This is a genomic window from Cupriavidus pauculus (genome assembly GCF_008801835.1).
GTDB lineage: Bacteria > Pseudomonadota > Gammaproteobacteria > Burkholderiales > Burkholderiaceae > Cupriavidus > Cupriavidus pauculus.
The window spans coordinates 1-56,727 of record NZ_VZOW01000035.1; the positions used below are offsets into that span (position 1 = coordinate 1).

Below are 56,727 nucleotides of genomic sequence, written 5' to 3' on the forward strand. Positions count from 1 at the left end.
TCCACCGCGATAGATCGCCACGTCCATCAGCGTTGCCCGACGGCACGCAACATTGGTGATGGACGGTGCCGCAGCCGACCATCAATTACCGTGCTCGCGCATCCATCGAATCTCGTGCTCACGCACAGCCGTCGCATCCCTCGGTCTGTTCGCTACAACCGCATTCGCTCAATCGAGCGTCACGCTGTATGGTGTGGCCGACGCGGGTATCGAGTATCTGAGCAACGTCCCATCGGCTTCGCCCGGTGGCTCGAACCAGGTTCGCATGACCTCCGGCAACATGTCGACGTCGCGTTGGGGCCTGCGTGGCGTCGAAGACCTTGGCGGCGGTCTGAAAGCCATCTTCGAATTGGAAAGCGGCATTTCGTTCGACACCGGCGCACAGAACAACAGCACCCGTCTTTTTGATCGTAGTGCCTTCGTAGGATTGGGTAGCAAATATGGTCAACTGACGTTGGGTCGTCAAACGACACCAATGTATGACACCACGCTGCAACTCGACCCGATGGGCTTCGCGCCGCGCTACTCGCTCTTCAAGATGGATGACGTCTTGGCGGGTCGCGCTGACAATGCTATCAAGTACCGTGGCATCTTCAGTGGCCTGACGGTCACCGGCCTCTACAGCTTTAGCCGCACCGGCGGCGGCGAAGTGCCGGGGAACTACAAGGTCGATCGAAACATGGGCGTATCGCTCATGTATGAAACCGGCGCCCTCGCTGTCGGCGCGGTGTACGACGAGATCCAGGGCAGCACCGTCGCCACGGCCGACCGCAAGGACCGCCGCGCTCTAATTGGCGCGAGCTACGCTTTCGGACCGGCTAAGGCATTTATTGGTTATCGCTGGTACAACGGCAATGTCGGTGCGCTGCCGACGAACGGTTCTAACATTTACTGGGCCGGCCTGCGCTATGGCCTGACGCCCGCACTGACGCTGACCGGCGCCGCCTACTACACGGACAGCCGCAATTCTGGCGCAGACCCGTTCCTGTTCGTTGCCTCGGCAGATTACGCTTTCTCGAAGCGTACCGATGTGTATATGAACGTCGGTTATGCACTGAACCGCGGCAACTCGCAGCTGGGCATGAACGGCTACAACTCGACGACCGGCAGCCCGACCAACGTTGTCCCTGGCAAGGATCAGACCGGCGTCGTCGTAGGCGTACGCCACAAGTTCTGAGCGAGCTCAAAAGAATCGACACTTTCTTGTTAATTCAAGAGAGTTTGTGCCTCCCAACCGGGAGGCATTTTTTTATGACAGGATCGTAATACGCGGGTAATTCAGTGGAGCAGGTCCGGTAGCTAGACTGTGAACACGGTGAGCGATTAGAGACTCACAAACATTGACTCCGGAGAGATTCCATGAAGACGATTCACACTGCCCTGATTGCTGCTGCCCTCACGATTGCTGCCGCCGGCTCCGCCATCGCTGCTACCCCTGATGGCCAGATCCACCGTCCCCGCGACCCCTACACCGACGGCGGACGCGCCGCAGTCAACGACATTTACGCCGGCGGTGCACGCATCGACAAGCGCGACGTGTTCACCGACGGCGCACGCCTCGGCCAGCGTGACGTATTTACCGACGGCTCGCGTATTGGGCCGCGTGATGTGTTCACCGATGGCGCACGCGGAATTTGACGCAAGCCGTCCCTGAAACTCAGACCGACCTCTGTGGGGGAGCCAGGCACCCGTCAGTTGCTTGGCTCTTGGTGCTCTTTCGCTTTATCCCGATGGCGAAAGCTTCCGAAGCTTGCCCTCCCCGGAGGGCAAGCTTTTTTTCCCTCCATCGGCGTCAATCCGGTGCCGTTCATGATGCGGTGGCGCGTGCTACAACTTCCCATCGCCTCGTGTATTGCTAAGCGGCAGAACCGACGCCAATGACGATGAAAAAGGCCCCGCATTGTGCGGGGCCTGTAGTTCACCGGTTCAGCAACGTTCAGCCACCTGTGAAGAGGTCGCTTCTATCAATATAGACGCGCACGCCAGCGCTACCCGGCAGATCCGGCATCAACAAGCCAAGGTCCACACTCGTATCCCTGACCATCTGGGCGAAGGTCCATGCGACGATCTTCTCGCCGGCCCGAAACGCCACCGTCTCGCCAGAGTCCACGTTGACATACCGCATCCCTGGCTTCACGTCGATAATGCGACTGGCCTGAGATTGGCCGGCTGGATCGCCATACAAGGTCGCGTGACGCTTCGCCATCGCCTGCGCCGTCGCCGTCGACGCAGGCACGCCCGGTTTCAACCCGGTCATTTCCAAAGCATACGAAGCCGACATCCCACCCAACAGCAACGCCGCAAACAGCAAGGCGTGTTTCTTCGTTTTCATAGTCATCTCCTTTCTAGAGACTTCGTTGATCTATGAAAACGAGTGTATAAATTGTACGCATGCTGCAGCCTTGCCCGGCGATTACAAATAGGCAATCGGGCTCATTGCACCACTCTACCCAACGACTGGTCGGTCCTGACTCGGCCTACCCACCGAAACCCGCGCTGAGGCTTCAGCACCGTTGAGCGGGAAGCGCAATGTAAAGCGTGTCTTCCCATCCAAGCCGCTCACGGCTGACGCGTCGCCGCCATGGAGCTCCATGATCGACAGGACGATGGCCAGGCCCAGCCCCGTGGACTGTGACGAGTTGGATCTCGCCCTATCCCCACGGAAGAACCGATCAAAGATGAGGGAAAGTTCCCGCTCCGGGATTGGGTCTCCAACGTTCGTGATGTCGATGCAACAATGTGCCGCTTCGCGGCGCACCACCAGATCTATCATCGAATTCGGCCACGCATGACGGACCGCATTTGACAGAACATTGTTGATCGCACGCTGGAACAGAATGGCATCAGCGACCAGGGTGGCATCCCCGCTTACCCTGATTACGACGCTTCGCTCCTCTGCAAGCACCGAAAAGTAGGCGGACAACTTGCGAAGTTCTGCATTCAACTGGAGTTCCGTCAACTCGAGCGCCACATTGGCACTGTCAGCTCGCGCGAGGAACAACATCGCATCGATCATCCTCGCAAGTCGCTGGTATTCGACCAGGCTTTCCTCCACCAAGGCGACATACTCGGGCCCGGTGCGGTCTCGTGACAAGGCGACCTCGGCATGTCCAATGAGGTTGTTAAGCGGCGTGCGCAAATCATGGGCAAGATCGGCGGAGAACCGCGACAGCTTCTGATAAACATCCTCGAGGCGTTGCAGCATCGCATTGAACGCAGAGGCGATATCACGCACTTCGGTGGGCTTGGGTGGCATGTCCACCCGGTAGCTCAGCCGTTCCACACTGATCCGGTTGATCTGCTTGATAAGTACGTGCGCCGGCTCCAGCTCACGGCGCGTAATGGCCGCCCCCACCAGGGCCGTCAATATCACACCGACGGTGGTACCAAGCACGAGCGTCGTCCGGAATCGCGCAGTCACCTGCTTCCTGTCCTCGCCAGACTTCGCCACGAACACCGTCGCCCGCGTACCGTCTCGCCCCAACACCGCATCGGCGGACTGGAACATGAGCGATGACTTTCCCGTGACCGCCGCTTGGTCAGTGCCTTCCAGCAATGCATCGTTGCCCGTGCGAAACAAAAGCCGGCCATCCAGCGCCGTGACGCGAACGATGAGGTCCGAGTAACCTCGCACCAGATCATCGAAGCGATGCTGCGCCGCCGGGACGCCCTGCACCCCGTCCACCTCGCGCAAGAAATGCTCGACCTGTTCGAGTTTTCCCTTTACAACCTCATCGTCTCTGGCCTCGAGTTGCGCGGCGAGCGAGTAGTAAGCAAAGGCGCCCATGCTGGCCAGCGCGATAGACAGTACCAATGCAAAGAAGAGCCCAAGCCGCCTCGTCAGTGACAGCGGGGTTATCGAAGTCCCGGGCCTCATTCCGTCACCGGCCGCGCTCTGGGTCGAGGACATAGCCCATTCCCCGTACGGTATGGATCAGCTTTTGATCGAAGGGATCATCCACCTTGGATCTCAGGCGCCGGATCGCGACGTCAACGACATTGGTATCCGTGTCGAAGTTGACGTCCCAGACCTGGGACGCGATCGTGGTTCGCGACAGCACCTCCCCTCTCCGGCGCATGAGCAGGTGCAACAGCGAGAACTCCTGATTCGTCAATTCAATGCGGGTAGTTCCCCGGAATACCCGCCTTCCAAGCACGTCGATGTCCAGATCGGCAATGCGCAATCGCTCGGACTCCTTCGAGGTGCTTTGGCGCAAGCAACGCCGGATACGGGCAAGGAGCTCGGCAAAGGCGAAGGGCTTGACCAGGTAATCGTCTGCCCCCAACTCGAAGCCTCTGACACGATCCGCCACATCATCCAGCGCCGTCAGAAACAGTACGGGTGTCTCGGACTTGGATCGAATGGACTTGATGACCGTCCACCCGTCCATACCTGGCAGCATGACGTCCAGGATGATGACGTCGTAGTCGGTCTCTTCCGCCATGTGGAGCCCATCGCCACCATTGTTCGCGATGTCGACCACGAAACCCGACTCCGACAATCCCTTCTGCAAATACTCCGCAGTACGCGGTTCGTCTTCTACAACAAGTACCCGCACCTTAGTTTCCTCCTGCAGCAAGCGACTTCGATCCGACCAGTGCTGGCGATGCATTGAAATGCTGAGCTGCATCCGCTTGTTCGCATGGTGCCAGTTCGAACTGAATGGTCACGTGCGTGATATCGAATTTGTCAGCCAGCATCTGCTTCAATTCCGGTAGCACTTCCATTTCCGGGTTGACGGCCGTGTCATTCACGACATGAACCGTCAAGCTCGCCTTGCCGCTGGTAAGTGCCCAGATGTGGAGGTCATGGAAGCTTTTTACCCCGGGCGTCGCCAGAATTTGCTTCTCAACCTCTGCCAGATCCACGTCATCGGGTACGCCTTCGAGCAGCACATTCAGGCTCGACTTCAGCAGGATCCACGTGCGAGGCAGTACCCAGAGGCCGATCAGCACCGCAATGGCGGAGTCGACCCACGCCCAGCCCGTGAAGCGGATGATGATCGCACCGGCGATGACGCCAACCGACCCGAGCAGATCGCTCCAGACTTCCAGATAAGCACCCTTCACGTTCAGGCTGCTGCTTTGCCCGGAGGACAGCATGCGCATGCTGATGAGATTGATGATCAGGCCCAGCACAGCCACGACGAACATGCCGGTTGACTCAATCTGAGGTGGCGATTTCAGCCGCAGGTAGGCTTCGTACAGGATGTAGATAGCCACACCGAACAGCAGCAATGCGTTAAAGGCCGCGGCAAGAATCTCAAAACGGTAGTAGCCAAATGTCCGCTTCTTGTCCGCGGGTCGCTTGGCGATCGCAATAGCAGCCAGTGCGATGGCCAGTGCGACGGTGTCCGTGAGCATGTGCGCGGCGTCGGAGATCAACGCCAGGCTCTTCGTCATGACACCACCGACCACTTCGGCAATCAGGAACGTACCGGTCAGCGCAAGGGCGATCTTGAGCGATCGCTCGTTGCCACCGGGATGGTCGTGTGAGTGACCTGCGCCCATAGAAACTCCTATAAAAATTGGGCGGTACGATGACCGCCCAAGGATTTACGTCATGCAGGCTGGCGGCCTTGATCCGGTTGATGCGTCTGAGTGACTGGCTCGCGAGTATCTTCCGCGTCCTCATCCTTGCGGTGAGCAAGTCGATAGAGCACCGGCAACACCAGTAGGGTCAGCGCCGTGGACGACAAGATGCCACCGATTACCACCGTTGCGAGGGGACGTTGCACCTCAGCGCCCGTACCGGTGGCGATGGCCATCGGCACGAAACCCAGGGATGCCACCAGGGCCGTCATCAGCACCGGACGCAGTCGCGTCAGGGCGCCAACTCGGACCGCGCTGTCGAGGGAATGCCCTTCTTCGCGCAGCGATCGGATAAACGACAGCATCACCAGACCATTGAGCACCGCCACCCCGCACAGCGCGATGAAGCCCACCGCTGCAGTAATGGACATCGGAATGCCGCGTATCCACAGGGCAAGAATCCCGCCAGTCAGCGCAAAGGGAATGCCCGTGAAGACTAGCAAGCCATCCTTGATGTTGTTGAACATCGCAAACAACAGTACGAAGACCAGCAACAGCGCCACCGGCACTACCACCTGCAGGCGGGTGGTGGCGGACTGCAGTTGCTCAAAGGTGCCACCCCATGTCATCCAGTAGCCAGCCGGGATCTTGACCTGGCTTTGGATAGCCGCTTCCGCCTCGGGCACGAATGAACCAATATCACGTCCACGAACGTTGGCACTGATCACGATGCGGCGCTTGCCGTTCTCGCGCGAGATCTGGTTCGGGCCGGGCGCCATTTCCAGCGTCGCCACCTCGCTCAATGGGATAAACGTCGTTCTCGCGTCCACTCCTTTTGGCAACGGAATCGGCAATCGGCGCAGAGCCTCGACCTCGCCGCGCACAGCTTCGGGCAGGCGGACCACGATATCGAAACGACGATCGCCCTGGAAGAAGGTTCCGGAATCACGGCCTCCGACGCCCGTTGCCACCGCGTCTTGCACGTCGCTCATGTTAAGCCCGTATCGCGCCGCCTTCTCCCGATCGATCTTGACCGTCAGCATCGGCAAGCCGGTGGTCTGTTCTACCTTCACCTCCTGCGCGCCGGGGATGCCCTGCAGCACGGCCGATACCTTCTTCGCCGTCTCGCTGAGCACGTTGTTGTCATCGCCGAAGATCTTGACTGCGACGTCCGAGCGGACCCCGGAGATCAGCTCGTTGAACCGCAGCTGGATCGGTTGGGAGAACTCGTAGTTGTTCCCGGGGATCTTGCCGGCTTCCTCCTGGATGGCGGACAGCAGTTCGGCATGTGTTTTCTTCGGCTCTGGCCAATCCTTCTCAGGCTTGAGCATGATGTAGCCATCCGAAATATTCGGCGGCATCGGATCGGATGCAATCTCCGCCGTACCTGTCCGCGCAAACACGCGCTCGATTTCGGGGAATTTTGCCTTGAGGGTCGTCTCGATCGTCTTCTGCATCTCCACGGACTGCGACAGGCTCGTGCCAGGAATGCGCAGCGCCTGGATGGCAATGTCGCCTTCGTTCAGATTGGGGATGAACTCGCTGCCCAGGCGGGCCGCAATGGCCACGCACAGAACAATTGACACCGCGGCAAACGTCAATACAACGGCCGTGTTCGCGAGCGACTTTTCCAGCAGCGGCTCGTAGCGACGCTTCGCCCAGAGCATGAGACGATTTTCTTTCTCGGCCACCCGTTCGCCGATGAACAAGGCGACCGCAGCCGGAACGAACGTCACGGACAGAATCATCGCGCCCAGCAGCGCCAGGACGACCGTGAACGCCATCGGGTGGAACATCTTGCCTTCCACCCCCGTCAGCGCAAAGATCGGCAGGTAGACGATCATAATGATGAGCTGACCGAAGATCAGTGGGCGACGCGCCTCCTTCGCTGCGGCAAACACCTCATGGAACCGCTCGGAGCGCGTCAATGGCCGGCCATGGTGTTCCTGCGCATGCGCCAGTCGCCTCACACAGTTTTCGACAATCACCACCGCGCCATCGATGATGATGCCGAAGTCGAGCGCGCCCAAGCTCATCAGGTTCGCACTGATCTTGTAGTTCACCATCCCCGTGAAGGTGAACAACATCGCCAGCGGAATGATCGTCGCGGTAATCAGCGCCGCGCGGATGTTACCCAGGAAAAGGAACAGAATTACGATGACGAGCACCGCGCCTTCAAGAAGGTTCTTCTTGACGGTCGCAATGGCCTTGTCGACCAGACGTGTCCGGTCGTATACCGTTACGATCTTCACACCTTCCGGCATCGTACGGTTAATGGAAGCGACCTTTTCATCGACCGCTTTTGACACAGCCCGGCTGTTTTCGCCGATGAGCATGAATACCGTGCCCAGCACAACTTCCTTGCCATTCTCGGTTGCCGCACCGGTACGCAGTTCCTTGCCAATCTCCACATCCCCGATGTCGCGAATGCGGATCGGCTGCCCCTGCGCTGTACCGACAATAATGTTGCGGATGTCGTCTTCGGACGCAACCTGACCCGGCGCACGAACCAGATACTGCTCGCCCCTACGCTCGATGTAGCCCGCACCCACGTTGTCGTTGTTCTTGTTCAGCGCATTGACGACGTCGGTCAGCGTCAGCCCGTACGACGCTAGCCGTTCAAGACTCGGCGCGACCAGGTACTGCTTGTTGAAACCACCGATAGTATTGATCTCGGTGACACCGGGCACGTTACGCAGTTGCGGCCGTACCACCCAATCCTGGATTTCGCGCAAATCTGTCGGCGTATAGGCAGTCCCGTCAGCTTTGCGAGCACCCTCTTCGGCTTCAACGGTCCATAGATAGATCTCCCCGAGGCCGGTCGAAATAGGCCCCATCGCCGGCACAACGCCTTCAGGCAGATTGCCCTTGGCTTCCTGGATGCGCTGGTTGACGAGTTGGCGCGCGAAATAGACGTCCGTGCCATCCTTGAAGATGACCGTCACCTGCGACAAGCCATAGCGGGACAGGGAACGCGTCTGTTCGAGTCCCGGCAGGCCGGCCATCACGACCTCGATCGGATACGTAACACGCTGTTCGGTTTCGAGCGGTGAATAGCCTGGTGCCGAGGTATTGACCTGAACCTGAACGTTGGTAATGTCAGGGACCGCGTCGATCGGTAGTCGGTTGTAGCTGAAAATCCCTAACCCGGCCATTCCAAACACGGCGAGCAGGACCAGCCATCGCTGCTGGATGGCGAAACTAATGATACGTTCAAACATTGCTGTTTCCCCCGTATCAATGGCCGTGTTCGGCGCTGGATTTGCCAAGTTCGGCCTTCAGAACAAAACTGTTGGCGGCGGCGTAACGTGCGCCCGGCTTCAGGCCCTCGACAATCTCGATGACCTTGCCGTTTGTCCGGCCGACCTTCACCGGCTGCGGCACGAATCCACCTTGAACCGCGACAAAGACTACGCTCTCGCCATTGACGTCCTGGACGGCCTCGGTCTTCACCGCAACGGGCACCTCGACATCAGCACCGAATACGTCGACCGTGACGAAGAGACCCGGTCGCCAAGCCATCTGTGGATTGGTCAATGTTACGCGGGCCTTCGCCGTCCGCGTCTGCTCGCCCAGCAGCGAACCCACGTATGAAACGGTGCCATCTGCCTTCACATCGGACGATGCCGAATTGATCGACGCCTTTTCGCCGATGCGCACCCGCTCGACATCCTTGGCAGACACCACGAACTCGGCCCAGACGGACGACAGATCCGACAGCGTGAACACGTTGGCGTTGTCCGCCACCGCTTCCCCAAGCGAGATATGCTTTTCAACGATCATGCCGTCGAACGGTGCGCGCAGCTCGTAGCGATTGAGTGCCGTCGAGCTGTTGCTGGCGCCAATGGCGGTCAGCTTCTGCTGCGCGTTCTGGACACTGATCTGCGCTTCCTGCAGCGCGTTGCGGGCGCTCAGATAATCTTGCTCCGCAGAGATCTTCTGTTCCCAGAGCTTCTTCTCGCGGTCATAAGTGACACGCGCCAGATCCAGACGTTTCTGTGCTGCGAGCAGTTCGCTGCGCTGGTCAGAAAGTCCGGTGCTCGCGATGACCGCGAGAACCTGTCCCTTCTTAACCTGTTGCCCAATATTGGCCGGAACGCTCTCTACGACGCCAGCCAGTCGCGGCACCACGTGGGCTGTCTTGTCTTCGTTGAAACGGATTTCGCCGGGGAACTGGACGCCAGCCTGGACCTTTGCCGAGCCCGCGGTTTGAACCACTACCCCTGTCTTGGCCAGCTGGTCCGCTGTCAACTCAATCTTGCCTTCCTCTTTCGAGAGCCGCACGGCGAGTGGCGAAGACGAACCGGGCAAGGTCACATTTGCGGTCACGTCAAAGACATGGGGCTCGGCAACTGGCTGTTGGCTTTCCAGCGCGTCGCCAGACACCACGAACTTGAGCGCTTGAGACTCGCCCGTAGCCCGCACGAGCTGGCCTGTCGCTGCCACGCCATTTGCCACCGCCTTCCCAGACTTGCTAACCCAGAGCCGAATACGGGCCTCGCCCTTGGATTCGGCCGTGCCAATTTCGACGTCATAGCCATCACGCGAAAAGAGCGCGCCACCATTGGGGCCCTTCTTGACCTCGTGATGCTCGCCGTCGCCGTGTGACTTGTCATCCTTGTGGTCGGCTTCCGCCGCCTGCTTGCCATGGTGCTCGGTGTCGCCATGCCCCTTGGATTCCGAGTGCCCACCCTGCTCTTCCGGCGCAGAGCGCCCGCTCAGCAGAACGCCACCAGTCGCGACGCCGCCCACCAGTACGATGGCCGCAATGGCAGCCTTTTGTTTGTTCGAAATAGCCATGTTTTATGAATCCCGTCTTAACGTCCCAGAATGCGATCGATCGTGGTCGCCGCCTGATAGGCTTGTCCAAGCACGCCGAGATAGCGGATGCGTGCCTGGAACAGCGTGCGCTGGGCATCCAGGACGTCCAGATAATTGAACTTGCCGGCCTCGAAGCCAATGGTCGCCGCGTTGAAGGCTTGCTCGGCGCCTGGCAAGACGGTCTGCTTCAGCGTTTGTGCCGAGGCGCGCGATACCGACAGCTGGTTCGATGCCATCAGGAGATTTCGGGTCAGGCTGATGCGATTGGCCAGATATTCATCCTGCGCCTTGTCCGCCTGGCGGATGGCCGAATACAAGTTGCCCTGATTCCGGTCAAAAATCGGCAACGGGATCGCCACACCGATCACCGCCATGTTGCGGTTGGCTTCTGTATCTCGCTTGGCACCCAGACTGACTGTCAGATCCGGATACTGGCGGCTGCGCTCAACGCCCACCAATGCCTGGCGGCGGTCAAGTTCAGCGCGGCTTGCGGCCACCAGCGGTGAGTTTTCCAGCTCCTTCTGAAGGAGTTCAGGCGCCGGCCTGGATGGCAGCGCGTCCAGATTGCCCTGTGCTTCGGCAAACTGCGGCGATGCATTGCCCCACAACGCCGTCAACGCCTGACGGGCGGACTGCAGGCTCGCCGTTGCTTCGGCCAATTCAAGTTCGGCGTTGGCCTGTTCGACACGTGCCTTAGTTTCGTCAACCGGGGAGATCTTGCCGGCCGCGACGCGGCGTGAAGCGGCTTGCGCGCCCCGCGCAGCGATATCCGCGGAGCCAGTTGCCAGCTTGACGCGTTCCTGTGCGATCAAGACGGAAAAAAAGCTCTCGATTACCTGCGCCCGAATGTCGCCGCGAACGCCAGCCAGCGTTGCCTGCGCCAGTTCGCGCGTCCTTTCCGCGGCATTGATACGAGCCGAGCGCTTGCCGCCCAGTTCGATCGGGATATTCATCTGGGCGGTGGATGTACGGGTGGATTTTCGCGTGTCCTCGACCAGCGTCTGGAGTTCCGGGTTCGGAATAACCCGGGCCTGCATGATCCCACCTTCTGTGGAATCGAGTTCCTTGGCGGCGGCGGACAGGTTGAAATTGCTTCCTGCCGCCAGCGACAACGCGGCCTCGAGGGTCAACGGTCCCGCCGCTTCCCTTGGGAAGACGGGCACCATGGACGTGCCGGTGTCAGATTGCGCTACGGCAAAGTTTGGGCTGAGAAATGCTACCGCCAGCCCGAGCGGCAGAAATAGTCTTCGCATCGAATTGCACCAAGGTATTTGACCAGGAGAATTCGGCGAGAAACGATAGGAGAAAAAGAGTCGTCGTCTCGCCGATCAAGCGAGACGCTGCCACTGAGGACGGTCGGGAGCCCTGGCATTCAGAGACGAGAACTCGGACGCATGCTGCGTATCGGTCACTTCGACCCGATTAGCTATCAAGACGTCCTGCGTCTGTCCATACACAAACGGGAGGGAGACCAGATGGCACACCCCGCAGTCTGTATCCACGAATGGCTTTTTCTCGGCATCCGTTTTACCTTCCGGCTGCTGATGACGATGCTCGTGGTGCCCAAGGTGCCAAGTGGCCGTGGCTTTCTCGTGCTGACAATAGCGTGCCGCTGCCGCCCAGGAAAACTGGAACGGCAAAATGAGCAGCACGAAGATCAGAACGAAACGTCGCATTCCTTGGGGAGACTGTGCGGGAGGCTTGGGTTGATGCTAACGGCTGGGCCGTGGTCGAAGTTTACATGAATCCTCGATCATCAGCATTAAGAGCAGATTACGATTATCGCTTTCGCCTGCTCGTTTTGGGGTGCCGCTTTCGCCCCTCATCAGTCTTACGCTTGGGGGCGGGCCCATGCTTCCACCGCAAATAGACAGCGAACCCCACATACAGGACGATCAGGCCGACGAGCATCACGAGCATGCTCTCGACGACAGAATCGGAGACGTGAGCGTAGTGCATGGCTGTACGTGTATGCGGAGTTGCCCGCATCAGGCAAGCGTCACGACCGCCCGGAGGACGCCGGCGTCATGGAACAGATCAAACGACTCCACGACCACCGACAGGCCGAGAAACCAGACCGAGTCCGCAATATTGCGTTGAAAGGAAGACACATGGACCGTCCATGTCGACTCCCCCCTATACAGCGACAGACGGGGAAAGAACGCTGGTGTACGGCGTGCGTATTCGGCGAATTCCGGGAAGGCGGAAGCCAGAAAGCGGTCTTCAGTCCGAATCACTGCCGGGTACATGAGCGCAAATGCGAGCGCCAGGACTGCGGTAACCGCCAGCGACTCGGTCATCGCCCCTAGTCCGAGAATGCCTAGCAAGTTGCAGACATAGAGCGGATGGCGACACAGTGAATAAGGGCCCGAGGTCACCAAGGTATTGTTCTTGCGCCCGGAAATGTACAACGCGCACCAGAGCCGCCCGACCGTGGCCAGGCTCACCCCCAACATCCCCAGCGTCAGCAGCAGCGGCGACACCCAGGTACCGTCCCACCGGGAATGGCCAAAGAGCAGGCTTGCCAGGACAAACGTTACGACAACCCGCCAAACGCCAATGCGGTGGCGTGTCAGGAAATTGTCCAGCGCCCTCGAGAGACCAGCGGGGTGGGACGGGGAGATAGAAGAATCGGTCATGCGGTTCGGGGGCTGGAGGAGAATGTCGCGCACTTCGAGTGGACACACTGGCGCGAAAACGAGCACTAATGGCCGGCATTCTAAGGTTGCCCTTCCGTTGTCAGGCTTTATTGCCGAAATGTAATACGTTGTTAATCTTGCCCCCCAGGCCAGCGAATCTGGTTGTGTCATAGCTCGGCAATCTGACAGTCATCTTCTGGGACATAGACTGTCTTGGCCATTTTCAGCACACACCCAGAGACGCCCCGCAATGAACGACATCATCCGCACATTGGGCTCGGAATTCTCCGATCTCGCTAATGCTGCCGAGGCGGTACGCGCCGTCGTTCGAATGACCGTCTCTATCGTTTTGGGGGGCTTGCTGGGGTACGAGCGGGAGAGCTCGGGAAAATCCGCAGGCGTGCGCACTCACATGCTCGTCGCACTGGGGGCATGCGTTTTTGTCGTGGTTCCCCTCCAGGCGGGCGTGCAGCTTGCCGACATGAGCCGCGTGCTTCAGGGTCTCACGTCAGGCATCGGATTCCTTTGTGCAGGGGCGATCCTAAAGCCGGACAATGAGACACATGTCAGGGGGCTCACAACTGCCGCGAGCATCTGGATTGCTGCCGCGATCGGCGTGGCCGCCGGCATGGGCCATGCGGTGACGGCCATCGTCGCGACTGCCTTCGCACTCATCGTGCTCAGAATCCTTCAAATGTCGAAGAAGTAAGACTCCCACTCCTCCCAAGCCACGTGCAGCGCGAATGCGCCGACTTCAGGTTTCGGCCAGCATTTCCCAAACGTATGTGCCCGCCTAACAGTACGCAAACTCCATTGCATGAGAATTTACCTGGATTACAGCCTCTTTGCGCACCTTCACGAGGGCACGAACCCGGCTCTGCACGCCAAAATGGGCGCGCTGTCCGATCGACATAAATTTCCTTACAGCCCGACGCACATGGAAGAGATTGCCTCGTGGCTCGCAAGACCTTCGGATACTCCCCCGCTCGATCGGTTAGCGGCCGCTTTCTGCAAAATAGACGATGTTTCTCGAATTAGCCGGAACGTGCAATTGTCTCCGACGACGTTAGGCCCGATGGTTACGAAAGAAGAACAGCCTCTCGAGTGCTTTCTTCGGGTCATGCGGCACTATCGCAAAGAGCCGGTTGTCGAGAAGAACGATTGGTATACGCGGGATTTCGTAAAGAAGACCAACGTTGGCGGAGATCTGGCAAACCAGATGTCCAACCAACCAAGCGAGTTCCTGGCCAGTCCGGAGGACCGAGAGAACCTCCGGTTAGAACTGCTTCTTCGAAGTGATCTGCCGCTGATATGCAGGGCCCATGGCGTCAACGACATCTACTGGCCCACGATTTCCTACCATTTCCCCGTGCTCCAGCGCGCAATCGAACTCACCATGGGCTTCTTGGAAGAGACGTCATATTTGCCTGAGCAAATCAGACAGTCACGCTCTCTCGAGCATGACGTGGCCCACAGCATTTATGCCAGCGGCTGCGAGCAGTTCGTCACCAATGACAAGCGCCTTTATGACAAGGCGAGGGTAACCTACACGTACCTGAGCATCCCCACGGAGGTGTTGATGCTTGAGGATTTCGTTAGCAGAGACTATGCATGAAGCCTCGCGGTCGATTTTGCGAGGTACTTGGGCGGCCGCACTCGTGCGTAGCGCCGGCCCCAGATAGTCATCACAGGAAATCGGTGATCCCAAAAAAAGATCCCTTGCTATATGCCGCTCACAAGGGATCGAAGCTCTTCGCTTACGAGACCGCGACGCTTTTGCGGTTCCGGGCGTAGAGCGGGATGCCAAAGCCCTGGCCCCAGTCACGAAGGGTCGTACCGTCGACTGCCCCGGAGTATCAGTCCAGCAGGTCGGAATACTCGCCCTGCGAATACTTGCGGGCGCGCTCCCATGGCGCCGAGGCGGGCAGTGTCACGCGGCTGACCCGCGTCATCTTGCTCTGGGTGCCGTCCATGCTGCGTGACTGCACCACACGCGGATACTGGTTCGCCACGTCCCATTGCACCGTCAGCCGGTCGTTGCCGCGGCGTGCGCTATAGACCTGCACGCCATCGCGCACCGGGCCTTCGGCCTTCATGGTCTTGAGCAAGGCCGGATCGAGCAGATGGCGCGCCGCAGGCCACGATCCATCAAATCCGACATTGCCGTAGTCCCCCTGGCCGACTTCGAACGTGCGGCGCTTCTCGTCGCTGACGAGCCGTACCAGCAGCTTTCCGTCGGGCTGGCGCGCGATCCAGCGGGCCGCCGTGGCGGTGTCAAGGTGCTTGTGGCCGTTCTCCACTTTCTCGCCGGCATGATGCTTATGCTGGACAGCCGCGGGAATCTCGCGCTCGATCCAGACAGCATCGCCACTTCGGTAGACCTGCTCGTTGAAGGCGATATCACGCTTGACACCGTCGTTGCCGAGCACCGACAACTCATGCTGTACGCGCAGGGCCAGCGGCGCCGTGTCGGCCGTGCTGGCGGCACCGGCAGCACCAGCGATGGACGTGGCGCCCGCCGCGAGCGACGCCAACAGGAAGGTCTGAATGAAATGCTTCATGGGTATGACGGGAACGATAGAGACATTGCAACGACGATGCGCGCGCACCGGTAACCAATGCGCGCGCATTCTGGGCGACAAGACCCGGCTTACAGACCGGCCGCCGACTTCACAACACCAAATACCTTGGTGTTATCGAGCGTGCCTTTCAGTGGCGCACTGCCAGGCCCGGTCGAGAACAACATGACGTCGCCGCCACCGTGCGTTTCCGAACCCGGGGTACCCAGGTTCACACCCACTTCCTGCAGGTAACCGTCGGCGGTCGTGTCCACCAGCGACGGGTCGTCGCGTGTAGCCTTGCGCGGCGTACCGCCGTTGCCGAACACCAGCGTCGTGTACGGCATGCCGTCGGCCGCCTTGGCGGTCTGCTTCGTCTTGTAATCCGTGGCAGTGGCCAGGATCGGGTTGCCACGGTGAGAGTAGCCGTTGATGGTCATCGTGTGGTCATGGTCAGCCGTGACCACAATGATCGTGTTCGACAGGTCCACCAGCGACAGCGCACGCTTGATGGCGTCATCGAAGGCAATGGTGTCTTCCAGCGCACGCTTGGCATTGGTGCCGTGCAGCGCGTGGTCGATACGTCCGCCTTCCACCATCAGGAAGTAGCCGTTGCTATTCTTCGACAGCAGTTCGATGGCCTTGGCCGTCATATCTGACAGGCTAGGCTGCGTGGCACCCTGACCCCGGCCCGCCACACGGTCGATTTCGTACTCGAGATGGCTTGTCGAACTAAACAGGCCGATCAGCTTGGTCCCGTTGGCCTGCGCCATCTCGTCACGGGTCGCCGCAACGGTGTAGCCCTTTGCCGCCATTTCCGTCAACAGATTGCGGCCATCGAAACGGCCACGCGTATTGGTGGTGGCGTCGTACGGCGTCCAGTGGTTGCGGCCGCCGCCCATCAGCACATCCACACCATCGCCAAGCGCGGTGTTGAAGCCCACGCCACCCGGCACAGCCTGGGCCGCGATATGGTATTGCGCATCGCGGTGGCAGATATGGGAGTACGTGGCGGCGGGCGTGGCGTGCGTCAGTTCCGTCGTGGTGATCGCGCCGGTGGCCTTGCCCTTGGCCTTGGCCAACTCCAACAGCGTTGGTACGGACGTGCCGTTAGTCGGGGCGCAGTTATTGATCGTGCGGTTGCCGTTGACGTCGGCGCTCGGGGCGGTGGCCACCGTGTTGGCCGACATCGAGATGACCTCGTTGTTCATCTTCACGCCGGTCATGTAGGCCGCCATCGACGGTGCGCTGTCGGTAGTCTGCGCGTCGTTCGAGAACGTCTTGATGCGGGCGGTGCGGCGCAGCGATTCCATCGTCAGCCGGCCCGATTCACCGTACTTGTAGATGCGCGATGCGGTGACCGTGGCGGGGCCCATGCCGTCGCCCAGGAAGAAGATAACGTTCTTGGCCTCGCCCGCGGCGTGCGCCGGCAGGGACAGGCATGCGCTGGCGGCAGCGGCGGCCAGCAGACCGATACGGGTCGTGATTTTCATGGTCGGTATTCCGTTCTGGTTGCTGGGGCTCAGAGTCCGATCGACTTCTTGATCAGGCCAAAGACTTCGGTGTTGTCCATCACACCCGAGAAGTTGGTGGCGCCATTGCCCATCGCACCAATGAACACGTCAGTACCGCCGTGCGTTTCGCCGCCCACAGGCATCGGGATCACGGCCTCCTGGTGATAGGTCTTTTCGTAGACCATCACGTCGGTCAGCGCCGTGCGCGTGGCAGGACGGTTCTCGCCGTTGCCGAAGCCGATGATCGAGAACGGATTGCCGCCGCTATCGAGTTTCAGGGAACCGGTGACGTAGTCCTTCACCAGACCGAGCACGCCCGGATTGCTATCGCTGGTCTTGCCCGTACGCTTGGCGTAACCATTCAGCACCAGCGTATGGTCGTGGTCGGCGGTAACGACGATCAGCGTGTTCTTCAAGCCCGGGTCGATCACATTGAGCTTGTCGATGGCGGCCTTGAGCGCGTCGTCGAATGCGGCCGTATCCTGCAGCGCCTTGCGGGCCGTGGTTTCATGCAACGCGTGGTCGATACGGCCGCCTTCCACCATCAGGAAGAAGCCCTTCTTTTTTGCGGCCAGCACGTCGATGGCCTTGCCGGTCATCTCGGCCAGGCTCGGCTCCTTGGCCGGATCGCGGTCGAGGTCGTATTCCATGTGACTGGAATTGAAGAGGCCGACCACCTTCGAATTGCTGGCCGTGATCTTGTCGAAGTCGGTCTTGCTGGCGGCATAGGTGTAGCCAGCGGTCTTCAGCTCGCTGACCAGGTCGCGGCCATCGGTACGCTTGCCACCCGCAGTGGTTGCCAGGAAATGCTGGCGGCCACCGCCGAAGATCACGTCGACACCGTCGCCCAATGCGCCATTGAAGCCTGCGTTCGACGGCACCAGTTGCGCGGCGATGGCATTCTCGCCGTCGCGATGGCAGATGTGCGCGTACGTGGCTGCCGGCGTGGCGTGCGTGATGCGTGTGGTCGTGACCACGCCTGTGCCGTAGCCGGCAGCCTTCATCTGTTCCAGCAGCGTCGGCACGGCAGCGCCATTGCCGCTGGACGGGCAGGTGGTGTCGGCACCCGACACGTAGGCCTTGCCGCTGCCATCGGTGGCGCGAGTTTCCGGGGTCATCGAGATGACCTCGTTGTTCATTTTCACGCCGGTCATGTACGCTGCCATCGACGGCGCGCTGTCGGTCACCTGCGCATCGTTCGAGTACGTGCGGACAAATCCGCTCTCCGGCATCGTGTCGATCGTCAGATCGCCATCCTCGCCAACCTTGTAGATGCGCGCAGCGGTGAGCGTGGTCAGACCCATGCCGTCGCCCAGGAAAAAGACCACGTTTTTGGTCGGAGCCGCCGCCTGGGGTGGCGACGTGGGCGTAACGGGGGACCCTCCGTTGTTCGAACCATCACCGCCGCATGCTGCGAGGGCGATCGACATCACAGCCGGCACAACTGCCGCAATTCTTCTCATTGTGACTTCCTCCCTGATTGGAGACGAGAGGATGAAGCAGCAATATGGCGACTACATGACACATTGACTGCTATGCCGTTCAAGCTGTCACGTTGAACCTTTGGCTCCAGTAGATTCGACAACCGCTCGTTGTCAACATTACCAACTTGTAATCAACATTCAACGAGTCAGAAGCCTTGGATCGCTATAAAGGAATCGACCGCCATCTCAGATCAGATTGCCGGTTCAATCCCTTAAAGGCGTATATTCGGCATCAGCCGGGGCAGGAGTCAGTCAAATGAAAGGTCTCGCATTTGCCATCGTTCTATCGGCCAGCATTGCGCTGCCCGCCTTTGCGCAAGGCGGCAGCGATTCCTCACAGAGTCGCAGCCGTGCAGAGGTCAAGAAGGAGCTTGCAAAATCCAAGCACGACGGCACATACACCAAGAAGAACGGCGAGTACCCGCCCAGCGAGCAGACGGTCAAGCAACAGAAGGCCGATCACGCAGCATCCATGCATTCTAAAGATGCCGCCAACCCGGCATTTGACAAGCATGACGAGCCAGGCGTCCCTCGATAGCCGATAAACCAATGCCCATACTCGGAGGCCGTGGACAAAGAAGCCCACTGCTTCTCCAAATATTCACCGTCGCACAGATCCTCTATGGACCGCTCACTGAGCATGAACAGTCAATCAAGGACGCTTGGGCGGAGGTCGGTGATGGGTCGCGAGCCGCCGATCGAGCCTAGCCAGCCTGCGAAGGTGGACCGACGGCCGGGTCCGGCCATTTTCTGCCGCTCGGGCCTGTCTACCCCGTGACATTCAAGCGTCGGCTCCACGTAGATAACAAACGCAGCCTCTCGGCCACACTCGGCAGCGGCGCAGATGATCGGGGCAGCGTAGTCAGGATGTGGCCCAGGAGAAGCGACCGTCGCATCGATCACACCGATATGATTGGCGTCGCGTCGGTTCGGAAGCTGTCGCTAACATTCCGCACACTTTTCGATGGCCGCAGACTCTGAGTCCGACTGCAAGCGAACCCTTCTCGCCCAGCTTGTGAGACACCGCAGCGTGCGGTTTGCCTCGTTGAGGCCGATCAGTCGCCATACTTAAGAATTCTCATTGCGAGGTGCGCATATGACAACGCCCCGAGGCTGAAGCCAAGGGGCGTGGGCGTTGTGGGTTCCTTCCAGATCAGGCCAGCACCGGAGTCATATGGCCGGCCTATTGGTGCCGAAGGCGGTGCAGACTTGCAGTGAAACTAGAAAACGGATCGTCGACGAAAGTGACTGGCCGGCTGACAAGAAAGTCGTAGAACCTTACGGAGGAAGGCTCTACGGTCGATAGGAAGCTTTCCATCTACGACTTTCTTAGTCAAATTTATCGGACTTTATTGTTTCGCCACACCGAATAAAACGATTCAGGCGTTGCAAACCACGTGCATACGCATAGCGTTCGTCGAACTCGATCATGTTGGCGAGGCTCTTGTCTTCAGCCATTTGACAAACATGGCAACCCAGGCGCGCGCCACACTTACCCTGCTTTCGTGCAACGCCCTCAAGAATCGCGTCTGCCACAACAGCGCAGCCTGTACCGACCGAATGCGCATAGATGCGGCGCATATCCTCAAAATCCGAGAACCCGGGCAAAGCTCCACCGCCGTATAGCCCGACAGCTTCCCAGACGTCATCATCGGACCACCGCGAAATCGGGCTCAACACCAAATCCCCGTCCTTAATCGTCATGGCCACTTGATCGGACTCGCCGCGCGAGCGCATAGCTCCAGCCCGTCTCGCGCTTTCGACATACCTGGTGCCCAAGCACGTCACGGGTACCGGCAGGCCCTTTTCTGCTAACTGCCTGAACAGCTTCCGCCGAAAGGACCGTTGCGGAGTAATTTTCAAATCAGTCGAACAATCACCATGGGTGCCGGGGAAACTCGGAAGTCCGCGGCCGGATAACACCTTTAACTGAAAGGTCGAGGCCATTGATGGTTGGACAACCTTCGCGATCACCTTGAAACCGTGGCGCTTTCCAAACTGAAGCATGCGGCGCAATTCGGCACGGTAGTGCTGAGCAACCTCAGGTGATTCGACAAGCGTATCGCCCGTCGTCGCAACGATGATCGGTTTGCCTCCCGAAGCACGATGAAGCATGGCTGCGTGCAGTACCAGCGCAGCCACAACGCTGCTGTCCTTCCCACCGCTAAACGCCACGACAATGGGATGTCGCTGTTGGAGCAAAGATGAGATGGTCGCGATAGCCTTGTCGATCTTGCGCTCAATGGGTTCGAACGCGCCCTGCGGGAACAAAGAAATAGTTTCCATGATGGCCCAATAGAACGGGGCCGCCCCTACGGGCGGGCCCGTAGGGGTTAAAAGAAAGCTGGGTTACAGCCACGATGGCCGGCGCGCCGGCGCCGCCTATCGGCTTACTTCCGACATCAACGCGATCTCGAAGAGCACGTAGCGTGCAAGCGCTGACTGCACAAGTTCTCCCTGTTGGCCAGAGAAGAACTGACCCGCTGCATCACCATGCTCGATGCCCAATTTGTCCTGGACAGCCGCGCAAGCAGCGTTCATAGCTAGTTCCACCAATTCGGTTACGAGTAGCGCGTTACGTTCGATACTGCTGGACATCCATTCGCCAAGCGCACGTCGCACAACTTCCGCTGCCTGGTTGAACGTTGCGGTGCTCGATTCCGAGTTGCGCGGAAACAGTTGCAAGAATTCTCCATCTTTGTTGCAAAGACCACCGAGACACCGCGTATGCAGGTGAGGCTCCAGCTCAGCAAACGTCGCTGTCGTGGGCGGGACCTGCCCGGCCGCGACGCACACCTTAATTTCGTTTTTACCCTGCTCAACAGCGCGAGCAATACACGCATCCTGCGCCGGCGTGAACGATGCACATGAGATTGTCATGATGAGGTTCCCAAAAAAGGAAAGCCCGCCAACACCTTTGGAGGTGGGCGGGCTCAATGAATAGACGGGTCCAAGACCCGGTGAACGAAGTTAGGCAGCTTTGCGTGCCGGCGGCAACAGGCCGAATTTGGCCAGCGCCTTCAGATTGGTTTCGATGTACGTCACCATGCCGTCGATCTTCACCGCGAGGTAGTGATCGAAGCAGGCGGCTTCCTGCGAAACCTCAACGTTTTTCGCAGCCTTGAACACCTCGAGCAGCGCATCACGTTCAACATTGTCGCCCTGCCATCCGAAGATGCGGATGAAGGTGTGAATTCGCCGCCGACGCGGCAGCAGCTTTTCGGCCTCTTCGGCCGTGACGAATACCTTTGGCATACGGAAGAGTAGGAGCTGGGAGGCAACACGTGCCTCAACTATCGGAAGAATCTGCGAGGACCGTATCCCTCCGTCAGAGGTAGACAATCCTCAGGACATCAGTCAACGGTGTAAGTTGCAACGCCAAGGACCAGCCCGTTCTGCTTCGATACGCGCACGCTGGTGCCGTCTTCCAACTGAGGAATCTGGCTAACAACTTCATCTGCAAGGAGCCGAAGGATGCGCGCAGCACGATCGGCCGTGGTTCCACGCGGGACTGCTGTATCGCATACTTGTAGGACAACTGTTAAGGGCATATACCTAGATCCAAGAAAAATGCCCGCTCCCTTTCGGGAAACGGGCATATGGTTAGTGAATGGCGCCGGGCGCTACTGCAACGCCAGCGCAACGACATCGATGACGCCGTCGGCGTCGTCGACCAGGTCGGGTGTCTGCGAGATGAAGTACTCCCGCTGATAACCGCCGACCCGCAGCACCTCGCGCTTCATCTTCATGAAGGCGCGCTTGCGCTCCGGATCCAACGGACCGTCCGCCTCATCGGTGAACAGCGTCTGGAAAGGCTGCTGCGCATCCTGCGCCCGATAGAGGGCGATTCCGCGCGTCAGGCACTCGTTGATCCAGACCTTTTGCCCACCCGACATCACACCGAACTCCTTCGTGGTGTCGTTATCGGCATCGATCACGTTGATGGAAAAGCCCTCGCGCATCTCGCCGCTGGCCAGCGCTGTCTGCGTCTGAATCGCGATGGTGAATCGCGGTCCATAGCAGGCCAGGAGCAAGTCATTGACGATCTGGGTAATGGCCGGGCCCGCGTCGTCGATGGACAACGCGATCACGCCATCGTTGCCCAGGCCTTTCGCAAGCAGCTTCCATTGCGCAATCTGGTCGGACAGCGCCTGCGCCTTCGCCTCGATTGCCGGCAAGCCGGCAAGCTCAACATCCAGACGCTCCCGCTCGGCCACCAACATGCTCTCCTGCCGAATCAACGCCTCGATCCGGCCTGCAATCGCAGCGACAGCCTCCCGGCTGACTGCAATCTGGCGATCCATCTGGGCCAGCATGCCGGTCACGTCCTCCGTGGCCAGCGTCGCCAGTTCCCGACGCACCGCTTCGAGTTGGGATTGCACGTCCGCGATATCGCGCTTGTGGCGCTCAGTGCGTGATGCATCCTCCTCGCTCAATGCCGCCAGATCGCGTTCAGTCTGCGCCAGTCCTTCGCGCGCAGCGTCTAGCAAGGGCTTCTTGGCGGCCAACGCCGTGAGTCGCTGCAGCCGTTGCTGATCGCTATCAAGCCGTGCCTGCAGTGCAGCAAGTTCAGCGCGCGCCGTAGCACACTCCGCAACCCCAGTTTGCATCGATTGCACCTGATCAAGCTTCTTGCGATAGCTTTCACGCAGTGCTTTCACCGATACAACCTGTTCTCCAAGGTTTGTCTTGGCATTGCGAGCTTGCGCCAGCAATGGACAGGTGGCGTGCATCGGATCATCACGGCAGGGAACGGTCTCGATGACGTCAGCTTGCAGCTTCAACGACTCAACAAGCTTCGCGCCCGCAACACCTTGCTGCTCCAGGCCCGTGAGCTCGGAACTAAGCGCCGCGTGCTGGACCTGCAGAGCATCGAGCTTCTCCACGACTACGCGCTGACTGGCGATTTCTGCCTGCCGCTGGCCAGTGGCCAGTTGCGCTGCATCCCTTTCGCCAGCAGCCGCCTCAATGGCCGAGGCCTCCGCCAATACCGCACGATGGCCTGCCGCTTGCCGATCTAGATCGCGCCGACGTGCAGCAGCACGTCCGGCGGCCGCCTGTTCATCGTTGGTCAGCGAGGCCGCACGCTGGTCCAAATCACCCTTGCGCTGGCTCAGTTCCCGCAACCGCGCTTCGGTACCGGCATTAGCAACTTGCTTTGCAGCAAGCGTCGCGCGCTCCTGCAGCAGCTTGGCGCCCTTCGCTGTCTCCTCGTCACGTGCATGGCGCTCGGCATCTAGGCTTTCGCCCATCTGCCAGATATCGCGAGCCACCACGGCCGCCCGCTCACGCTTCCCCGTGAGGGTCAGCATGTCGCGCTGCAGGGTGTCCAGCGAGCGGGTGAGCAGCTTGGAAACCTCGCCTGCTTTCGCAGATAGGTCTCGCAAGTGATCGATCCCGAGCAGCTCGGCGAGCAGCTTCTTGATCTCGCCTGGCTGATAGCTGGCGAGTGGCCGCCGGTTCTGGGCAGAAAACACACTGGTAAAGAACGCTTCGGGCGACCCAAGAACGGCTTCGAGACACCGGTTGTAGGTGTCCGCCTTGCCATCCGACAGCGTGCCGTCAGCCAGTTGAATCGGCTTCCAGTCGCCATCGGCGCTCTTCTCAAACAAGTAGTACTCGGCCTTGCGGCTCTTACCAGGGTTACGGAACGCGAACGCGGAGCGGTATGTCCTGCCGCCGTGCTCCCATTCCAGATCCTTCTCCGCGCGCGGGGCACAGAGATGGTCCCAGTACGAGAATGCGTCGGCCGACATCTTGCTCGCGTGGCTCGGCATGATCGGAAACGGATGCAGGTTGTCCATGATCGTTGTCTTGCCCGCCCCGTTGGGACCGACAAGGGCGATCAGACCGCCTGGCACCGCCGACAGGTCGACGGTGACGCTATCCCTATGCATGCCGTCGCGGATTCCGTGGAATCCCGACAGCGTCAGCTTCAGTGGGCGCATTCGGAAACCTCCGAGCCGTTGAAGGAATGGAGATAGTCGGACGGCACTTCCATGACGCTTTCGTCCCATTGCGGAATATCAGGCAGCGAAGGTGCATCGTGCTCCGGCTTACCGGCAATCGCCCGCTCAACTGAGCGGCGTGCGGCGGAAAACTGCACGCCAGCAAGCTTCATCACGGCGTCCCAGTCCTGCTGGCCGGTGAGGGCTCGCAATTCCAGTTCGCTCCACTGAGAGGCCAGACCGTTCGAGAATGACCAGATCAAGTCCTGCAGCTCTTTGGACGGCGCAACGGCAAAGAAGGTGTTTCCACCCGCCTCGCCCAAGGCCATCACCAGCATGTGGTCGCGCTTGGCGATCACGGCGCCGCGGCCGGGGCCGAACGGCTCATACATCATGCACTGCGTAAAATCATGTTGCTCGCAAAGGCGCTTTGCCATCTCCGAGCGGTTGATAAAGGTCTCTTCAACAAAGAGCCAGTCAGGACCGGCGTGGTAGAGAATCATGTGGCACTCCAGGCGTAGGACAGAGTGCGCCCCGGACGGGAAGCACCCGTCTGGGTAGATAGAAAAGAAATGGATACTGCGGGGTCGATGCGTCAGGGACGCGGGTAAAACCAGTTTTCGACAGCCACGAAGGCTGTCGGAACATGGCTCTGCATGTTCTAGGGATTGGCGTATCGCTACGAAAAAAGGTCGTCTGTCAGCCAGTTCATTGGCGTGGCCGTAGACGCGATGGGTGCTGCCAATTTCGTTGCCGGCACGGCAGGTATCGACTCAGGTACGGGAACAGTTTCATCCAGTTCCAACTCCCCCAGTTTCGCAACGAAGGGCAGCGCAGCAGCTTCTACAGCGTGCACCTCCTGCGTAGCAGGGATGGGGATCTCAGCAAGGCCAGCTAGCACTTGATCGGCAATCGCTTGTGCTTCGAGGTTTTCGAGCATCGACAGACTGTCCAGCAACGGATTAGCGTCGACGCCGGTCAGTTCACACCACCGCCCCAGCTTCTCGGACAAAGTTGCCGCCCGGCTGATGCCTTCGGCGCGACTGCGAACAGCCGGCAGGACACGTGCTTCCAGCTTGACCTCAGCACTGGCACCGAAGAGCGCCTGAATGGCCTCGCGATCCACAAGTTGGCGATGCTCCTCGTTGACCGTCCAGCGCACCCGCACGCACTTGTTGGCAGCGTCGGCGGCTATCTCGGCAAGCTTTGCCATGTCAGGCGGCCCGTCAAAGTCGATGCAGACAGTCTCACTCGCCGGCGTTCTCACCTGAGAAGCTGTAGCCTCGCCCGGTGAAACCCGCCATTGCAGATAGCCCTTCGCGCCGATCTCGCCGTAGTGGAACCTTCCGATGGACCCCGGATAGGCAACCACCCTGCCCTCACGCTCCCATTGCTGGGCGCGATGAATGTGGCCGAGCATGAACGCGTCGCAGTCGGCATTGAACAGTGCACCAATAGAGAACTCGTGGTCGAGTCCGGCCATCGGCACGCCGTGCTCCGTCTGGCAACCGTTGACTGTGCCGTGCGAGACACCGATCGTACGGACTCCCCGTGCCCGCCATTGACGATTCACGGCGCCTGCAGCGGCCAGATAGTCAGCCAGGTGATCGCCAATCGCCGTCGCAGCGCTTGCCACGCCGGCCGCAGCCGCCAACACGGCCTTGTTGACCGTGGGCACGCAGGTGAATACGACGTCCGGCGGACCGTGCTGCGTCAGCAGACTGTCCATTTCCGGCTGGCTGAAAATCGCGCCATCGCTAGGAAAGAACGACTCGCCAATCAGCGCGACCTGGTGAATCCGCTCTGCGACGTACACGGGGCAACTTGCTCCAATCAGTCGAAACAGATCCAGCGTGCCGGGCGGTTCGTGACTGAACGTTCCCTGCAACATCAACACCGGCATGCGGGCCGACAACTGGTGGATCCGTCGTGCCAGCGCGGAGAGCGCCGGCGTGTGGGCATCGAGCCGGTGATCCGTCGAATCGCCCGACACCACGGCAACATGGCAGCGACTTGCGATCGCGTCCTCTACCGCAAAACCAAAGCATCGATCCGATTCGGCCAAATGGCCGGGGGAATAGTGCAAATCAGAGAAATGCGCAGCAAGCAGGCTTCCGCCATCGTTGAGCATTGTGGAACCTCCAAGGGAATGTGCCGGCATGCGGCAAGAAAGAAGAAAGGGAAGCCCGTGGGCTTCCCTCAACTGCCGGCACAAGGCTGGCGATGTTACGTGGCGACGTCGGCGGCAATGGCTGCCACTTGCTCACGGAAAGCCATAGGGTTACCGAGGGCGGTGCGCAGTTCATCCAAGAACCGTCGCACATCCTGATCGCGCTTGGACCAACCGCGCCCGAAGGCCGCCGTTGCGAAAGCCTTCAGCTGGCGGCTGCCATCCTCGCTGTTGAGCCCAAGACGCTGCACAAGATCGAGATATTCTCTCTCCAGGTCCTGGTTACCCGCCTCTGTACTGGACGCGGGCGCCGAGGCATCGGCCTGACCACCGCCAGTTGCCGATGGTCCGGGCTGCTCAGCTTCAACGGTAGAGTCATCGGACTGGCCGTGCTCTGGCGGCGACATGTCCCTTTCGCCTTCCAGCATGGAGACAGCCTGTTCTGCCATCTCCAATGCCGGCGGGCGACGGTCCGAACCATCGAGCAGCGCAGCGATATCGATGTCTGCATCGAGCGTGATCAGCCACTGCATCTGGCGCACTGCCTTGCCACCGTCGTCGATGCGGCTGATCTCCATCTCCTGCTTTGACATCCAGAACTTGACGCCCACAAGCCTGCCGCGGGTCAACGCAATGGTCTGCATCGCGGCGTGTGCCTTCTGCAGGACATAGATCGACGTCGTAGGCATCTCGATGAGACCAAGGCCCGAGATGTTGGGCACGGCGAAGTAGAAGCTCGCCGAAAGGTTACAACCGCCGTTCTGGTACTGCGGGCAGTACTGGGGATCGCAGAGGCCGTCCGGAATATCGTCATCCTGGCGCAGGATTACTGTACGCCCGCCCCACGTCCGCTTGGCGCGGTCGGCCCGCGCGTTGCGCTCAGGCGGTGCATACATCTTGCAGTAGCGCTTGCCGTCGGGACCATACTCGGAAAAGTATTGCCGACCGCTCTGCGTCCATGCGACCAGTTGGTGGGGCATATTGCTCAGCCAATCGTCGAACGCGAAGATCACTGGAAAACGCCACAGCCGGTGTCCATTGCCATCACGGCGATCCTCGCCGTAGCGTTGAACGATGTGGTCAGCCACTGCTGGATTTGCAAAATCCGAGCCTCGACAGGTGAACCACGGCACGTTCTTGGGATAGAGCGCGTTCTTGATGCCGGTCACGCGATGGATTTCCGTCCCGATATGCTCGAACGACTTTCCCTGCGCGAGCAGCGCGTCGTGGAGCGCAACGGCCTTAGGATTGCCTCGCGCGGCGTTGGTCAGGACCTTAATGCCCGGGCGGATCTTACCTATGACAGGCGGCCGCATGGGCCGCTCTTCTAGCAGGCTTCGGCGTCCGCCGGGCTCGCTGTATGTGATGGGTGCATGCATTCGCTCTTTCTCCTATCAAGGAAACGAACGACGTTGGCCCGGATGGACGCAGCATGCTCCCGAAGGCGCAAGGCTATGTCTGCCCCGCGCTGGGTCGTTACTGAATTGAGGAAGGCCACTCGCGCGGCTTCCGGAAGACTGGCGACGTGAGCCGCCTCGCACAAAGTACGCCAGGCCTGCGGCATGTCCTTGTACTGCGGACGGCGCAGATCCAGCGTTGCCGCAATCGCGGCGGAAATCTCGGCGTTCTGGTGGTGCATGAGTTGCTCCTGGAATCGAGGTCTCTCACCAGAAACAAAAAAAGCCCGCCCCGGTTTGCGCCGGCAGCGAGCTTTGTTAGGCAGGAACCTGCAACGCCACGCCCCTTCCGGGGGCGTGGCATCGAGGGAGCGGCGCACGATTGCGCGCTACTCTATGTTGAGGACGTAAAGTCGCCCTCGTGCAGCATGGTCACGCTGCACAACAACCCTTTTCGCGAACCCACAGGTTCGGCCGCAGGTTCACGGATCGGCTCGACGTCTGCCGTTCTGCCTAGGAGGGGCCTTTGAGAGAGCTCCACATGGTCCCAGGCTCGAACGGTGTTCAGCGTGCGCTCATGAAGAGGCACAGCGAGAACGCGTATTACGAGCTGATGAGGGGAAGTGTTTGGCGAAAACACTTAGCACAAGAAGTATCCACACTGGTAGCCAACCAGTCGGCGCGTGCACGGAAGCACGACTTGATTCAACAGATGGACTCGCTAGGGAGTCAGGATCGATGCGTCAGTGACGCTAGGTGTGAAAGCATTGTGGCACAGGACTTTCTTTCAAAACTGACGAATGCTCGGCAATTTTGCATATCTTTCGAAGTCACTGCGTGTCCGTTCTTGTCCGACAATTCCGAGTGAGAGAGCATTCCAAAACATGGACAAATGGCCGAACAGGACCCACCCAAGAAGCCCGGTACCGGGCTCAGGCCCATCGAGCGCCTGAACAGCGAGGAACGCCTAAGTCGACTAACACCGGCAACGGCATCTGCAACCCACCACGCCTACTGCTCGAAGTTCGCACGCGACTTTCTGGACGCACATTTTTACTTTTGTTCCTCGAAGTTCGTCGTCGCACGAGGCGGCAAGGTCAAGGCGCTCGACGAAGCCTTCCGCGAGGCAGAGACCTGGTTCTCCAGCGCACTGGAGTGGATCGCTGATACCGAGAAGATCGAAATTCCCCTCTTCTACGAGGAAAAGGAAGTCCAGGTAAGCCATTCGTTCGCCGGGCGCCTACTGCGCCTGCTGATGCAGTACGACAAGATCTTCGCCGACACGCTCTATAGCCTTAACTGCGGCTCTATCACCGGTAGCCAGCGCGAGACTACAACGCAGATTGCCGGCAAGCGGATCAATGCCATTCACCAGATCTGCATCCCGGACACTGACCGGTTCAACCAGGACGGCACTCTTCTCAATTCCCCGCGGAGCTAAACCCATGGACATGCGTGAAATCGAGCAACTGCATGCTCACTACGCCCAACCTGCCCTGACCATCGACATTTCTCCGCCCAGCGTGCTGACGGGAGGCGCACCACTCAGCCTCGGAGGCCCTGTCGCTGCCCCAGCTGAGCCTATCTCTCACGCCTTTGGAGAGAAGTGGAACCGGAACCCTCGCGTACTGTGGTCCGTAGTCTTTGTAGTGGGTGCCGCAGCGATGTTCCTCATTGGCAGCTCACTCGGCAAGCGCGAAGCGCACGCGCAAACCAACGAAGCAGTCCCGACGGTCGCGGCAGCTAATGCCCTGCCGGCCGCATCCGAACCGGCTGCTCCCGTTGCGGTGGGCCACGAATGGCCAGCGCGGACCGAAAGGCCTGAGGTGACACCGACTGCCCTCGCCACGGTGCCCGCCGCCTCTGCCGTGTCTGCTGACAGCGCAAAGATTTCGCTGCCGAAGCAGGAACCGGCCAAGGCGCCCGCGTCGGCCGTTACGTCGGCAAGACCGATCACGTCGGCTCCCTTGGCAGCTGCCCCAGCGAAGTCCGCCGCAGCCGCGCCCGCGCAAGCTACACGTTCCACTGCTCAGCAAGCTGCGCCGACCCACGACATCAAGATGTTCTAGAGACGATGACTACTTCTCCAATCTTTAGTGTCCTGCGCGCCGGGATGAGCATTCACGGCGACATCACCGCCGATCACGGCTTCACCTGCCTGGCCCTTGTCACAGGCAACGTGAGTGCCAGTCACGGGCTGCTACACATCGGTCGTGGTGGCGTCGTGCACGGCAACGTCGACGGCGACCATGTTGTGATTGATGGCACCGTTGAAGGCGATGTGGTCGGACGGACTTCGCTCGTGATCAACGGACGGGTCAAAGGAAAGATCTTCTACGCCGGGACGATTCGGCTCGGGGAGAACGTCTCGCTCGAAGGTAGCTCCATCTCGCGTGTGCAAGCGGTGGGCTACATCCCCCCCCATACGGAGGGGTCCGACACGATCCACGTTGAGCAAGATGAAGAAGCGAGCACAGTGGCTTGAAGCGGAGAGAGGAACATGTTCCTCTTAAAAACTACGAAAGCTACGGTGTGAGGCCACTCTTTCAAAGACAAAAGGCCCGGCAATTTGCCGGGCCTTTTTGCTAGTAGACGCGCCGCAGGCTCATCAGCTCTGCTTGCGTGAAGACCCCGGGAAACGTGACCCAGGGAAAGTCTATGGCATTCGCAGGATCCCTGAAGGAGACGTAGGGAAAGCCTTCAGCCAACTGAACACGGAATATCCTCTGTTCGCGTTCCTTGCCTCGAGCCTCATACAGAAGTCCATGTATCAGGTCGAAAACAAGTGAGCCATGCCTAAATGCGGCGGTAGCGGACGGACCTTGCAAAAATCGGATATCCATCCAGCTGTCGTAGCTGAGGCTCGTGTGCTGGTCGCGGGTTTCGCTCTGCCACTTCATAAACAAGGCGGTGAACTGCTCCTTGCTAAAACGCGCCACGTCAGTGGGCTGTTGTTGCATGAGTCGCTCCAGGACTCGCTGCGCACTAGTCCCGGTCGTACTCCGGCATGCAGACTTGCCGCGGAGCTTCGCGGCATCTGCGTCCACTCCGCGAAATAGCCATCGCGGGTAACGAGAATAGAAATCGATAGAGACCATTGCAACGAGCAAAAGAAAAAAGCCCCGGGGTTTAGCCGGGGCTTCAGACCTGAAACGACCACTCCAGTACCAGACAACGGCATTGGAGCGGATCGCTTGAGGCAGGTTTAGTGGAAAGGAGGCTCCAGACCGGTGGTCTCAGGCCGCGTCAGTTGCAAGTTCGAGAGCCGCATCCCAAGCGCGCTGCTTGAGAATTGCGCCGGCGCCGAACCACGCCGAATCCAGACGGTTACCCGGATTGCGTGCACGCTGCTGGTGATCGACATACTCCGTCACGCTGTTCACGAGTCCCCAGGCGGTGCCTGCGGCCGATTCAAGCGTTGCACCACGGCCGTTACCTTCGAAAAGATTGAGCACTGCCTTGAGGCCGCGCTCGTTCATCTTGGGATTGTCCGAGGGCTTGGCAGTCGAGTAGGTGAAGAGACGTTGGAAGAACCGCTCGGTCTCGGCCTGGCTTACCTTGCGGTCCGCCAGTTGGTGCATGTTGGCCATGAAGCCATCCCACGACGAGATGGCAATGCCGAGCTCTTCCTTCACCGCGCGCGGATCGAACTGGCTACGGTGCGGGACCTTGACGGCGCCGCGGTTGCGGCCCAGCGCGATCTGCAGCGTGTTGTTGCACACCACGCGTACCGAGGTGAACTGTGCCGTGGTGGCCAGCGTGCCGTCGCAGGCCGTGGCCAGCAGCAGGTAGCCGCGGACCTCGTCACCGCCCTTGAGTGTGGTCGACTGTCCCGTGCGCGCGAGCGCCCAGAGCTTGCGGCCCTCTTTCAGTACCCCAGCCGTTTCCAGCTGGTAGCCGCCCATCTGAACAAGGTCCCGATAAAATTCTAGGATCTCGGCCGGCTGGACGACCTGGTACTTCTTCGAGACGGTCGATAGCGGCTTCTTGCTATCCGAGCGGTACAGCACCTTCTGCTCAGGGAACGACTTGATCGGATCGAGGTCATGCGTGCCAACGCGGAACATCACGTCGGTCTCCTCGATGCGCCAGTTCATGCCTGCGGCTTCGGCCCAGACTTCGAGCGGCTGATGCTCGGCCAGCCTGTTGCCCAGGCCGTGCCAGGGGGTTGCGCCGACGTAAGCCATGGTTTGAACGAGATGGGACATGGGATTGCTCCTTGGAATGGAATAACGCGAACGAGAGCGAGCGCTTTCGTTCGCAAATGGAATAAAGGGATAGAACAGGGAGAAAAGACGACGGCCGGGCTGGAAGCACGGTCGCCAGAGAGACGCTCGCCATCAACCGCCGGCGGCGATGAATGACAACGCGCCGCGTGGCTACAGCAAGGTGAGGTACATCGGAATCGTGGTGATGCCCACGGAGCCGTCCCATCAGGGAGCGGTCCCTGCGGGCGGTTTCAAGAGATGGCCGGCATGCCGGCGTTTGGGTCGATGCGTCGAAGACGCGGGTAAAACTCGGTTTGGACTGAACGTCTTTCAGTGCAAACAGAGCTCTGTCGGTAAGGTATCGTGAAAGCGCTATGGTGCAGCCGTCGAAAGCTCGACATTTGAATAGCTGATTTGATAAAACTCCCCCCCAGCCGTGATGGCCGAGGGGGGAGCGAATCAAGCAATCGCCTCAGGGAAGCTTTGCGTCAGGCGTGCACGCGCATAGTCCAACGTACCGTCCTTGGCGCGCAGCGGCCGCGAGATGCGCTTCACGGGATCGTGAATCCAGTAGCGCCTCACGCTGCCCCGCCTCTCGTCGACGAGCTTCGAGAAGCCTGCATTGATGCAGAAGTCGACATACTCGCGTCCGTTCATGGCCTGACCGGTTTCGATTCGGTAGGTCGTGCCCTCGGCGCGCGACTTCGCTTCGGCCACCGCGCTATCTGCACGCTTGCGCGCCTTGGCGGTGGCTTCCTGGGCCTCCCACTCCGCCTGCTCGGCGTCAGAGAATCCGCACAACTCGAACAACCGCCGGCGCCGTTCGGCAGCCGTGCATTGCAAGACGTCGACGCCGTACTCCTCGCGCAGTGCGCGCTTGGATTCGGTGTTCCAGTCTTTGGGACCATCGAAGATCTGCAGTACAGCCGCGACGTTGCGCTCCATGACGGCCAGAGCTACCCGATTGGGCCACTCGTAGCCATACGTGTCACGTCCGATTGCAGCCGCCCGTGTCCGCCGGTCAAACTCGCGCTGGCTGATACTGAAGGCTTCGCGCTCTTCTGCGGCCCTATCCACCGATGCCTGATATTGCCGCTGGCAAACCAGGGTGCGGATTCGCGCCGCCAGCTTCGTTGCTGGCTGGGCGTTCTCTCCCTCCAGAGGCTTGGGCGTTGGCATGGTCCGCGGCAGCAGGATGCCGGCCGCAAACAGCGCATCATCGACGTGCACATAGTGCCCGTCGCTCGGCACATCCCGTAGCGCGGCGATCAGCTTTCCGACGTTGTACGTCGTGATCTCCAGCTTCTCGCCACGCATTGTCTGGCAGAGCGCCTGCAGCACGCTGGGCGACAAGGCCCCGCGCAGCGCCGGCACTTCGATCAACGGGCGCATCCAGAACTCAGAGCGGGCATGGTGAGGATTTTCGCGATAGGTATTAATGATGCATTCGCGCACCTTCTCGCCACGCATCAGCGCGTAGGCCACATGGACTTCGTGACGGCAGTTGGGAGGCGCAGTCGGGTGATACAACGGCCCATTGGTGCCATAGCCGAACCGGCGGATGAACTCCCCGCAAATGTAGTCGGCAATGTCGAAAGACCCCTGCTCTTCGAATAGATCCGCTGTCTGGAACAACGGTCCTGTATCGTCCTGGGACATGTCGATGGCTTCAGCAGGAAAATACGCCAGGCGGCCGGCGGCCACCACGGCGCCCCACGCGGCCCGGCTCATCTCGTGCGGACGCAGGGTCTTGCCCCCCACACGAACGATGAAGCGATCGACCTCATCGAGGATCATGGAAAGGATCGCTCGACGGGTACCGACCGGCCGCACGGCAAAATTGCCGCCGGTAAGTCGTTCGACAGGGATCGCGCCGCGTTCCACGTGGCGCACTGCGATGTCTTCGACGCGCGGCACGGCCTTGCCGTCGCGATCGTCGTTCAGGTACTGCAGCACGCCGGCGAGCGTCGTGCGATGCTCGGCACGCTGGCCGATGTGAATAACGTACATGGATGGCTCCGATACGGAGCATGCCCCTTCGGGGACATGCCCCGAGAGGGTTGGAAGGGATGGCTTATGCAAGCACCGCCGTTTTCGCGTCGTGGATTGCCTGTAGGAGATCAATTGAAGTGATGCGCCAGACGGCACCACGGGCGTTGCCTACGGCAAGCGTGCGAACCGGTTCGAAGCAATCCGAATCGAGCAATGCCACCACTGTGGACATTGGCAGGCGCCACAGGCCGACAACCACCTCATTGTCCGCAAGCGTTTCGCTGGGGACGTTGCTAGTAAAGGTCTCGTAGAGGTCGCCGGTCTTCGATTCGATCAGCGACAGCGCAGCGCGGTCGTTCACCGCATACAGCCCCACTGCGATGTGCAAAGGGCCAGGAGAGCCGGCTAGGCCGGTTCCGTTGATGATGATGGGCATGGGTATCTCCCACGGACCCACCGCCTTGCGGGATGGGCCCGCAAGGGTTGAAAGGAAGCGCTCAGGCTACTACGGCAGCGCGTCGAGCTGATTTGCCACGACTGGCGACTACACGGGCGGCTGCGACCTGCGACAGCAGTTCGATATCAGCAATGCGCCAGACTTCGCCGCGACCGAATCCCGCCTGATTCCAGTTGCCGGTTTGCACAAATTTGCCGGTCTCCAGTAACGAGGCCTTGAGATCGAGCGGAATGTTCCAGTCTGCCGTCACGAGGATCTCGTCGTCAGCAATCGCGGCATCGGCCAGGTTCACCGACAACACGCCATAGGGCATGTCGTCGTCGGCACAAGTCAGCGAAATTGCGGCGCGCAGGTTGGTGGAATAAACACTGGCGTGCAGGAAGACGCCAGCAGGATAGCTGGCCAGCCCAGCGCCGTAGATGATCGGGTTCATCGGGGTTACTCCTTTTGGGGGGAGCCGGCCCCGACGGGACGGCGCCCGTGTGGGTGTGGAAATGAAAAAACGCACCCCGAGGGGTGCGTTCAAGCGGTGAGCCGACGAATCGGCTCCTGAGAAGGGATTGGCTTCAGTCCTTGTGGACACGACGACCGTTGCGGTCTGCCCAAAGCAAGAACGCGGAAATCGCGCCAGTCAGGACGAGAAGTGCGACACCGAACATGGTTAATCTCCTTTTGAGAGGACTGCGCCTACGACGAATAATACCGCACCGCATAGGAAAAAACAGAAGATCTCCCATGCTGCGTGCAGAGACCAGGCGGGCATCGACTTGATGTAGCCAGCGAGCCCGATAAGGGCAGCCGCCGACAGCGTATGCGCGAACCGGCCATACTGCTGACGTTGGTCCTTGTGTGGCTCCGTAATGGCCCGCCAGGCTTGGTGCCAGAAGCCATCTCGCCGACGGGAGTCCGTTTCCAACTTGTAGCGGTCGGCATCCTGATGCGACAACGGATACCTATACCCGTTATCGTGCGCCACGATTTCGAAGCCTTCGCCAGCGTTTCTGGCGCGATCGATAGAGACTGAGAAGCGCGCCGGCAAGGTAACAATGCCTTTGCCCCGGTCAATTTGTGCCTTTCCTGACACCTCCTCGCCGGAGGTGGCCGAAAACGTCACTTTGATGAGCGTCGACATACTTGCCCCTTAACTGCGGCGCCCTGCCACCACGCGCAGCGTGGCAACCAGGTTTGCGTAGCCCTGATCGCTGGCCAGCGAATCAACGCTGACGGCGTTGTCACGGCCACCGGTGAGGTCATTGCGGCCGCGGCATGTCCGGTAGGACATGAGCACGCCACCCTCTGCGCCAGCAGGATGCTGGATCTCGATCAGCAACGAGTCGGTATGCAAAGCGAACACGTCGACGTCGCGACGACGCTGGCGATGCTCGCGGATGGTGTATTCGCGCGGGCTGAGCGCCATGTCGCCGGCGAAACGACGGAGAACACGGCAAGCATCTCGGCGAATTGCCTGACAGGCAGCGGAATTTGTCGGTTGGTGCCGACGGATAAAGGATTTGGGAAGTTTCATGGAAGTCTCGATATGGACGGGACATCCCTTCCCCATGGGACGAGTGTCCCAGCTGGGTTGGTAGTCCGGGCGATGCCGGACATGGGTCGATGCGTCTGTGACGCGGGTGAAAGCGACTTGCCGAAGCCACGGGGCTTCGGCAAGCCCTCTCGGGCCTGCACGCTGCGACTTCAGGTGACGTCGAGCAATTTGCTGATCGCGCGAACCACATCCCAGCCATGCCGCTGAGACAAAGTCTTACCGATCAGAAGCTTCTGCAGGGCTGTCGTGCGGTTCGGTGCCTCGCCGGCATAGCCGATGTAATCGACATAGACGATCCAGCCTTCCGACCACCCCCTCTGCAGATACACCGCGAGACGATCGCGTGCGCCAAGTTCCGGCCAAGGACGGTCGGGCTTCGGTCCATACATGCCCTCGTTGTCATTTCCAGGGAAGTTGGCACCATCAAGCCATTCCGGTTCCAGCTCGGTACCGCGAAGAGCGGCTGCGATCTGGTCAACAGCCTCCGCGATCGATTTGCCCTCAGTGAGGACGGGAGAGAAATTCTGGTGTGCGTCTGCCACGGATGGCATAGAAAGCTCCGATGGACGCAGGAGCCCCGCACGGGGACTCCGTGCGGGGAAGGTGAAGGATGTTGGAGATCCGAATGGACCCCGATTAACGCGTCAGACGATAGCCGCCACCTGAGGCCACGAGGTAGAGCTGCTGCCCCGTGACGAACTGCTGGTCGGCATCCTGCGTGACCGCGATCTGGCTGCCATTCTCCTTGCGGACAATGACCTCCAGGCCGTTGCGCCGGTTCATGTGGCTGGCCACAGCTTGCGCAGCAACCGCCGACACCGTGCCGGACATCGCGCCGGCAATGTAACGTCCATTGCCACCGCCAATGACACGGGCACCGAGCAGGCCACCCACGACCGCCCCAACGATACCCGGGACGCCGCTATTGGCCGACGTATAGCCATCGCTGTCGACAATCGTGACCTGACGGACACGGACGACAGTGACGATTTCCACGGAGCCGGTGCGCAGAGCTTCCGAGCTGCGATAAGCATTCGGAGACGTCTGCTGGATAGCACAACCGGTGAACATGACCGAGCAAAGGAAAAGCGAAACGATGCGCTTGAACATGATGGCCTCAACGATAAAAAAAGGGCCAACATGCCCACGGGCAGGAAGGCCCGTAGGTGGGAGAAGAAAAAAGCTGTCCGGCTATACAACCGGAAGTGTCGATGCGTCTGAGACGCGGTAGGTGCAGAAATCTTAACAGCGGTTAAGGGAATCAGCAACGGTTGATGCGTGCGATTGCCAGGGCATCGATGAGAGGGATACCGTACTCTGCGGCAGGGTCTGCATGGAGCCACAGCGGGGAACTGCATAGCGGGTTGAAAATCTCTTCGCCCCCCCAGATAAATACTAGGCGCGGAAGCGTCTCTCCACTTCCATCGTCATGCATGGTGATATACAGCCCGAGCCGCGGATAGCGAGCGTGGTAACGTGTGAGGTCAGCGACCGTCGCACCGCGCAGGCCTCCCGCATCAGCACCAAAGAACTGGAAGCCCGGAACGGCAACCTCACGCCCAAGCTCGCGCGTCAATGGAAAGGCGCGCTTGGCAGTCATGATGGCGATGTACTGTGCCAATCCATAGACGTCGAAGGCAAACTGGTTGGCCAGCTTGCCCGTAACCGGTCCGACCGCCCCATGCATGGCGAATTCCCAATACGCCGCGTAGCCCATGTACACGAAGACTTGCGCGAACATCAAGGTCGCCGCTGCATAATCGTCGACACGCCTCATCCTCTGAGGCCTAACGGCGACCGTACGCGAGCGAACTACGCCCCAGAGAAACCAACTGACTGCAACCAGCAGGGCCGGAAAGCCGATGGCGGCAAGGAAATGCTCCCCGCAGGCCATGAGGTCGCGTGGAATGGCAAGCCAATCCGCCACATAGTAGCCCTTGTACTCGAAATACCGGAAGGCGCGCGACACGAAAGCAACGCCGCAGAATCCGACGGCGAGATGCAGATTTGTGAGAAGGAATTTTCTAGCGTTCATAGTTGGAAAGAGGACGCGAGCCCTGCCCCTGCGCGGGATTAGGCGCAAAGCTCGCTTTAACGGTCAGGCAAACGTTGCGACGCGGATGGACTTGCTGGTCACAGCGATGCGAATTTTCTCCGTGCGAGGGTTGTCCAGTGCTTTGCGCAAGGCGTCCAGCGGCAAGCGCTCACCGAAGTCATCACCGCCGAAGCTGTGTCGCGCGTTCTCGTAAAAGTCCGCGTCCTTCGCGGGATTGCAGCCCTTGAAGTAAAAGAGGCACTGCTGTTCGGGCGTGGAGCCCGTGCTGAAGCCGACATACGCACCGTGGTCCTTCGCGATGAAGAACTCGTTCGAACCAGCGGCGTCACAGAAAGCGACGAGCGACGCGGCTTGCGTGCGGGAAAGAGTGATTTGAGGCATTAAAGTGCTCCTGTAGGTTGGCGGAGCACTCCCCTGCGGGACGTGCCCCGCAACGGGTGAAGAAAAGAGGGTTACAACTCAGGCGCCGCCGACTTCGCGGGCCAGTTGGTCAAGCATCGCCTCGATGACGCGCTCGCGCCGAGCTTGAAGCGGCAGTGCATCGAATGCGCCGCCATCGGCGAGATGCGTCAGCGCGTCGACCACGGCAATCCATTCACTGGACTGCACCGCAATCCGAACCGCTCCCGGCAAAGGAAGCTGCCGGCTCGCAATGGCGAGCACGGCATCGAAACGAGATAGGTCCAGCCGGTGACGGCATTCCAATCGCTGTTCGATATACCCGGACAACAGGAAGGAGGCATACGCACACAGCGCCACGTGATCTTCGTCGGCCAGTGCTTGCATCCATTCGAGCGCGGCCGGACGGACCATCACGTGCAAAGACTGCCCGTGGGTAGCAGGTACGGTATCGTGACGCGCCAACTGCCAGCCCCAACCGAAGCCAACGGCGTATAGATCCACGAGCTTTCCGTCCACTACGTGAGGCTCGGCATCAAACCAGTTGGTACGGCTCCCTTCGATATGCCGAACCGCGTTGCGCGGCTCATCAAAGGTCAGCTCCGGCAAGAGCTCGGACAATCGCTGCACATCTGCACGACTGAACATCGGACACGTCAGTGTGTGCCAAGGCTTGCCGTTCCAGTAGGCGGCGGCGACAACACCGACAGGGAGCCAGGGACCCGTCACGAAGATTCGACGAAAGGCCGATTGTGCCGGGACTTGAAACGTGGAATTGCTCATGAAGTGCTCCGAGGAAGATGGAGCACTCCGCCAGGGCAAGTGCCCCAACGGGTTGATGAAGTGTGTGGCCAAGTGCCACGGGTCGATGCGCCGGAGGCGCGAGGTGTGGCGCAATGGTAGCAGCCAGGTCTGCCGTCCCGCAATGACCGCACAAAAGAAAAAAGCCACTCCCTTTTGGGGAGTGGCTGTTCAAACGGATTGTCGTGGTTTTCGTTTGGCACGGGCCTTTGTCGCGCCCAGCTTATAGCCGAAGCGCTCCCATGCAACCGGGTCAAGCGGCAGCGGGCTCGTGCGTCCTGTCGCCAGATTTACGAATGCGCCGCAGTACTGCAGCGTCCCGGTACGAAACAGCATCCAAAGCAGGTTGTACGCCTGCACTGCAATCACGGGATTGATAACCAGCGACTGCTTTTGCAGCGCCTCGGCCATTGAGCACGACGGCGCCGTATCGGCCTTGTCCCCTTTCGGGTCCAGCAGCTCCGGAAACAAGTCTCCTACATGGGGAAGCCGTTCCGTCGCCTTGCCGCGCACCTGCCCGAGAATGACCTGGCCACGATCCGACTCATTGCCGCAGTCGAGATAGTATCCACCAGTGCCACGTTGCATCGCGCCGAGGATCGCCTTGCGAGCGCCCCGCGTGTCGACACAGCCAATCACCATGTCGCACGCGAAGCGGTCACCGCTGCCAATCCGACGGGTCTGCGCTTGCCAGCGCGTGCCCATCAGATTGTTCAGACGGTTCACGATCAGCGTGGCCTTGGGCTGGCCCACATCAACCGGGTAGAACCCCTGGCGGCCGACGTTGGTGTCGCTGACGGTGTCGTCATCGTAGACCGTACAGTCGATACCCCCAGGGTGCCCAAGCTCCAGCATGGCGTGATGCAGGCGTGCTAGGTTCGGTAGCAAGGCGCTGCCGGTACCGCCGGCGCCAACTACTACTACTCGCCATGCCCGTTGGGTCATTGGTGCAGGGATGCGATGTTCGAACGTCATTCCATCACCTCCGCGCGCGCCGCGGCATACCAATCGCTGGGGACCTTCTCCACGTTCTCGAAGATGCCCTTTGCACAGAGACGTAGCGCGAACGATGGTACAACGGCATCGCAGTTTCCCATCACGAACGCAAACTTCACGTCGTGCTGGTCATCCGTATTGTCCGTCGACGAGAACCCGGCAGGATGACGGCCATGCGAATGGCAGTCGACCACCAGGACTTCGCCCTCCGAAAGCGCAGGACGGTCGTACTTCAAATGACCGCCACTATGCTCCAGGATCCGCACTGGCACCAGCCGAAACGCCGCTGTTGCGGCATTCCAAACCACCCACCCGCCCGTCTCCTTGGGATGCGCGATGCGCGCCATTTCAGCAAACTCGCCGATGAGCGTCGCGGGGACACGACCGCAGTGCAGTTCGGTGACCTCCGCCGTCTCGCCATAAGGTATAGCCGTGCGGTACTGAAAGACACCGAGACGACGGACTACGCGAAGCCAAGGCCTCACGATTTCGAGGAAGACACCATTGGCCGCGATGAGCAAGCGTTCGCCTGGCCGCGCCATGGGGGTCAGCGTACCGAAGCGAGGCACCATCACGGAAGGAAAGGACTGCTGCAAGGCAGTGTCAGCGGGATGCATGCTATTTCTCCAATTTTCCGGCGATCAGATCGGCCAGCGTTATGTTCATAGGGATGAGGACTTGCTTAGGAAAGTCGGGAAACTTTCCGTCAAGCATGTCCCGCCAGAAGGCGAAGAAGCCATGGACGTAATCGACGCGTTTGCCACCATGATTAGGGTGGGTGAAAGCCGAATTGAAGAAGCCCTCTTCCCATCCAGTTATGGATGCGACGTCAATCCGTTTGGGCACAGTGGCACTGCCGATGCAGATCTCGCCTAGATCCCACGTGTTGAAGTAGGGAGGCTCGTGGAGAATGCTTTCAGGGACTGGTCTCGCCTCGCATTGCAAGGCGAAAACACGGAACCCGTCAGCTGCGGCCTGAAACACAAGGCCGGGATGCTCCACCACCGCACCGCGCTTTCCCAGCTCTTCGCAATCAAAGAACACGCGGCGCTTGGCACCTTCGCACCACCAGGTCACTGCGGTTGGGCTGATCGACAGCACGTTTGGCGTCAAGAACTCGCCCTTGGGGAGCGAGGCCTCGGCGACTTGGCGTACCGCGTGGATCAGTGCCTGCCGGTTGAGCGGCGTGCCGGGTCCAATGACTGGGCGATTGCTCTCGCCAACGGTGTGGATACGGTGAGCCGTCGAGTAGGTGAACTCTCCCGGTCTGGGCCCGTAAAGCAAAATGGCCCCTTGAAGGGCCACGTCGTAGGACCGCGATGCGGTCAGGATTCCGGCCATAGGCCCTCCTATTCACTAAAATGATCAAGCACCCGGTCCAGCAGCGCGATAAGGTGTAGTGTTTCCTCCAGCAAGCGGTATTGCTTTCGGATGGCTGCCGTTCTATTGGCGAACGGGATAAAACACTGGAACATCGTGGCATCACCACTGTTGAAGCTGCACTGGAAGTGATCATCCAGCAGTTCGCCAATGTAGTTGCAGTCCTGAAAAGCCAGACTGGTGGCGGCATAGGCAGGCTCTGCCCACTGCGAGTCCTTGAGCAGAGACCGCTTTCCCATACCCGCCAATGCGTGCTGTAGGTCGGCCAGGGAAGAGCAGAAGCTGCTATGCCAATCGTTTGTGGCGCTAGCCAATGCGCGGAGGCCCTTTTGATCGAGCTCTCGCAACTTGTGGGACTTATCGGACCGCTGCCACTCGGGTAACGTGTCGTCGGGCGCGAGCTGAGGGCGGACAACCGACGGCAGAAGATGCAGGACATCTTCACCATCAATGTCACGCTCGTCCTTGAGCCACTGGCGCGCGGCCACGTCGTCACTCTGAAGTTCATACCCCCAGTTCCAGCGACAGAACATTTCTAGGAAATCTTCTGGGGCACGGATATGGAGCGACTTCGCCGATGCTTGTGCAAGAAGTCTCATCGCCGTGTATAGCAACGAGGGATCGAGGGCACGAAGCGAATCTGCTCGATCGACGCCGATCTCCAGAATGTTCTCGTGCTCAAGCATGATCGCCAGATACAAGGGATCGGAAAGTTCTTGATCAAGACCGGTTCCGGAGATCTCTTCTTCAGCGGCACCGCGATCGATCAAAGCGAAATTGAAGTGGAGCGCCTTGGTCTCTGGCAAGCGAGGCTTGAGCCACGCCTGGAAAGACTGGGAGAAGGCATCGCCGGCCCCAAGGGGGTTCGACACATGCTCGGCATCAATGACACCCGCCCGAAACTGCGCGAGCACCAGTTCTTTCATGTCGATCTCATCGCCAAAACTGAGACGTGCCGTCGATGGTACTGCCAGGTCAACGGAAGGCAATGTCAGAAAATCATGGGCAGGTCGGCGTCTGGCAATGGGATGCTCTCGTGAATACGTCCATCCGGGCTGCCGTTCATCGTGCTCTGAAACAAACGATCGAGGATCGAACAGCATCCTTTCATCTCCTCAGAATGTAGAAAAACCGCCCCGAGGGGCGGCTCCGTAGTGGTATCAGCAAACTGGCCAGCGGCCAGCGCCTTCATCAGGTCATACTTGCGCATACGCGCCCTTGGCGCCAGCGGCGCGGACGAACGTGTAGCGAGCAATACCGCCCTTCACTTCCGGGCCGTCCACCGCGGCGGTGTTCAGCTCGGGATACTGAGCGGAGTACACATCGCGCACCTGATCGGGCGAGAACTGCGGGCCCACATCAGGCAACGTCATGCCGTTATAGGAAAACTCACGGGTGAGCTGCGTGACTTCGAGTGCCATGACGGTTCTCCTTTACAGCAGGGAAGCAAGGTCGGTACCAGTGGAAGCCGGTGCGCTTGGGTCGGCTTTCGCCTCCGGTTGCGCGCCGGCACCGCTCTCCGATTCGTCATCGTCACCGGTATCGCTGGTGGCGTCGGACGTCGACGACGATGCGGCCTTGGTCAGTGCTTTCGTCGCCTTGGACGATTGCGTGGACTTGGCTGCATCGAGAATCGACCTCGTTGCTTCGGCCTGCTCGGCAAGCGAGCGGTGCGATTCTGTCACGCTGGTGACGGCCGTCGCGAACTCGGCATCCAGTTCCGCCGGCGTAGCCGACAGCATCAGAGGCCGGGTCAGTGCGGGGTCCGCAGCGTCCTTGATGACAGGCATCACAACGACCGACATCGTGTCGCCTTGCATCGTCAGCGTAAGAACAACCTTGTCGCACGCGCGAACGAGTGGAACCAATTCAGTGAACATGGTGAAACCTTTTGGGGAATGAAATGACAGAGGGCGCCGACTGGCGCCCTCTGCAGATGGATAGGTGAACGGATCAGTAGCCCAGAACCTTGGGCACCTTGCCGGTGTAGTCGAAGCCGTCAACCGCCAGCAGGCCGGCGATGACTTCGGGCTTCGATTTGTTGAACAGCTTGGCGAAACCATCGCCCAGCGCTTTGCGGATACCCATCTCGTCTGCGAGAACCTTCATCTCGGACTTGGTGAGCATTTCCAGAAAATCCTGCGCTTGCTGGAGATTCCAGTGGTTGCGCAGATCCAGCTTGTGATACCGGCAAAGTTCGCGGAGATTGCTCACCTCCACGCCGTCGATGGCAGCTACGGTTAGGCCGATCGTCAGCTGCTGTCGCTTCTGCTCATCCAACGCGTGAATAGCGGTCAGGCAACCCAGCAGTGAGGACGACGACTTCTGCTCAGTCAGCTTCTCGAAAAACTTGCCCATCACGTCGCCGGCGATGTTGCGTGCCAGCCCGTTCAGTGCAATCGACAGAAGGTACGAGTTCGCCTGGTCGGCGTTCTGCGCAACTTCCTTGCGCAGTGCCTTGCGCCAGAGGGCGGTGCGGTAAGCCTTCACCTTTTCACCCTCGCTGATCGACGTCACCGGCTTCTCGGCCGCGGTGGAGGACTGGTCGCCCTTTTTCGCAGGAGCCCCCTTGCCACCTACGGCCGGTTTGACCGCGGGAGTCTTGGTGGCGTCCTTATCGGCTTTGATCCGCGCAGCAACCTTTTGCTGGTTGCAGACGGTATCGAAGCACTGGCCGCTGTAGACCTTGCCGAAGGAGCCAGGCAGGCCGCTTACCGCGGCGCCGAAGTTCTGGCAACCGTGGCAAGCTTTCGCCTGCTCTTCACCAACGCCGGTGGGCCCGTCAACCAGCAGCTGAACGCGGGTCTCGTTGTCGCCGGCACGCACGATGCGGATGACCTGATACTCGTCCTTCAGCCCGTAGGCAATGCCTTCGAGCTTTCGGTCGGTCTTCTCCATGTAGCACGCGCGGTTGGTGCAATTGCCCGTTGCGATTGCCTCGCCAAACATCTCCGTCTGCAACGAGGAGTTGTGTTGGCATGTGGCGCATTGCGTCTTGTCGAAAATGGCCTTCTCGAGGCCGCACGCGGCCGCCTCGATGGTCTTCTTCAACTCCGACACAGGCTTTTTCTCGCTCACGATGACTGGAAGCAGCTTGTCCTGCGTCTCCTTTTCGAGTGTGGCCAGCAGTTCGGCATGACCGAGCTGGATCTTCTCGTGCGTCAGCGCCTCGCGAACCAGCGCGCTGCAGTTCATCAACGCGAGCCGCTTATCGAGCTTGCTACGAGACCAGCCCAGCAATCGGGCGGCTTCGTCGCGATCGCCCTTTAAGCGGCCGACCTGGCCGGAAGCCCAGACAGCCTCGTCTGCAGGCGGCATGTCGGCACGTTGCACGTTTTCGACGCCCGCGAGGGTGTCCGCCGTATCGTCATCGAGCTCTTTGATGTAGATAGGCATTTCATAATCCGGCCCATGTTCTTCATACGCGGCGAGATAGCGCCCTTCGCCGGCCACCTCTTCGAACTCGTAATCGCCGTCCGGAGGAACTACGGGCCGAACGAGAATGGGCTGGATCACGCCATGAAGCTTGACGGACGCGCACAGTTCTGCGAACTCAGTCGGATTGCGATAAGTACGCGGATTGGCGCGACGACGGATCTTGCGCAGAGGCGCAGTGGTATTGGGTTGCATTGTGGGTTCTCGCAAAAATAGGGGAACCCGTAGCCGCACCGGGAACGTGGTTCCCGATGGGATGGAAGGATGGACTACCAGGCTATGCTGGCGGGCCACCGTACTGCAGAAGCTGGCACCAGGAGGTGCAGGATCGATGCGTCTGGGACGCGGTAGGTGCGCAGAGAATACCTAAAAATCAGGTCTCGGACAAGCCATTTAGTTAGCTCGGCCGACGGTGGCAGATTTGGAACCGAAGCACGCTTGCCATACGCTGGCGCGCCCGTTTCCATTGCCGTTCCGTTTCCGCCTCTACGCAGCACCGCAGGTGTTAGGCACCCACTACCGAATAGTCTTCGATTGCACTCCAATCAAAGTGACTGCGAGCAGCATTAACGGAAGCGCCAAACTTCGCAAGTAGGCTAGATGCATGCCCCTCCACGGTTACGACGGGGTAGACTAGAAAGCCCAACTTAGCAAGCGCTACGGTGCGATGACGCCCTTGCCGAAACACCAAACTTTCATGAACACACCTGACCTCAGGCATCTCAAGAAAACCGTTCTCAGGAATCTTCATTACGCTCGCTAATCGCTCGGCATTAGGCTCAAAACGAGGTCGCAATTGCAACTGCGCGAAGACCTTGTTCGGATCAAGAATAACGATTACCGGCTTGGCATCACCGTTCTCTAGCTCCCATCCACCATTAGGCTCGTAGTATTCAGGTTTTCTGCACTTGATCATCATCGATTACGTAAATGAGACACCCAGTAACTGTAGCCGCGGGACGCTTCCGAGAGCGGACAAGAAACATAGCAATACCGGGGGCTTTCTGCAGATGGAGCATCCTCGGAATTCAATCCCCGTACTCGCAATAGCCCCCTGCATTCAAGAAACGAATCGGATAGATTCATTCTGACGGTATGTGAATAGAAAACGGTATAGATTTCAAAGGGCTCTTCCGCCGCGACTTGTCAGCCCCCAACAAGGCTCCCCAGAGGGCGCACCGGGGTGCGCCCCACAACCAAAGCGGGCACCTTGACCAAGCAGCGGGCTTTCCGTTGGCTTAGCGAGGATCGCGCATCACCACAAAGCCAGGATCGCAATGATCCCGGCCCGCCTCCGTGGCTTCTTCTTCCGTCTCAAATGCTCCAGCTTCTGCCAGATTCGGGGTGTAGCCAACATCCCCACCTTGAGGGAACAGGTAGTCGCTACCAGTGCGGACGATCCAACCCCTTCGCAAGCTATCCGATGTCATCATCTTTTCCTAGTCATCCAGCGAAGCGAGTATCCACGCTCCGCGGCGGCTTCGATATAGAACTATTCCCTCGAAGGCCAGTCATCAGTCAACCATACGGGCGGGCTCTCGAACCCCCAGGCCAACAACGCCCGCTTCAAGTTATCGCGACGGCAGCCGCTGGCCACCTTCCTGATTCTAGCGGTTGTCTCTCACGCCGACAGCAACCAGTCGCTCTGCATCATTATCCGAAAGAACGGCCCTTGCCGCCCCGTAAGCAAATACGGGCCCCATTGGATGCCCACCTTCGATGGAAACTTTGGAAAAGTCCACGCAGAAAGTCACGCCATCGAGAATGAGCGTGTCTGGCGGATAAATGTCGAGGGTCCTAACCATTTGTACATCCTTTTTCTTTCGTCGTCGCAGGCCACTGGAACGAACTTTTAGACTGACTTCACGTACGCGGAGTCGACTTTGTATTTCAACCTCTTCCCCTTTTCTTTGGGCTGAACTTCACCTGATAAGGGTTTTAAGCCTCCGGGAACGCGATTCGCTCAGCGCTCTGGGGTGCGCGAATTCCCGTGCACTCGCAGCGTTGGCAGCCAAACGCCAGGTCCCGGAGCCTTGATCACGGTGCCCTCTACGGTTGCTTGCCGTCCAATGAGCGAACGCGCCTCCCCTAGCGGCATCCCGACAAGCTCCCAAGTTTCATGGGACTCCGTCTCCAACATAACAGTTGGAAACGGTTCGTTGCCCTTAATATGGATCTGACCTGTCAGCATCTGCCGCTGGACGCCTGCGGGCGAAGCGCCCGCGCAGGCTGCAAGGCCGAGCGCCACCAATGCGGCCAGTACGATCTTCTGCATAACACTCCAAAGACAAAGGGGCGGCACTTGCCGCCCCATGGGTTACTGAATCACGACAGACAACGTTGAGTTAGGCGGCACTTTGACCGTCTCGCTATACGTGCCATTCACGGCCTTTCGAACTACCGGGAGGCTGGCATACGGCTGCAGCGTTGACGGAACCGATTGTGTCAGCGTGCGACTGGCCAGTAGCGCCTGCGGATCGATCACCGGCAGCGTAAAGCCACCTTCCGCTCGCGCCGGGAAGCCGAAGCCAGTGGGGCTAGGCGCCTTCATCAGCGCACCAGACGTCGCGGCAAAACGGCGCAGCTGCTCGCCCAGGCTAGTAGTCGGCACCGTTGCGCGGATCGACGAATCTAGAACCGTTACCGAGTCTGTGCTGCTGACGTTAGTCAGAAGGTTCTTGTAGAAACTCAGGCCGAGTTGTCGATCTAGGAAGCCGCCGAGCGAGCCGGACACGGAGTAGCTGTCGCAAGCGGCCCCAAAGGGATCCCACGTCAGCAGGCTGCAGTTGTACGAACCGGCCTTGTAGTCGATGTAGTTCGGGAAGCGCACGTCCCGGATCGCGTTGTAGGTCGAGTCGATCGACTGGCTCGCGAAATCCTCCATCATCATTGCCGAAGCTTCCTCCAACCACGTGTCGAAGGCATAAGTCGGCCCCTTCACGACGCCGCGGCGATAGAAGTTCTGCATGTGCATGCCTTCGTGGGCCATCGTCAGCAGCATCGACTTCATGCCCGAGGCTCCGCCCAGATAAAGCGTTTCGGAGTCCAGATACAAGGAAACCGATTGGTTACTGAGCGGATCGGCGGCCGCCGTAAGCGCATTGCGGCCGTAGAAATACCCGACCATGCCAAACGGCGTCGCATTGTTGTCGAAGTTCAAGATTACGATGTCGATCGGTTGCGCCACCGCTCCGCTGATGAGGTCGCTGTACACATGCGGCCCCCAGACCGGGCCACCGGTCTGCTTGAGCATGTCATAGATCTTGCCGCTCGGCACAAATCCGGCGTACAGCGCGTTGACGATCGCAGAAGTAACCTTGCCCGTCCCACTTTCGGTAGATTCCACCCAGAAGTTCACGGTCGTGCCATCCGAGGCGAGATCCGTGCGGATGAGCGTGACGGCGCGCGGCGTGTTGTCCTCGTGATAGAAGGTGCGGGTATCGCCAGGCACGTAGGCCGCTGCGCGCAACGGCGCGGTGCCAAACGTTGAGTTGCTGGGGGCGGCGCCCCGGGCACCCGCTTTGGCCGCCCAGCCGTCGTGATTGAAATCCGAGATGCGACGCTTTACAGCACTCGTGCCATCGTCCCACGCGATGGCACTGGCAGCAACAGTTGGGAAATGCGATGCCGTCAGTGGAATGGTCGGCATCGTCTGGGCGGTGCCCGACTGGTTCGTAAAGACGAGCGTCACGTCCTGGCCCGTCAGGCCGGCAATGTTGATGGGCATATCCACTGCGGCCGCCGTGGCGTTGATGTTCTGCCAGACACCGATGCCTGAACCGGCATAGGTGTTCGCGTCAACGGCGGCGCAATTGGAACAGGCCGGGGACACGACGCTGGCGGGCTTGGCCGCGGGGTCGGTCGGCGTAGCCGCAGCGCCTGGCGAGGTGGTCGCGGTCGTCGTAGTTGTGGCTTGGGTTGATGCGTCACCGCCGTCACCGCCGCCACCGCAAGCAGCCAGGACAGCGGACGTCAGCAGTGCCAAAGCAAGAGACCCCGGGAAAGACAAAGTGCGCTGGTTGCGCATGGATATTTCTCCTTGTTCTGATTGGCCGCGACGATTCAAGACGCGGCAACTGAATATCGGCAAAAGCGCCGCTCCCATCACCCCGCTTTTTGGGGGTTTTCCCCTAGTGCAGGCATAGAGGCGGCGAGTCGTCCCCGACCGAGCGAACGCCAACAACCGCTTCACAAAAAAAAACGCCCTCACGTGGAGGGCGGGTAGGAACGGGTCCATCTTGAGAGAGCTTCCGTAGCGGGGCGCTACAGAAACAATCTTATGGCTGAGTAGGCCAGTCGATGACCCCGAAAGGTTGCCAATTTCGACGTCTTTTCGCCGTCAGAACAGCGCAAGCTGGTCATCTGGCACAAAGACGCGCATGGCAGGTATGGATACGCGGGGTTGTTCCGGATCCGCACTCACGTGGAGAACGGATTCGACCTCTGCATCAGTTGCGTCAGTCTGCAACGGCGGGACAGCGGGTTCCTCGGTGTCAACGCCCTCCGCGGTCAGCGATTCGATTGCCTCACGGAACCGCTTAAGCCTCAGCTTTGCGCCCCAACCACCGACGATGTGAGCCGGCGTGAACCAGGTAGCCCACGCCTCGACGGAAAGCGCGTTGCCGTGTACGACTATCGCTGGGATATTCAACAGCGACAATTGCACGTACGCCATGTGGACGCATCGCGGATCGATGTCGATACAGGTCGCATGCATCGTCTGCTGGTAGTTTCGGCCAGCATCGTGCAGTGCATCCGCGCACGCAATCACCATCCCACCGGCACCGCATGCCGGCTCGCTGATCGTGACGAAACCGTCCCGGTCAACGTACGGATTGCCGTCGCCGATATTGATGGCAGCCATCAAGCGAGAGACGCTGTAGGGCGTAAAGAACTGACCTGCCCGATCGTTGCCGAGCTCCAGCATCATGTACGTCTGGCCAAGAACGTCAGCCAGGCCGTCGCCGTGGGGTACCAATTGCTGTACCCGTTCCTCGAAAGCCAACGTCAAGGCGCCAAGCATGTGGGAGAAGCGCTCCAGATCCTCGCGCTCGTACCGCTTCGCGATTTCCAGGTAACGCTTCTCTCGTGCATCGAACTGATCGCGATCGACGGCATTGCTGATGGCCAGCGCCGACACCTCCACGAAGTCGGAGAAAACCTCGTGCGTCGAGTGCCGGTGGCCAAAGGCCTTGAAGTAGGACAGCAGCTGCTTGTGCGGATCGCTGGCGGTGCCTTCGAACTTGCACTTGGCGGCCCGGCTCAATGGAACCGCCTACGCAGAAATGGGTACGCTTCAGGGTTGCTGCAACGAAAGAAAGAAGATGTTGAGGGCATTTGTGTCGGGGAATGGCCCGGGAAACGCCCCTGCCGGGACGGGTCCCGGACGGGTTGAAAGAAGTGGGTTCAGGTGCCAATGAAGCACGCCAGGCCTTCGGCAAGATCGCGCTGCAAGCGGATCTCCCAGTGCTCATTGAACTGGCGGATTTCGACGGCAGGAAAAGCGCGCCGGTGTGCGGAAACGAACGGCGTGTCGACGCGAAACTCGCGCAGGCACGCGGCCATCGCTGACTCGCCAGAGTGCTTGGCGAAGGCAGCCAATGCAGTCACGACCAGCCTCACGCGGTCTACAGCGCCAGCGGCAAGCCACCGCATACCAGCTGGATGACCCGCCGCAGGCTCGGATTGGGCGGCAAGCCGGAGGATGCCAAGGTCGCGCGTGAGCTTCATGCTGAGGTGCGCGTGCTCGGCGAAAGCGTTTCGTAGCACGATCGCGGCCTGCTCAACGGCCAAAGGCTGGGCTTTCGACACCACAAGGGCGTGCCAGAGCTTGTCGAGATCCGGAATCTGGCCGGCGTCGATCACCTGCCAAACGTTCCGCGGACCGTCCAGATGCACTCTTGTCTCGTCGACGCGCTCACCGAGCTGCGTGCTCGCCTTGTCGACAAGGTTCGCCGCCAAGCGCTTCAGGAAGGCGCGGCGGTACCGCAGCCGTGACTCAGTCGATCGCCGGCAAGCTAGACGCTGGGCGTTTGGAAACAGGCTTGCCTCCAGCTTCGCGACGCGCTCCATGTCGGTCGTGCTGAAGTGTTCGGCGGCCAGGAACTGACCAATCAGTTGGTTATACATGGTCTCGAAAAAAGAATCGGGACCGGCCCGCAGGGACTCGGTCCCATGCGGGTTAATTGCTTTGGCTCAGTGCAGGCCGAGAGAAGGAACTACGGGCGTGAAGCCCATTGCCCACCATTGCGCGACCGGATGATTCGGGAAGTCTGGAATCTCACGTTCGCGGAAGATCTCCGGGACAACGGCCAGCGCCGACGGACGAGCTAGCACGGTCTCCCGCCACTTCTGCTGCAGGCGAAGCCAGGTCAACTCGGCGCGGGCGATGTGATCCCACTCGTGCGGCACCCGGTCATCGTCGAACACGTTGGCACCTTCCGCCGTCATGACGGCCACCACTTCGTGGTACCGCCCGAGTTCGTGCGGAAAGCCACGACGGACGAACTTCAGGACGGTCTGATCGGGGTGGTTAAAGATCCTCTGCAGCTGGCGGATGTAGACCGCGCACTCGCGCCGTGAGCGCTCATCGTAGTCGTCGTGGCCGACCTGCGCGCACGATTCCTCGGCGGGCACCGGGCCCAATTCGATGTCGAGAGTTTTGGGTTGGGGCATGGGCGTTTCCTGAATTCCCGGAAGACGCCCCACCGGGGACGTTTCCCGGTTGGGTGGTGTAGGGCCGCGCGAGCCCGGAGGCTACGCGCGGCGATGCTCAGGCCGACTGGCCGGAGAGGTGAGAGAAGCTCGAAATGACCCAGTAGACGGCGACCGCAAGAGCAATCGTCGCGAGCGTAGTCAACTGGAGATAAAGCAGAGCGAGGCTAGGCGTCGTCAAGATGACGAACAGCGCGGCGAACAGGATCAGGACCAGCGCAATAGTAGCGATGGCCGTTTCGCGGGTATCAACGAGAGGCATGATGGCTCCGAAGGATGGAGCCATGGCCCATTAGGGACAAAAGCCCCAATGGGTGGAAGGAAAAAGATGGCCGGTACGCCGGCGAGGGTCGATGCGCGGTAGCGCGGAGAATCGGGCGAATCTTACCGCGCCTTCGCAACCCGGACAAGCAACTCGCTGCGCCTCTAGCTAGGCTTCCGAGCTGCCTGCCGTGCAAGGCGGTTCGCCTCACGCAGACGGTTCACCACTGCCCAGCGCCGCTGCGACAGCTCTTCTGGGTTCTCCAGGTTTGAGTAATCCTGCATTGGGCCATCGCCAATGAAGGGCCTGTAATCCTCAGGAAGTTTGCCCTGCGCCTTCAGCTTGTCGCGCTGCAGGCGCCCTAGGCCATCCGTCGCCTCGGTGATGGCCACATAGTCCCAGCGGACTGGCACGGCCGCTTCAGAGAACCACACTTCACCTTCGCCCTGCCCCACGAGCGCGACCACGTCATACACGCTGCCGACGGGCGACGGAACCGCACGGACTTCAAACCGAAGCACTTCCGGACGCGGGTGCCAGAACACGCGGTCGAGATAGCGCTTGAAGATGAAGGCGTCCAGCCGGGCGATCTCGCCATACTCCGGTTCTCCGGGCGCAATCAGCTGCGGCTCGTTATGGGGGCGGTTTCCGAGAGACACCTCTCGGCTAATGGGTGTGTGCGACATGACTTTCCGGTAAAAGGCGCACCAAATTCTATAGCTTTCGGGCCTAAGCCCGGCAGAAATCGACCTGAGAATGGTTGGCGGCGAACTTCGCCCGCCGGCCGCCTTGACTTTGCTGTGGCGCCGGTATCTTGGTCTTAGACCATTCCATACCTAGCCGCCATGCGATTTACCCGACTCGGTCGCCACGACCCCATCGACTTCAATACCCGCCGCCAGGCCGCATTCGCGCGCAAGCAACAGCGCGAGCGCGACAGGTACCCACTCTTCGCGGACCACGTGGCCGCCGAGCAGCACACACCGGACGAGGAACTGGCGCGTCGCCAGCGACGCTCAGAGAATCTTGCGCGTACGACGCGCACCCTGCATGCCCGGATCTGGCGGGAGAAGCGCGCCGTCTATTTCTCCCTGACCCCTGCCCAGCAAGCGGAAATCCGTGCCAAGTGGCTGGCGTGGACCGGCCCCACCACCGCCCTTTATTTCGCCTATATCGTCGACGGCACCAGCGGTGAGGCCGAACGGCGCGATACGGCTTGCCGTGAGAAAGCACTGGCGATCCGACGACGAGTCCTCGCCATGCTGCCAGAGCAAGCCGCGCTGGAGATTTCCGCACCATGACCCCTACCGAAGAACAGGTTGCCGTTGTCGACGCCGTCGAGGCGGGAGGCGCGCTCAAGGTCAAAGCCTATGCTGGCGCCGGCAAGACGTCCACGCTCAAGCTGGCCGCCCAGGCGCTGGGCCGCAGCCGCGGTCTGTACATGGCGTTCAACAAGGATATCGCCGCCGAAGCCGCACGGAAGTTCCCCACGAACACGAGGTGCCGCACGGCCCATTCTGTCGCGCGTGCCGCGACGCGCCCCGAGATCAGCCGCAAGATCGACAACCCGCTGGAGCCCTCGCATCACCTCGCTGTCCGCTATGGTCTCGGTCCCCTCAAGTTGCCCACTACAATCGGCAAAGATCTGGAGCTTAGCGGCAGCAAGGTGGCACGGATGGTCGCAGATGGTGTTGCCCGGTTCTGCCGGTCTGCCCAGCCCGAGCCACTGGCGTGGCATATCCCGGTGGAATCGATCGTCCCGGACGACGAAGCAGAGCTCCTGCGTGCCTCGCTGCTGCCATTTGTAAAGCGCCTCTGGCAGGAGTACATCGACCCGGCCGCCGCCGGCGCGATCACCCACGACGTCTACCTCAAACTTTGGCAACTGAGCCGACCGCGCATTGGCGCCGATTTCATCCTGTTCGATGAAGCGCAGGATGCCGACGGCCTGATGCTCTCTGTCCTCCGCGCCCAGCAGTGCCAGGTCATCTACGTGGGCGACCCGTACCAGCAGATCTACGAATGGCGCGGCGCAGTGAACGCCATGGACTTCATCAAGGCGCCGGAGCGTGCCCTCACTGAATCCTTCCGGTTCGGTCCGGCCATCGCTCAGATGGCCAGCCGCATGCTGTCTCTGATGGACGAGGACACGCCGGTCCGTGGCCAGGACCACATCGCGTCGCGGATCGAGCACGACTCGGAGTTCGGCCAACACCGCTACAACGCAATTCTCTGCCGCAAGAACGCCACTGTCCTGACACACCTCGCGCAAGGTATCGCCAGAGGCGACCGCGTTGCGGTCCGCGCCAAGCTGGACGAACTGCGCGCTTTCGCCGACGGCGCCGAGCGCCTGATGCGCGGGGAACGGATCGCCTACCCGGCCTCCCTCGCGCTATTCGAGACCTGGGAAGAAGTCCAGGAATACGCCGAGTCCCTAGCCGGCCGGGACCTGCAGCCGCTGGTCAAGCTGATCGACAGCGAAGGGGTTGATTACCTCCGGCTGATCCTGACGCGCGTGAGTCCAGAAAGCGAGGCGGACTACGTCATCTCTACCGCCCACCGGGCAAAAGGTCTGGAGTTCGACTCGGTCTATCTCGCGGGCGACTTCAAGTTCAAGACCGGCGAGGAAGGCGAGACGACGATGACCGCCGAGGAGAAGCGCCTGCTCTACGTTGCCATGACCCGCGCCAAGCATGTGCTCAACGTCAGCGAGATCCGGCGTGACCTTTATGCCATGTTCCGGGACGCCGGAGTCTAGGAGAGAAAGAATGATTACAGTGCGGATTGGGGGAAGTGAGTTCCCCATCGACGATGTGCTCGAAGATCCGGGCCGCTATGCTCGCCACCTAGAGCGCGCAAGGACCGTGCAAGGCTTCGCCGAGTGTGGCTGTACGCCCAGCCGGCCAAGGCCAAAGCTCGTGATCCGGCGCCACCGCGACATATTTCTCCTCGCTCGTTGGCCGGACCAGGCACACCACCATGCAGGCGCGTGTCCGTTCCACCGCCAAGCGCTTGCAAAGGCGGGCGCCGCGGACAGTCTCGACGCCTTCCGCGTACGCGATGGCCACCACGACATCCGGCTCGATGCCACGCTGTCGGCCAGTACGCGCACCCCGGCCAAAACCGTGCAACGGACGCCCAAGAGGGAGAGCAGCAAGCCCCAGCGACGCTCGGCAGGCCTGCTGGCCTTCCTCGAGTACGCCTGGGAGCAAGCGGGCCTCAACGTCTGGTCCGGCACGGGCTCCCGAGGCTGGAACGCCTGCTGGTCGCAGTTGAGCACGGAGCTGGCCGATTGCCGCATCAACGGCAAGGCCGCGGCCGATCTGCTGCACGTGATGCAACGATGGGATCCGGCTCGCAAGACAGAAATCCTGGCCGAGTTCGACGCGTGGCAGGCGCGGCTCTCCCCCACTTCCGCAGGCACACCCCGTGGCCTCCTGATTGGCGAGCTCGAATCTCATGGGCCGACCCAGTATGGCGGCAATGTCGTGCTGCGCCAGAGCACGCAGCGGTTTTTCATGTCCGCCGAGATCTACGCACGCCTGCAGGCGTCGTTTGGCGGCGCCCTTGCCGGCATTGGCAAGGCCGATCAGCGCTGCATCGTCGTGCTGCTCGTTGAGAAATCCCGGTCCAACTACCTGACGGTTGTCGATATCGCGGCGATGCTGGCCAACCGGCAGTTCCTGCCCTGCGATTCGTCGCACGAGGTGGGAATGGCGGACCACCTGGTCGGCCACGGCCGCGCCTTCCGCAAGCCATTGCGCCACGTCGGTCGCGCCGCCGTGCACCCGGATTTCGTTCTTACCGACGTTGACCCTGAAGTGGTCATCGAGGTCCTTGGCATGACGGGTAACCCCGACTACGACTCCCGCATGGCGTCCAAGCGGCAGTACTACCGCGAGAACGGCATTCCTTGCATCGAATGGGATGCCGTCAGTACGTCTCTCGAGCACCTGCGGCTTCCGCCCAGCACCCGGAAGGCCGATGCACGCTGATAGGGATGCGCTGTTTCGCACGGCGCTGGAGCTCGTCCACCAGCACCGCGCCGCCTCTGTGGCCCTCCTGCAGCGGCACCTGGGTGTCAGTCACGACTCGGCGGAAGCCCTGCTTCATCGTATGGCCAGCGAAACGACCGCCGTTCGCCGCATGCAGAACGGCCTGTACCTCTATACGCATGGCCCGATAGGCGAGGAGCTGGCCGCCCTGCACGGATTCGCTCAGGTAGTGCTCACAGCGCTCTCCCAGGACAACCTCGATGCCAACCATTTGCGCGCGGCCGCGATCGAATTTGGGCTTACCGCGAGAAGCCCGGTCGCCACGACTTGACTTCGAATCTGGATCGATAGGCTGTAGAGATCTAAACACACGCCACCTCCATTCCATGAAGACGCTGCCCGAGTTTCCGACAATGCTCCGCA

General features: G+C 60.2%; 58 protein-coding genes (1 of these 58 only partly in view). 12 read left to right on the top strand and 46 right to left on the bottom strand.

Features of this window, described 5'->3' with window-relative positions; translation table 11 throughout:
• The first annotated feature begins 109 nt into the window (after positions 1–109).
• A complete protein-coding gene (locus tag F7R19_RS24375) occupies positions 110–1,177 on the top strand; it encodes a porin (RefSeq protein ID WP_150982331.1) in 1,068 nt (355 codons plus the stop codon).
• A gap of 182 nt (positions 1,178–1,359) precedes the next feature.
• Complete coding sequence (locus F7R19_RS24380; protein WP_008646716.1) at positions 1,360–1,638, top strand: hypothetical protein; 279 nt, start codon at positions 1,360–1,362, stop codon at positions 1,636–1,638.
• Positions 1,639–1,936: 298 nt separating this feature from the next.
• Here F7R19_RS24380 and czcE read toward each other — a convergent pair whose 3' ends face one another.
• From czcE to czcN, 9 genes are all read right to left on the bottom strand, one after another.
• The gene (gene czcE, locus F7R19_RS24385; protein ID WP_011514820.1) at positions 1,937–2,338 is read right to left on the bottom strand and encodes a copper-binding periplasmic protein CzcE; all 402 of its coding nucleotides are present in this window, start codon (positions 2,336–2,338) and stop codon (positions 1,937–1,939) included.
• A gap of 108 nt (positions 2,339–2,446) precedes the next feature.
• Complete coding sequence (gene czcS, locus F7R19_RS24390; protein WP_150982332.1) at positions 2,447–3,877, bottom strand: sensor histidine kinase CzcS; 1,431 nt, start codon at positions 3,875–3,877, stop codon at positions 2,447–2,449.
• 4 nt (positions 3,878–3,881) lie between these two features.
• Positions 3,882–4,559 (bottom strand): heavy metal homeostasis two-component system response regulator CzcR, encoded by a 678-nt coding sequence (czcR, locus tag F7R19_RS24395; RefSeq protein WP_008646724.1) that lies wholly within the window; start codon positions 4,557–4,559, stop codon positions 3,882–3,884.
• Between the two features lies 1 nt (position 4,560).
• Entirely contained in the window at positions 4,561–5,511 is a 951-nt protein-coding gene (locus F7R19_RS24400; RefSeq protein WP_004635344.1) for a cation diffusion facilitator family transporter, read from the bottom strand.
• 50 nt (positions 5,512–5,561) lie between these two features.
• Positions 5,562–8,753: a heavy metal efflux RND transporter CzcA gene (gene czcA, locus F7R19_RS24405; RefSeq protein WP_150982284.1), complete on the bottom strand. Its 3,192-nt coding sequence runs from the start codon at positions 8,751–8,753 to the stop codon at positions 5,562–5,564.
• Between the two features lie 16 nt (positions 8,754–8,769).
• Positions 8,770–10,332, bottom strand: a complete 1,563-nt coding sequence (czcB, locus tag F7R19_RS24410) for a heavy metal efflux RND transporter CzcB (protein WP_004635340.1) — start codon at positions 10,330–10,332, stop codon at positions 8,770–8,772.
• Positions 10,333–10,349: 17 nt separating this feature from the next.
• The gene (gene czcC / locus F7R19_RS24415; protein WP_150982285.1) at positions 10,350–11,606 is read right to left on the bottom strand and encodes a heavy metal efflux RND transporter CzcC; all 1,257 of its coding nucleotides are present in this window, start codon (positions 11,604–11,606) and stop codon (positions 10,350–10,352) included.
• 75 nt (positions 11,607–11,681) lie between these two features.
• Positions 11,682–12,029 carry a CDF family cobalt-zinc-cadmium transporter CzcI gene (czcI, locus tag F7R19_RS24420; protein WP_137924345.1) on the bottom strand — a complete coding sequence of 116 codons (348 nt, stop codon included), beginning with the start codon at positions 12,027–12,029 and terminating at the stop codon, positions 11,682–11,684.
• A 312-nt stretch (positions 12,030–12,341) separates the two neighbouring features.
• Complete coding sequence (gene czcN / locus F7R19_RS24430) at positions 12,342–12,992, bottom strand: heavy metal efflux RND transporter CzcN (protein WP_011229344.1); 651 nt, start codon at positions 12,990–12,992, stop codon at positions 12,342–12,344.
• 250 nt (positions 12,993–13,242) lie between these two features.
• On the opposite strand from czcN, the gene F7R19_RS24435 reads away from it, so the two are divergent.
• Both F7R19_RS24435 and F7R19_RS30295 read left to right on the top strand, forming a co-directional pair.
• On the top strand, positions 13,243–13,701 hold the full coding sequence (locus tag F7R19_RS24435) for an MgtC/SapB family protein (protein WP_011229343.1): 459 nt from the start codon (positions 13,243–13,245) through the stop codon (positions 13,699–13,701).
• Between the two features lie 108 nt (positions 13,702–13,809).
• Entirely contained in the window at positions 13,810–14,607 is a 798-nt protein-coding gene (locus F7R19_RS30295; protein ID WP_223506409.1) for a hypothetical protein, read from the top strand.
• Between the two features lie 241 nt (positions 14,608–14,848).
• On the opposite strand, the gene F7R19_RS24445 is transcribed toward F7R19_RS30295, so the two are convergent.
• The 3 genes from F7R19_RS24445 to F7R19_RS24455 all read right to left on the bottom strand — a co-directional run bounded on the left by F7R19_RS24445 (position 14,849) and on the right by F7R19_RS24455 (position 18,527).
• Positions 14,849–15,553, bottom strand: a complete 705-nt coding sequence (locus F7R19_RS24445) for a hypothetical protein (protein ID WP_150982286.1) — start codon at positions 15,551–15,553, stop codon at positions 14,849–14,851.
• A gap of 89 nt (positions 15,554–15,642) precedes the next feature.
• Positions 15,643–17,043: an alkaline phosphatase gene (locus F7R19_RS24450; protein ID WP_150982287.1), complete on the bottom strand. Its 1,401-nt coding sequence runs from the start codon at positions 17,041–17,043 to the stop codon at positions 15,643–15,645.
• Positions 17,044–17,072: 29 nt separating this feature from the next.
• Positions 17,073–18,527: an alkaline phosphatase gene (locus tag F7R19_RS24455; protein ID WP_150982288.1), complete on the bottom strand. Its 1,455-nt coding sequence runs from the start codon at positions 18,525–18,527 to the stop codon at positions 17,073–17,075.
• Positions 18,528–18,804: 277 nt separating this feature from the next.
• Between F7R19_RS24455 and F7R19_RS24460 the strand changes: the two genes are divergently transcribed.
• Positions 18,805–19,086: a DUF4148 domain-containing protein gene (locus F7R19_RS24460; RefSeq protein ID WP_150982289.1), complete on the top strand. Its 282-nt coding sequence runs from the start codon at positions 18,805–18,807 to the stop codon at positions 19,084–19,086.
• A 791-nt stretch (positions 19,087–19,877) separates the two neighbouring features.
• Here the strand turns inward: F7R19_RS24460 and F7R19_RS24465 are convergent.
• The 8 genes from F7R19_RS24465 to F7R19_RS24500 all read right to left on the bottom strand — a co-directional run bounded on the left by F7R19_RS24465 (position 19,878) and on the right by F7R19_RS24500 (position 28,305).
• Positions 19,878–20,834 carry an adenine nucleotide alpha hydrolase family protein gene (locus tag F7R19_RS24465; protein ID WP_223506408.1) on the bottom strand — a complete coding sequence of 319 codons (957 nt, stop codon included), beginning with the start codon at positions 20,832–20,834 and terminating at the stop codon, positions 19,878–19,880.
• A gap of 96 nt (positions 20,835–20,930) precedes the next feature.
• Complete coding sequence (locus F7R19_RS24470) at positions 20,931–21,485, bottom strand: hypothetical protein (protein WP_150982290.1); 555 nt, start codon at positions 21,483–21,485, stop codon at positions 20,931–20,933.
• Positions 21,486–21,518: 33 nt separating this feature from the next.
• A complete protein-coding gene (locus F7R19_RS24475) occupies positions 21,519–21,890 on the bottom strand; it encodes a hypothetical protein (protein WP_223506405.1) in 372 nt (123 codons plus the stop codon).
• Positions 21,891–22,171: 281 nt separating this feature from the next.
• Entirely contained in the window at positions 22,172–24,496 is a 2,325-nt protein-coding gene (locus tag F7R19_RS24480) for a sbcc family protein (protein WP_150982291.1), read from the bottom strand.
• Positions 24,484–24,999 (bottom strand): hypothetical protein, encoded by a 516-nt coding sequence (locus tag F7R19_RS24485; RefSeq protein ID WP_150982292.1) that lies wholly within the window; start codon positions 24,997–24,999, stop codon positions 24,484–24,486. Before F7R19_RS24485 ends, F7R19_RS24480 begins: the two co-directional genes overlap by 13 nt.
• A 176-nt stretch (positions 25,000–25,175) precedes the next feature.
• The gene (locus tag F7R19_RS24490; protein WP_150982293.1) at positions 25,176–26,627 is read right to left on the bottom strand and encodes a metallophosphoesterase family protein; all 1,452 of its coding nucleotides are present in this window, start codon (positions 26,625–26,627) and stop codon (positions 25,176–25,178) included.
• Positions 26,628–26,722: 95 nt separating this feature from the next.
• Positions 26,723–28,045, bottom strand: coding sequence for a recombination directionality factor (locus F7R19_RS24495; RefSeq protein ID WP_170292646.1), 1,323 nt, complete (start codon positions 28,043–28,045; stop codon positions 26,723–26,725).
• Positions 27,994–28,305 carry a DUF7696 family protein gene (locus F7R19_RS24500; RefSeq protein WP_150982295.1) on the bottom strand — a complete coding sequence of 104 codons (312 nt, stop codon included), beginning with the start codon at positions 28,303–28,305 and terminating at the stop codon, positions 27,994–27,996. The genes F7R19_RS24495 and F7R19_RS24500 overlap by 52 nt, the downstream gene beginning before the upstream one ends.
• Positions 28,306–28,955: 650 nt before the next feature.
• Between F7R19_RS24500 and F7R19_RS24505 the strand changes: the two genes are divergently transcribed.
• A complete protein-coding gene (locus F7R19_RS24505) occupies positions 28,956–29,504 on the top strand; it encodes a hypothetical protein (RefSeq protein WP_150982296.1) in 549 nt (182 codons plus the stop codon).
• Positions 29,505–30,137: 633 nt separating this feature from the next.
• Entirely contained in the window at positions 30,138–30,548 is a 411-nt protein-coding gene (locus F7R19_RS24510; protein WP_150982297.1) for a bactofilin family protein, read from the top strand.
• Between the two features lie 100 nt (positions 30,549–30,648).
• Here F7R19_RS24510 and F7R19_RS24515 read toward each other — a convergent pair whose 3' ends face one another.
• From F7R19_RS24515 to F7R19_RS24655, 26 genes are all read right to left on the bottom strand, one after another.
• Positions 30,649–31,023, bottom strand: a complete 375-nt coding sequence (locus tag F7R19_RS24515; RefSeq protein WP_223506403.1) for a hypothetical protein — start codon at positions 31,021–31,023, stop codon at positions 30,649–30,651.
• 276 nt (positions 31,024–31,299) lie between these two features.
• Positions 31,300–32,271 carry a DUF932 domain-containing protein gene (locus F7R19_RS24520; RefSeq protein ID WP_150982299.1) on the bottom strand — a complete coding sequence of 324 codons (972 nt, stop codon included), beginning with the start codon at positions 32,269–32,271 and terminating at the stop codon, positions 31,300–31,302.
• A gap of 459 nt (positions 32,272–32,730) precedes the next feature.
• Entirely contained in the window at positions 32,731–34,281 is a 1,551-nt protein-coding gene (locus F7R19_RS24525; protein WP_150982300.1) for a flotillin family protein, read from the bottom strand.
• A gap of 64 nt (positions 34,282–34,345) precedes the next feature.
• Positions 34,346–34,699 (bottom strand): hypothetical protein, encoded by a 354-nt coding sequence (locus F7R19_RS24530; RefSeq protein ID WP_150982301.1) that lies wholly within the window; start codon positions 34,697–34,699, stop codon positions 34,346–34,348.
• A gap of 61 nt (positions 34,700–34,760) precedes the next feature.
• Positions 34,761–35,153, bottom strand: coding sequence for a hypothetical protein (locus tag F7R19_RS24535; RefSeq protein WP_150982302.1), 393 nt, complete (start codon positions 35,151–35,153; stop codon positions 34,761–34,763).
• Positions 35,154–35,381: 228 nt separating this feature from the next.
• Positions 35,382–35,852: a beta clamp domain-containing protein gene (locus F7R19_RS24540; protein ID WP_150982303.1), complete on the bottom strand. Its 471-nt coding sequence runs from the start codon at positions 35,850–35,852 to the stop codon at positions 35,382–35,384.
• 9 nt (positions 35,853–35,861) lie between these two features.
• Positions 35,862–36,245, bottom strand: coding sequence for a hypothetical protein (locus F7R19_RS24545; RefSeq protein ID WP_150982304.1), 384 nt, complete (start codon positions 36,243–36,245; stop codon positions 35,862–35,864).
• A 170-nt stretch (positions 36,246–36,415) separates the two neighbouring features.
• Positions 36,416–36,817, bottom strand: a complete 402-nt coding sequence (locus tag F7R19_RS24550; RefSeq protein ID WP_150982305.1) for a hypothetical protein — start codon at positions 36,815–36,817, stop codon at positions 36,416–36,418.
• A gap of 85 nt (positions 36,818–36,902) precedes the next feature.
• Positions 36,903–37,376 carry an outer membrane lipoprotein gene (locus tag F7R19_RS24555; RefSeq protein ID WP_150982306.1) on the bottom strand — a complete coding sequence of 158 codons (474 nt, stop codon included), beginning with the start codon at positions 37,374–37,376 and terminating at the stop codon, positions 36,903–36,905.
• A gap of 151 nt (positions 37,377–37,527) precedes the next feature.
• On the bottom strand, positions 37,528–38,301 hold the full coding sequence (locus F7R19_RS24560) for a hypothetical protein (RefSeq protein ID WP_150982307.1): 774 nt from the start codon (positions 38,299–38,301) through the stop codon (positions 37,528–37,530).
• Between the two features lie 63 nt (positions 38,302–38,364).
• Positions 38,365–38,703 (bottom strand): DUF3085 domain-containing protein, encoded by a 339-nt coding sequence (locus tag F7R19_RS24565; protein ID WP_150982308.1) that lies wholly within the window; start codon positions 38,701–38,703, stop codon positions 38,365–38,367.
• Positions 38,704–38,781: 78 nt separating this feature from the next.
• Positions 38,782–39,504 carry a hypothetical protein gene (locus F7R19_RS24570; RefSeq protein WP_150982309.1) on the bottom strand — a complete coding sequence of 241 codons (723 nt, stop codon included), beginning with the start codon at positions 39,502–39,504 and terminating at the stop codon, positions 38,782–38,784.
• Positions 39,505–39,693: 189 nt separating this feature from the next.
• The gene (locus F7R19_RS24575; RefSeq protein ID WP_150982310.1) at positions 39,694–40,497 is read right to left on the bottom strand and encodes a PRTRC system ThiF family protein; all 804 of its coding nucleotides are present in this window, start codon (positions 40,495–40,497) and stop codon (positions 39,694–39,696) included.
• Positions 40,494–41,135: a PRTRC system protein A gene (locus F7R19_RS24580; protein ID WP_150982311.1), complete on the bottom strand. Its 642-nt coding sequence runs from the start codon at positions 41,133–41,135 to the stop codon at positions 40,494–40,496. The genes F7R19_RS24575 and F7R19_RS24580 overlap by 4 nt, the downstream gene beginning before the upstream one ends.
• A 1-nt stretch (position 41,136) precedes the next feature.
• Complete coding sequence (locus tag F7R19_RS24585) at positions 41,137–41,859, bottom strand: PRTRC system protein B (RefSeq protein WP_150982312.1); 723 nt, start codon at positions 41,857–41,859, stop codon at positions 41,137–41,139.
• Positions 41,860–41,867: 8 nt separating this feature from the next.
• Complete coding sequence (locus F7R19_RS24590; RefSeq protein ID WP_150982313.1) at positions 41,868–43,001, bottom strand: PRTRC system protein F; 1,134 nt, start codon at positions 42,999–43,001, stop codon at positions 41,868–41,870.
• Positions 43,002–43,094: 93 nt separating this feature from the next.
• On the bottom strand, positions 43,095–43,319 hold the full coding sequence (locus tag F7R19_RS24595; protein ID WP_150982314.1) for a PRTRC system protein C: 225 nt from the start codon (positions 43,317–43,319) through the stop codon (positions 43,095–43,097).
• Positions 43,320–43,331: 12 nt separating this feature from the next.
• On the bottom strand, positions 43,332–43,778 hold the full coding sequence (locus tag F7R19_RS24600; protein ID WP_150982315.1) for a PRTRC system protein E: 447 nt from the start codon (positions 43,776–43,778) through the stop codon (positions 43,332–43,334).
• Positions 43,779–43,851: 73 nt separating this feature from the next.
• Positions 43,852–45,528, bottom strand: a complete 1,677-nt coding sequence (locus F7R19_RS24605) for a PRTRC system ParB family protein (RefSeq protein WP_150982316.1) — start codon at positions 45,526–45,528, stop codon at positions 43,852–43,854.
• 310 nt (positions 45,529–45,838) lie between these two features.
• Positions 45,839–46,252 carry a hypothetical protein gene (locus tag F7R19_RS24610; protein WP_150982317.1) on the bottom strand — a complete coding sequence of 138 codons (414 nt, stop codon included), beginning with the start codon at positions 46,250–46,252 and terminating at the stop codon, positions 45,839–45,841.
• 1,398 nt (positions 46,253–47,650) lie between these two features.
• Entirely contained in the window at positions 47,651–49,360 is a 1,710-nt protein-coding gene (locus tag F7R19_RS24630; protein ID WP_150982319.1) for a M30 family zinc metallopeptidase, read from the bottom strand.
• A gap of 312 nt (positions 49,361–49,672) precedes the next feature.
• Entirely contained in the window at positions 49,673–50,599 is a 927-nt protein-coding gene (locus F7R19_RS24635) for an N-6 DNA methylase (protein WP_150982320.1), read from the bottom strand.
• Between the two features lie 140 nt (positions 50,600–50,739).
• A complete protein-coding gene (locus F7R19_RS24640; RefSeq protein WP_150982321.1) occupies positions 50,740–51,462 on the bottom strand; it encodes a hypothetical protein in 723 nt (240 codons plus the stop codon).
• A gap of 66 nt (positions 51,463–51,528) precedes the next feature.
• The gene (locus F7R19_RS24645) at positions 51,529–52,008 is read right to left on the bottom strand and encodes a hypothetical protein (RefSeq protein ID WP_150982322.1); all 480 of its coding nucleotides are present in this window, start codon (positions 52,006–52,008) and stop codon (positions 51,529–51,531) included.
• A 97-nt stretch (positions 52,009–52,105) separates the two neighbouring features.
• Complete coding sequence (locus F7R19_RS24650; RefSeq protein ID WP_223506401.1) at positions 52,106–52,309, bottom strand: hypothetical protein; 204 nt, start codon at positions 52,307–52,309, stop codon at positions 52,106–52,108.
• A gap of 164 nt (positions 52,310–52,473) precedes the next feature.
• Positions 52,474–52,995, bottom strand: a complete 522-nt coding sequence (locus F7R19_RS24655) for a hypothetical protein (protein ID WP_150982323.1) — start codon at positions 52,993–52,995, stop codon at positions 52,474–52,476.
• A gap of 159 nt (positions 52,996–53,154) precedes the next feature.
• Here F7R19_RS24655 and F7R19_RS24660 point away from each other — a divergent pair, with 159 nt between their 5' ends.
• The 5 genes in view from F7R19_RS24660 to F7R19_RS24680 are tightly spaced (at most 55 nt apart) and all read left to right on the top strand, a layout consistent with a single transcriptional unit that may run on beyond the window.
• Positions 53,155–53,610 carry a hypothetical protein gene (locus tag F7R19_RS24660; protein ID WP_150982324.1) on the top strand — a complete coding sequence of 152 codons (456 nt, stop codon included), beginning with the start codon at positions 53,155–53,157 and terminating at the stop codon, positions 53,608–53,610.
• A complete protein-coding gene (locus tag F7R19_RS24665) occupies positions 53,607–55,067 on the top strand; it encodes a 3'-5' exonuclease (RefSeq protein WP_150982325.1) in 1,461 nt (486 codons plus the stop codon). The genes F7R19_RS24660 and F7R19_RS24665 overlap by 4 nt, the downstream gene beginning before the upstream one ends.
• 10 nt (positions 55,068–55,077) lie before the next feature.
• Entirely contained in the window at positions 55,078–56,304 is a 1,227-nt protein-coding gene (locus tag F7R19_RS24670; RefSeq protein WP_150982326.1) for a DUF1173 family protein, read from the top strand.
• On the top strand, positions 56,294–56,635 hold the full coding sequence (locus tag F7R19_RS24675) for a DNA translocase FtsK (protein ID WP_150982327.1): 342 nt from the start codon (positions 56,294–56,296) through the stop codon (positions 56,633–56,635). Before F7R19_RS24670 ends, F7R19_RS24675 begins: the two co-directional genes overlap by 11 nt.
• Before the next feature lie 55 nt (positions 56,636–56,690).
• A protein-coding gene (locus tag F7R19_RS24680; protein ID WP_150982328.1) for a hypothetical protein crosses the window boundary here: on the top strand, positions 56,691–56,727 show its 5' end (the start). The gene runs 842 nt beyond the window's last position; 37 of the gene's 879 nt are visible here — the first part of the coding sequence; it begins with the start codon at positions 56,691–56,693; its stop codon lies beyond the right edge, outside the window.

Bases quoted from the DNA above. Each gene is read 5' to 3' on its own strand.
- F7R19_RS24555 (WP_150982306.1), bottom strand. From the start codon at position 37,376: ATGTTCAAGCGCATCGTTTCGCTTTTCCTTTGCTCGGTCATGTTCACC.
- F7R19_RS24565 (WP_150982308.1), bottom strand. From the start codon at position 38,703: ATGCCTCAAATCACTCTTTCCCGCACGCAAGCCGCGTCGCTCGTCGCT.
- czcN (WP_011229344.1), bottom strand. From the start codon at position 12,992: ATGACCGATTCTTCTATCTCCCCGTCCCACCCCGCTGGTCTCTCGAGG.
- F7R19_RS24490 (WP_150982293.1), bottom strand. From the start codon at position 26,627: ATGCTCAACGATGGCGGAAGCCTGCTTGCTGCGCATTTCTCTGATTTG.
- F7R19_RS24400 (WP_004635344.1), bottom strand. From the start codon at position 5,511: ATGGGCGCAGGTCACTCACACGACCATCCCGGTGGCAACGAGCGATCG.
- F7R19_RS24630 (WP_150982319.1), bottom strand. From the start codon at position 49,360: ATGCGCAACCAGCGCACTTTGTCTTTCCCGGGGTCTCTTGCTTTGGCA.
- czcB (WP_004635340.1), bottom strand. From the start codon at position 10,332: ATGGCTATTTCGAACAAACAAAAGGCTGCCATTGCGGCCATCGTACTG.
- F7R19_RS24380 (WP_008646716.1), top strand. From the start codon at position 1,360: ATGAAGACGATTCACACTGCCCTGATTGCTGCTGCCCTCACGATTGCT.
- F7R19_RS24520 (WP_150982299.1), bottom strand. From the start codon at position 32,271: ATGTCCCATCTCGTTCAAACCATGGCTTACGTCGGCGCAACCCCCTGG.
- czcC (WP_150982285.1), bottom strand. From the start codon at position 11,606: ATGCGAAGACTATTTCTGCCGCTCGGGCTGGCGGTAGCATTTCTCAGC.
- F7R19_RS24640 (WP_150982321.1), bottom strand. From the start codon at position 51,462: ATGTATAACCAACTGATTGGTCAGTTCCTGGCCGCCGAACACTTCAGC.
- F7R19_RS24455 (WP_150982288.1), bottom strand. From the start codon at position 18,527: ATGAGAAGAATTGCGGCAGTTGTGCCGGCTGTGATGTCGATCGCCCTC.
- F7R19_RS30295 (WP_223506409.1), top strand. From the start codon at position 13,810: ATGAGAATTTACCTGGATTACAGCCTCTTTGCGCACCTTCACGAGGGC.
- F7R19_RS24605 (WP_150982316.1), bottom strand. From the start codon at position 45,528: ATGCAACCCAATACCACTGCGCCTCTGCGCAAGATCCGTCGTCGCGCC.
- F7R19_RS24580 (WP_150982311.1), bottom strand. From the start codon at position 41,135: ATGCATCCCGCTGACACTGCCTTGCAGCAGTCCTTTCCTTCCGTGATG.
- F7R19_RS24545 (WP_150982304.1), bottom strand. From the start codon at position 36,245: ATGAAACTTCCCAAATCCTTTATCCGTCGGCACCAACCGACAAATTCC.
- F7R19_RS24595 (WP_150982314.1), bottom strand. From the start codon at position 43,319: ATGGCACTCGAAGTCACGCAGCTCACCCGTGAGTTTTCCTATAACGGC.
- czcA (WP_150982284.1), bottom strand. From the start codon at position 8,753: ATGTTTGAACGTATCATTAGTTTCGCCATCCAGCAGCGATGGCTGGTC.
- F7R19_RS24590 (WP_150982313.1), bottom strand. From the start codon at position 43,001: ATGCTGTTCGATCCTCGATCGTTTGTTTCAGAGCACGATGAACGGCAG.
- F7R19_RS24495 (WP_170292646.1), bottom strand. From the start codon at position 28,045: ATGCATGCACCCATCACATACAGCGAGCCCGGCGGACGCCGAAGCCTG.
- F7R19_RS24645 (WP_150982322.1), bottom strand. From the start codon at position 52,008: ATGCCCCAACCCAAAACTCTCGACATCGAATTGGGCCCGGTGCCCGCC.
- F7R19_RS24540 (WP_150982303.1), bottom strand. From the start codon at position 35,852: ATGTCGACGCTCATCAAAGTGACGTTTTCGGCCACCTCCGGCGAGGAG.
- F7R19_RS24660 (WP_150982324.1), top strand. From the start codon at position 53,155: ATGCGATTTACCCGACTCGGTCGCCACGACCCCATCGACTTCAATACC.
- F7R19_RS24670 (WP_150982326.1), top strand. From the start codon at position 55,078: ATGATTACAGTGCGGATTGGGGGAAGTGAGTTCCCCATCGACGATGTG.
- F7R19_RS24560 (WP_150982307.1), bottom strand. From the start codon at position 38,301: ATGAACGCTAGAAAATTCCTTCTCACAAATCTGCATCTCGCCGTCGGA.
- czcI (WP_137924345.1), bottom strand. From the start codon at position 12,029: ATGCGACGTTTCGTTCTGATCTTCGTGCTGCTCATTTTGCCGTTCCAG.
- F7R19_RS24435 (WP_011229343.1), top strand. From the start codon at position 13,243: ATGAACGACATCATCCGCACATTGGGCTCGGAATTCTCCGATCTCGCT.
- F7R19_RS24600 (WP_150982315.1), bottom strand. From the start codon at position 43,778: ATGTTCACTGAATTGGTTCCACTCGTTCGCGCGTGCGACAAGGTTGTT.
- F7R19_RS24535 (WP_150982302.1), bottom strand. From the start codon at position 35,153: ATGAACCCGATCATCTACGGCGCTGGGCTGGCCAGCTATCCTGCTGGC.
- F7R19_RS24510 (WP_150982297.1), top strand. From the start codon at position 30,138: ATGACTACTTCTCCAATCTTTAGTGTCCTGCGCGCCGGGATGAGCATT.
- F7R19_RS24550 (WP_150982305.1), bottom strand. From the start codon at position 36,817: ATGCCATCCGTGGCAGACGCACACCAGAATTTCTCTCCCGTCCTCACT.
- F7R19_RS24570 (WP_150982309.1), bottom strand. From the start codon at position 39,504: ATGAGCAATTCCACGTTTCAAGTCCCGGCACAATCGGCCTTTCGTCGA.
- F7R19_RS24480 (WP_150982291.1), bottom strand. From the start codon at position 24,496: ATGCGCCCACTGAAGCTGACGCTGTCGGGATTCCACGGAATCCGCGAC.
- F7R19_RS24465 (WP_223506408.1), bottom strand. From the start codon at position 20,834: ATGGAAACTATTTCTTTGTTCCCGCAGGGCGCGTTCGAACCCATTGAG.
- F7R19_RS24485 (WP_150982292.1), bottom strand. From the start codon at position 24,999: ATGATTCTCTACCACGCCGGTCCTGACTGGCTCTTTGTTGAAGAGACC.
- F7R19_RS24525 (WP_150982300.1), bottom strand. From the start codon at position 34,281: ATGTACGTTATTCACATCGGCCAGCGTGCCGAGCATCGCACGACGCTC.
- F7R19_RS24500 (WP_150982295.1), bottom strand. From the start codon at position 28,305: ATGCACCACCAGAACGCCGAGATTTCCGCCGCGATTGCGGCAACGCTG.
- czcS (WP_150982332.1), bottom strand. From the start codon at position 3,877: ATGAGGCCCGGGACTTCGATAACCCCGCTGTCACTGACGAGGCGGCTT.
- F7R19_RS24665 (WP_150982325.1), top strand. From the start codon at position 53,607: ATGACCCCTACCGAAGAACAGGTTGCCGTTGTCGACGCCGTCGAGGCG.
- czcE (WP_011514820.1), bottom strand. From the start codon at position 2,338: ATGACTATGAAAACGAAGAAACACGCCTTGCTGTTTGCGGCGTTGCTG.
- F7R19_RS24610 (WP_150982317.1), bottom strand. From the start codon at position 46,252: ATGATGATCAAGTGCAGAAAACCTGAATACTACGAGCCTAATGGTGGA.
- F7R19_RS24675 (WP_150982327.1), top strand. From the start codon at position 56,294: ATGCACGCTGATAGGGATGCGCTGTTTCGCACGGCGCTGGAGCTCGTC.
- F7R19_RS24515 (WP_223506403.1), bottom strand. From the start codon at position 31,023: ATGCAACAACAGCCCACTGACGTGGCGCGTTTTAGCAAGGAGCAGTTC.
- F7R19_RS24530 (WP_150982301.1), bottom strand. From the start codon at position 34,699: ATGCCCATCATCATCAACGGAACCGGCCTAGCCGGCTCTCCTGGCCCT.
- F7R19_RS24575 (WP_150982310.1), bottom strand. From the start codon at position 40,497: ATGACGTTCGAACATCGCATCCCTGCACCAATGACCCAACGGGCATGG.
- F7R19_RS24445 (WP_150982286.1), bottom strand. From the start codon at position 15,553: ATGAAGCATTTCATTCAGACCTTCCTGTTGGCGTCGCTCGCGGCGGGC.
- F7R19_RS24460 (WP_150982289.1), top strand. From the start codon at position 18,805: ATGAAAGGTCTCGCATTTGCCATCGTTCTATCGGCCAGCATTGCGCTG.
- F7R19_RS24505 (WP_150982296.1), top strand. From the start codon at position 28,956: ATGGCCGAACAGGACCCACCCAAGAAGCCCGGTACCGGGCTCAGGCCC.
- F7R19_RS24650 (WP_223506401.1), bottom strand. From the start codon at position 52,309: ATGCCTCTCGTTGATACCCGCGAAACGGCCATCGCTACTATTGCGCTG.
- F7R19_RS24450 (WP_150982287.1), bottom strand. From the start codon at position 17,043: ATGAAAATCACGACCCGTATCGGTCTGCTGGCCGCCGCTGCCGCCAGC.
- F7R19_RS24655 (WP_150982323.1), bottom strand. From the start codon at position 52,995: ATGTCGCACACACCCATTAGCCGAGAGGTGTCTCTCGGAAACCGCCCC.
- F7R19_RS24585 (WP_150982312.1), bottom strand. From the start codon at position 41,859: ATGGCCGGAATCCTGACCGCATCGCGGTCCTACGACGTGGCCCTTCAA.